Raw genomic sequence first — 57,671 nt, forward strand, 5'->3', positions numbered from 1 at the left:
AAATATTTTGCAGTGTAGGAATTTGGATTTACAGCTATTTCCTCTGGGGTACCCTTCGCAACCACTGTCCCGCCTCTATCTCCTCCTTCTGGGCCAATATCAATGATATAATCTGCAGTTTTAATCACATCCAGATTATGTTCTATAACAACTACCGTGTTGCCACCTTGTACCAGTCTCTGTAAAATATCCGTCAATTTATGAACATCAGCAAAATGTAGTCCGGTTGTAGGTTCATCCAGAATGTAGATGGTTTTTCCTGTACTTCTTCTACTTAATTCCGCCGCAAGTTTAACACGCTGAGCTTCTCCTCCTGACAAAGTTGTAGCAGGCTGCCCCAACTTAATATAAGATAGACCTACATCATAGAGGGTCTCAATCTTTCGGCGAATGGCAGGCAAATTTTCAAAGAAATTCAGAGCTTCCTCCACCGTCATATTCAGTAGGTCATAGATACTCTTGCCCTTAAAAAACACCTCCAAAGTCTCACGATTATATCGCTTTCCCTTACAAACTTCACATGGTACGTACACATCCGGAAGGAATTGCATCTCAATTTTTATGATACCGTCTCCTTTACATGCTTCACAACGGCCACCTTTTACATTAAAACTGAAACGTCCCTTGTTGTATCCTCTTACCTTTGCATCAACCCCAGAAGCAAATAAATCACGAATTTTATCAAATACACCAATATAAGTTGCAGGATTTGAACGGGGAGTTCTTCCGATGGGACTCTGATCTATGTTAATAATTTTATCCAGCTGCTTTATACCTTCAATTTTTTCATGTTTACCTGGAATAGTTCTGGCACGATTCAGTTTTTTCGCCAGTACCTTATATAAAATCTCATTTACCAAGGAGCTTTTTCCGGAACCTGAAACACCTGTTACACAGGTAAACACACCTAAGGGAACAGTAACATCAATATTTTTCAGATTATTCTCCCGTGCCCCATACACCGTCAGATATCCGGTTGGAGATCTTCTGATTTCAGGAACAGGAATGGATAATTTTCCGCTTAAATAAGCACCGGTAACGGATTTAGGGTTTTTCATTATATCTTCTGCAGTTCCACATCCAATCACTTCACCACCATGCTCGCCTGCCCCTGGTCCAATATCAATTATATAATCAGCAGCACGCATGGTGTCCTCATCGTGTTCCACTACCAAAACACTATTCCCTAGGTCTCTTAGGTGGCACAAAGTATTTAGCAGTTTATCATTATCCCTCTGATGAAGTCCAATACTGGGTTCATCAAGAATATAGTCTACACCTATAAGTCCAGATCCAATCTGTGTTGCCAGACGAATACGCTGAAGCTCACCACCAGATAAGGTGAAGGTTGCCCTTGACAAGTTCAGATAATCTAATCCAACATCAATAAGAAAACTGATTCTTGACTGTATTTCCTTCAAAATCTGTTCTCCAATTGTCATCTGGAAATGGCTTAGCTTCATCTCTTTAAGAAAATTATACAAATTTTCAATGGAGAGATCCGTTATTTCAAAAATATTTTTACCCGCCACAGTAACCGCTAGTGACTCTTTTTTAAGACGCTGCCCCGCGCAGGCTTTACATGGGATAATGCGCATAAATGTTTCATACTCAGCTTTCGTAATGTCGGAAGTGGTTTCCCTGAAACGCTTCTCCACACTTTTAATGAGTCCTTTAAAAGCTAAATTATAGACTCCCTGTGCATGATAACCCTTATAATAGACCTTAACACTGCGGTCAGTACCCAAAAGCAGAATATCCTGAATTTCCTTCCCATAGGATTCAAAAGGAACATTCAAACTAAAGTGAAATTCCTTTGCAAGAGCCTCAAGAATTGCTCTAGTATAGCTTCCCTCATCCTTGCAAGATTGCCATCCAAGCACCACAATAGATCCTTCATTAATACTCCGACTCTTATCGGGAATCATCAGTTCTTCATCAAATTCCATCTTATAACCCAATCCATGACACTCTGGGCAGGCTCCACTAGGATTATTAAAGGAAAAACTCCTTGGCTCAATGTCCTCAATGCTAATTCCACAATCCGGGCAGATAAAATTTTGGCTGAATGTTAAATCCTCCCCACCTATAACCTGCACCATCATAAGCCCATCTGTAAGTTCAAATATATTTTCTATTGAGTCCGTGAGACGCGGTTCTATTCCGCCTTTTACCACCACTCGGTCTACAATAATCTCTATATTATGCTTAATGTTTTTATCCAGAACAATCTCTTCTGATAAATCATACTGGTTCCCATCTATGCGGACACGTACATACCCATTCTTCTTCGCCTGTTCCAGCACTTTTTCATGAGTACCTTTCCTTGCTCTCACCACCGGTGAAAGAAGCAGGATTTTACTACCTTCAGGACGTGCCATTATATGATCTACCATTTGATCCACTGACTGCCTTTTAATCTCTCTGCCACATTTCAGACAATGAGGAATCCCTATTCTTGCATACAAAAGACGAAGGTGGTCGTAAATTTCCGTAACCGTTCCAACCGTTGAACGTGGATTTCTATTTGTGGATTTCTGAGAAATAGAAATGGCAGGAGAAAGTCCTTCAATGCTATATACATCAGGCCTCTTCATCTGTCCCATAAATTGCCTTGCATAGGAAGACAACGACTCCATATATCGTCTCTGCCCATCTGCATATATGGTATTAAAAGCCAGAGAAGACTTACCTGATCCACTAACTCCAGTGAAAACAACCAGCCTGTTCTTTGGTACGTCTATATCAATATTTTTTAAGTTATTCTCGCAGGCTCCCCTGATGCGAATGTATTTTTTCTCAGCCATAGGTATCTCTCCTCCCTGTATTTTTAGAATGAAATCTCTTCTTTTGTAAAACTCATAAAACAACCCTAATTAATCTCAGGATTTCTTCTTCGTTAACTTTGCTGCTAATTTCTTCTGTGCAGATCCTAATTTTACCTTTTCTTCTTTTTCTTCAGCGACTACACGTTCTTTTTCTTTACGCTCCTCTTCTATCTGCTCTTGTTTTCTATGGCATTCCTCTAATGCATTGCTCTCCACCGCAGAATTCACTGCTTTTAGAAATTTTTCAAATGCTTCAGGATATAGAAATACTTTTCTTCCAATGTTATCCTGAAACTGCACCCATATCTTATTATTCTCTATTTCCGTAATAACTCCAAATCCAAATATAATGTGCTCCACTCTCTCATTTACTATGTTCATTTGTCTACCTCCTCTAAATTCATTCAGACTTAATATTCATACCAATTATTATCAACTATGCAGACATGGTTTCCGTCATAAACAGCACAATTATCTATAGTAAACGTTTACATATCGACCTTCACACAAATTTAAATACAGCATTCCATAAGTACCGTTAATCAGATATTTTGTCTTGCGAATATCCTAGGTGATTATATACTCTATATGTTGAAGCAGATTCTTCTTCGTTCCATGGCATGAACCCGCCATAATACTTTTCTGCGATATGCCTTTGTGTTGAGCTGCTAAGGCTGGATAAGCGCTGATAGGCATACTGAATTGAATCAAAATCTTCTTTGCAGGTTCGTTTAAAAGTACACTCTTCACCCTGACATTCAGAAATTGTTAACCAAATGCACCTGCCTCTTTCCGATAACCCACTGCAATCCGGAAATATCTTCAAAAGTGGTAGTCTATATCTGGCCATATTCCTCCCCCCTCGTATAATGTAGTTGTACTCATTGATAATAAATCAGTCATAACAAATACGAATATCATAACTAATATCTTATCTAATGTTCGCAATTCATAAACTTGTAATTAATCTCGTCTTAATTTTGATTATTGTCAAAAACCAATATTGGATACTGAAAACCAGTTATTACACCATGATATAATATCTCCTGAATAGAGAAGATAGATGTACTCCCCCTGAGAGGTAAATGATTACCTATACTCACTGTTTCCATACATTAGAAACAGTTCTTATCATTATTAAAGTTTATTCAGCCTTTGTACAAAAAGAAAATTTAACTTCTTGCACTTTTGTCTTTTCAAAATGGCCTTTCACTTCTACAAGTTGATTTTCCAAGCTTTCAAACATGGCGTTAATTTGCTCATCCGTATACTCATATGTGTTTCCATTATGTAACTTATCAAGACTACTTACTGCACTCATAACCTTATTTACTCTATATACAGCAAGACGAATGAATTTTTCATTCTTAGTCTCCTTTGGTGTGCCATTTGAACCTATTTCTGCACATTCATCCATATTTATTCCTGTTAATTCGTTTGTCTCTTCCACTTTATCTCCTCATTTCTTAAAATTTTTCTTAACAAATAATAATCTTTAATGTTTAAATATTATTAAACTATTTAGTAATATAGTTGTCACTAATGACAGGATATCTATAATCGCATTTATTCTTATTCATACGATTTGGCTTACTTACAGTATCATCAAAGAACATTGCTTTCCTTCCGAAGTATTTAGTATTAAGCGTCTTCTTAAATAAATTACTTTTCCTTCCCATAACAATTTACCTCCTAATGTTGTAAAAGATTCATTTCACGACATTTGTTTTGTACCCCTTTAGATCCTATAGACTCGTAGTTACTTTAATATATGAATAAACCACTATTCCACTGCATGTATTCAAAGTTTAACTAGCGAATCTTATTATTTATTAGAGTATTATAATAGGTACTTCTTGGTTTTTTAAACTTTTCATCAAAATTGACAATAGATACTCCCAATCTTTTTACAATGAAATGTTGGTATAAATAATAAATAAGAGGATATTCAGGATTTAAAACAGCAACATTTCGCTTCTTATCATGAATTATAGACAAATCGGTATTTTCATCTAATAATTCTGTAACATCACATAGTATCGCATCAAAGTTATCGTCATTAAGAATACTTCCATACCTATGACAAGCAATGCCCATTGCACCCTCCTCTGGTTGAGGAAAATAATATGTAGTTCCAAATATCCTGCACTTAAACGGTCTAAAATTGTATATTTGGCACAACTGAGTAGTTACATCAAGAAAAATACAAGGTAAACTTGTTTTTTCAATTGAAGAGTTTACTTTTTCAATATCATTATCAGTAACATTTAAAAAAAGTCGGGTAGCTTCTGGATATTCATTTTCAAGCATTATCCAATACTTATCTACTCTTTTTATTAGATTGTTTAATTTTTCTTCATCCCATTTTGATAAATCATTTAGAATTAAATCAAATTCAATACTTTGAATGGTGAAATAATCAAAACAGCAATCGCTACAACCTGGAACACATAAGGATACCCCGTTAGCTGTTTGACGGTGTGTTTTTAAATCATACTCTAGTTGGCTATAAATTTTAAGTTTAGCAGAGGCTTGGCTTTCTTCATGAATATCAGGATGGGAAAAATTTTTTTTCTTACCACTCATGCAAAAACACAAATCATTTCTTTATTAAATATTATAGACATAAAAAGATCCCTTCTTTTTCATTTGTAGGCATACACTTTTCCATAAGTTACTCCTTTGTTTTATTTAAATCAAAAAAAGCGCTGTATCGACGATATTGATATGACCGTCAAGTACAGCACTTTGAATAGTATAGCATAAAATTTTTATTTATGTAATATCCTAAATTAAAAAAATAAAATTTAGGGTATTACATAAATAGTTTTGTAATATATATATTAACGTATAAAATCCCCGTTTCGCGGTTACTACCCCATAAAAAAATAAGGTATGTTATTTACCCTTTTCATACTGATTAATTAATTTATAGAATGTAGTTTTCTTTAAATCTAATATTTTCATAAGATCAACACCACTTATATCATTATCTTGCATCATTTTATAATATCTTTCCCATAGCTTAGGATACTCTATAGGCTTTCGTCCTTTGTACTTGCCTTCCGTTACTGCAATTGCTATGCCTTCCATCTGCCTATCCTTTAGGTAGTCACGTTCAAGTTGTGCAACTGCTCCGAATATAGTTAACATAAACATGCCTGTAATAAAATTGCCACCATAAAATAATTTACGGTGGCAAATAGACAATTTAAATTAAATATTCACTTGTTAAACCCTGTTATACCTTCACTATATCTACAATGGTCTCAATATGAGGCGTATGTGGAAACATATCCATAAGTACTACCTTTTGAACCTTATATCCGTTATCCATCATTTCCTTCAAATCAACTACTAGACTTTTAGGGTTACAAGATACATAGACTATGTGTGGCGCACCAAATTTTATAACATAATCTAAGGCTACAGGATGAACTCCAGCTCTTGGTGGATCTAGAATAATGCAATCTGGTTTATCTTTCACTTCTTTAATAACCTTTGCTATATCCCCAGCTATAAACTCACAATTGTTAAGTCCATTAATTTTTGCATTTTCATTTGCTGCATCCACGGCTTCTTCTATTAATTCAATTCCTAAAACTTTTTTAGCTTTAGCTGCAACAATTTGTCCTATAGTTCCCGTTCCGCAATATAAATCAAACACTACTTTTGACTGCGATGAGCCTAAGAAATCCCTAACTAAGCTATACAGCTTTTCAGCACCTTTTGTATTAGTTTGAAAAAAGGAAAAAGCATTTATCTTGAACTTAAGATCTAATATTTCTTCCATAATATAATCTTTTCCGTATAATATGTCAACTTTATCAGGGTGAACTGTATCTGCCAGACCATCATTAAGCGTATGTATTATCCCTGTAATATTTCCATCACATTTTAATTCTTTTAGCATATTAGTTATTTCACTAAAATCAAAATCTATCTGAGTTGTAGTTACAATATTAACTAATATTTCACCAGTATTTTTAGCCTTTCGAATAACTAAATTTCTTAGATATCCAACACGCTCCATTATTTTATATTGTGGTATTTTTAATTCTCTAAAATAGTTTAAAACTATCTTTAAAATCTCTCTAAAATCAACATCTACAATTCTACAATCATCCACAGTAACTATACTGAAGCTTCGTCCTTTTAGATGCATCCCTAGAGTTAATTCACCATTTTTTTGAAAGTCACCAAAGGTAAATTCCATCTTATTTCTATATTCGAATTGCTCCGGACTCTTTTCTATTCCTAAAAACTCAAAATCTTTAATTTCTGCTGCCTCAAATAACCTTAATACCTGTTGCTTTTTAAATTCTAATTGTTTTTCATAAGAAAGAAATTGATGGCTACATCCTCCACACAAATCCGTAATAGTACACTTAGGTTGAATTTTATAGTCTACATCCTCAAGAACTCTTACAAGTTTTGCTTCGAATCCATCCGGTTTCTTCTTTAATACTCTACCAATTACCTTCTGGCCTGGTAGTGTATTTTTAATAGAAACTTTTTCACCTTCGTAAAATGCTATGCCTTGCGCTGGAAATTCCATATCTTCTATATCAAATTCGTATTCTTTTCTTTTTTGCATAGTTTTTTCCATGTCTCCTATCCTTTTGTAATAATTAATCCAGATATTTTCTTACCAATGGTAGTAGATTTTTCACCACTTTCCATAATGCTCATGTAAAATAACATAACTACCATAAAAATTATAAATGCCATTTGGAATTTTTGGCTTATAGCATACCCTGCTAATTTTAACAATGCATCTGCGCCAAATACTGCTACTGCTGATATTCCTCCTACAATTACCAAATCTATAAGATTAGCTTTAAAAGTATCTATAAAATTAGGTTTTATAGATTTGAACTCTTTTGTATTTAGATTATTAACACCCATTAGTTCTTCATTTTTTTCTACAAATTTATTATTTATATCATCTGATTCCTCAATAACACTTTTGTTTACGTCCTTTTGTTCTAACATTGTAAATCCTCCTTCTCATTATACTATTATTTTTCAAAACCTTATTTTATTAATCCACAAAGGGAGAAATACATATATTTTTTTACTCCCATCTATATATAATACGTATTTATGAAATATAAATCAAGAGGCTATTATGTATCCTTTGAAAATTTAAAGGTTGTTTTTGTGTGATACCCTAACTTTAAGTGAATTGATATAGTTCTTTAATTTATATTAATAATCATTTATAATGATATGGAAACCATATATTTGGTTTAGATTTTAATAAAAATTAGGTAGGTGCTCTATGATTACTATTATTCTTCTATGCATGGCTGGTTTTTTAGCAGCCTTTGTAGATTCAATTGCTGGAGGTGGCGGATTAATAAGTGTACCAGCCTTTATGCTTGCAGGACTCCCTCCTCATATGGTACTGGGTACGAACAAATTCAGCGCCACCGCTGGTTCTTTTACTAGCTCTCTTGGATTTATAAAATCAGGTAAGGCTAATTTCAAACTTTTAAAATACCTTATCCCCTTTACTTTCATAGGTTCAATGCTAGGTGTTAAAGCAGTACTTAATATAGACCAAAAGTTCCTAAATACCCTAGTATTAATTCTTATCATGTTTATTGGAATTTATACTCTTTTTTCTAAATCTTTGGGACTCCAAGATAATTATAAGGGCCTTACTAAAAAAAATGTACTAGGTGGCGTTGCCCTCGCTTTTTCTCTAGGTTTTTATGATGGTTTCTTCGGTCCTGGCACTGGTTCTTTTTTAGTTTTCGGATTTATAAATATCTTCGGTTTCAACTTTGTATCATCTTCTGCCAACGCTCGAATCTTAAACTTTGTCAGCAATGTTACAGCCCTAATTTTATTTGCCATTAGTGGTAAAATAAATTATATGATTGGTATACCAGTGGCAATATTTATGATTTTAGGAGCTAAACTGGGTACACACGTTGCCTTAAGTAAGGGTTCAAAACTTATAAAACCTATATTTGTAACCATGTCCCTGGCAGTTGCCTTAAAAATGCTTATAAACATAATTCAATAATTACATATTAAGTTTAAAAATAAAAAGTAGCTGGCTAAAATAAACCAACTACTTTTTTATCATCATCAGATACGATAATTATACTATTTTTTTAAGTTGCTCGGCCTTATATTCTTTTACAAGTTTATTTTTAGCTAAATCAATTACTATAACTTTAACAGTTTCATCACTAATTTTAAATACCTTACCTTTTTCTTTTGTCCCCATAATATTAACTGAGGTTCCTTGCATAAGTCTATTAACTTCACTGTGGCCACAATAATCACATTGTGTTTCATTTGCAATCACTCTTTTACACTTTTTACAATAAAACAAGTCTGCCATTGAATATTCCCCCATCTCTTATTAGAATTAAAAACATATATTTCTAATATATTCAACATTTAACTTATTTTTCCTTTTACTATAAATATTTAATTTTTTATGCTAACTTCACTAGGAAATATGGGTTTTTTTATGTTAGAAGTCACCATTTCAAAAAATTTATCTATGTAGTTGAATGCTATAAACTCACCCTGCCCTATCATTTGTTTAATTTGCTTCTCGCTAGCCCACCTTGCGTCTGAAACTTCCTCGTATTCAAGTTTTATATCTTTCATATTAACATTTTGCCTAACAAGCCAAATATCTTCAAAGCCACTAGAAAACTTAATGGTAAACAAAATCTCTCCTTTGCTCATATCCAAATCAACACCTAGTTCTTCCTTTGTTTCTCTAATAGCTGCAACTTTACTACTATCACCAACTACTGCAGACCCTGCAGCAGAACCATCCCACATATTGGGCCAGCCCTCTTTCCAGGGTTGCCTCTTTTGAATTAAAAATTCCCCTTTATCATTAACAATCCAAACATGAACCACCAAATGATAATCGCCTTCCTTCACAGGAATACCTCTTTCATGGGTGCGTCCAGTTTTTTCTCTATGTTCATCATAAATATCCCATAATTCCATGAAAATTTCCTCCCTAACAAAAAAGCAGATGATTTAATTCATCTACTTTTTTTATTATTCTATTTTCCTTGTTTATAATATTCAGACACAACTTTAAACCCTTGTTTTTCTAACTCGAGCAATACAAATTTTTGAATAATATCAGAATGAATACTTTCCTTTTGATAATTTTTTAAATCCTTTTGAATGTTCCTTGCTAAATTCTCAAGATCTGATTCATTAAGTGGTTGCCTAGCATCGTCTGAAGCTCTATCTATGCTAGTTTTTATTTTACTTAAATCAAATTCTTGAAGTCTTCCATCGCGTTTGATAACTTTCATAATTATCATCTCCTATGCATAAATGTCATGGATTATAATTCTTATTTATTACTACTATAATATAAGACATTGTCGCAATATTCAACCTTTTTTTCGACATTTCTAGGGACGATTCTCAAGATCATTTCGAGAACCGCCCCTGAGCACACTTTATAGAACATTAAAAGAATATGAAATTTCTCTTGCGTGCCTTGCAAAAGAAATTTCATATTCCTAATTCAGTTTTCCTACGTTCTATAATACATCCCCCATAAACTGAGTTATCCCAAAATAAATTATATCTCATATTCCGCTGAATAAATTTCAAAAATAACTATTTACTACGTACAGCCATGGAAAAATCAATTTTATGGTAGGACTGTGTGAACAAACTAATGTTACTAGAAATATTTAACAAAAACCCACTGAAAAATTCCGGTAGGAATACTGATATTCCCTATAAAGTGATAGCAGTTCACAACTGCCTTTATGAACTATGAAATAAAAGCAACTAATATAAACTTTGACACAACCTCAAAATTAATGTGGGGGAATTATGAAACACCTGAAGGCAAGGAAGGGGTAATATCCATAACCTTCGGTCACAGTAAGCAAAAAATAGAAGACAAAAATCAAATCAAAATGGGTTTAGGCGTAGCCAATGGAGTAATTCTTGATGCTAAGGTTTTATCTGGAAACAAAGATGATAAAACCTATAACGGTGAAACGCTTGAGGAAGTAGAACATGTTCTTGAAAGACTAAATATTCCCGTAGGGGATTTTCACTATATAGCCGATAGTACACTTTTGACTTCAGATAGTTTAAATAAAGCAGAAAGTATACATCTAAAACTTATAACAAGAATGCCTGAAACCACAAATCTTGCAAAAGATTGTATAAAAGAAGCACTTATTAACAAGAACCTTATGAAAAAATAGAGATTAAAATAACTCAAGATAAAGTAGTTGAATATTTTATAAGTGAGAAATATTGTACTTTTGAAAATACTAGATTAAATGTGCTATATGTTACCCCAGAGCGCATAGAGGCACTAACGTACCTATCAATGATGATATTATCGGATTGATATGCCATCTTAATTTTGCTGCATTTATACTTTGGCAGGCTGCCGCCTAAAAGAATTATTGAAGCGTTTTATCAAAAATATAAAGTGACTACAAAAACTTACAGTCACTTTTGAAAATTTTATAGAACCCATATTAAAAAAGATGTCAAAAACAAATACAAGGATTTTTAAATCTATTGTGCGGAGTATGAGTTATAGAAACACAAAACTAGAAATTAGATTAAGAGTTTTTTCTTAGATTATACTATAACGAAAAGCATATATTGCTAGAATGCTTTTGTTAGCATAATCTAAGAAAAAATACCTAATTTAAAAATTGCTATTATTTTTTTCAATAATAAATCTTAAGTTTATTACAGCACTAATTTCTGTAAGCATCCCAGGTCGCATAACAATTAATAATGTTACGAATTTTATAGGGGTATGAAATTTCTCTGGAGTGACTTGCAAAAGAAACGATAAAACTATTGAAATTTGATTTAGAAATTCTTCTTTTGCGAATATAAAATTTTCGTTAGCCCACTTGTACCCTCTAAAATAGGAACATTTTTCAATTGTAAATTATAATCATGAAGGTGAAAGCATGTAGGAGTGTGATAGATAGTATATAGTGAGTTTTACAGACTCTTAGTTTATGTAGTGAAAAATTTTCGTAAGCAGCCCAGGACGGGCTGCTAGCACTTCTGAGACAGGACGTCGAATAAGTGCGGTAGAAAAATTTTCACGGAATAAACTTAGAGTCTGTTAACAAACGTTCTACTATCAGAACATCCTACATGCCGAACCTTCATTTTATACTTAAATTATTTTCCTATATCTGTTCTGTAGTAAATTCCTTGGAACTGAATTTTTCTCATGTCAGCATAAGCCGTTTCTCTTGAAATATCTGCGGTTTCACCAAGCGCTGTTACTCCTAGAACTCTTCCACCAGCAGTCTTAAGAACCCCATCTTCTTCATTAGCCCCAGCTAAAAATAGCTTTCCTTGTAATTTCTCCTGCTCACTTATTTCGAATCCTGTTTTGTAGCTACCTGGATAACCTTTTGATGCAGCAATTACGCAGCAAGAATATCCACTATTCCATTGCAAATCAAAGTTCTGGAGGTCACCCTCTAAAGCACTAGTCACAAGATCCACAAAATCACTTTTCATAAGTGGAAGAACAGCTTGAGTCTCAGGGTCTCCGAGTCTCACATTATATTCAAGAGAATATACACCTTTACTGGTTATCATTATACCAAAAAATATTATGCCCTTATAATCCATTGCTTCTTCTTTAATTCCCACAAGGGTAGGCTGTAATATATGTTTTTCGAACTCCTCTAATACTTCTTTGATGCAATAGGGATTGGGCGCTATAACTCCCATTCCTCCGGTGTTAGGTCCCTTGTCCCCATCGAATATTTGCTTGTGATCTTTTGAAGATATAAACGGAAGTATTGTTTTACCATCTGTTATAGAGAGAATAGATGCTTCTACACCTTCTAAAAACTCTTCAATTACAATTTTCTTACCGCTGCCTTTAAATATATCGAGTATCATAAAATCATTTATACTACTTTTAGCCTGAATAAAATCATTACAGATAACTACACCCTTTCCTGCTGCTAAGCCATCTGCTTTTATTACTATTGGATATTCGCATTTTTTCAAATACTCTAGTGCACTATTTTCATTTTCAAAGACTTCATAGGCTGCTGTTTTTATACCATATTTCTTCATAAATTCTTTTGAATATGCTTTACTTCCTTCAAGCCTCGCTGCCTTTTGGCTAGGTCCTAATATCTTAAGTCCAATTTCTTTAAACTTATCTACGATGCCTTGTACCAGCAATTCCTCTGATCCAACTATGGTAATATCTATTCTGTTTTCCAAAGCAAAAGATAAAAGCTCATCTATTTTTGTAATATTAATGTTCTCACATTTATTTTCTCTCTGCGTACCACCATTGCCAGGAGCACAATACACCACTTCAACAGAGGGATTTTCTGCAACTTTTGATACTAGTGCATGTTCTCTTCCCCCAGAACCAATTATTAACACCTTCATAAAAACGCCTCCTAATGTTTTTATTAAGCTCATGGTAGAATAACTATACTCCACCATGAGCTTAATACCCTACCAAAGTAGGTAACGGATTATTAGTGTTTAAAATGGCGAGTACCTGTAAACACCATTGAAATTCCATTTTTATCGCACATATCTATGGATTCTACATCTTTAATAGAACCACCGGGTTGAATAATAGAGGTTACGTTATATTTCGCAGCCAGCTCTACCACGTCTCCAAAAGGGAAAAATGCATCTGATGCCATTACATTTCCATGCCCTGCTCTTTCTAAGGCTTGCTCTGCTGCCCATATTCTATTTACCTGGCCTGCCCCGATTCCTTTAGTCACGCCATCTTTGACTACTACAATAGCATTGGATTTAACATATTTAACAACTTTCATTGCAAATATCAAATCTTTCATTTCACCTTCTGATGGCTTGTTTTCTGTAACTACTTTAATATCTTCGATTAATTTATCATCTGAACTTTGTACAAGCATTCCACCATCAACTTTAACCATCTGCATCTTGTCTTCAGCTTTGTTAGAACATACTATAACTCTTAAATTCTTCTTGCCTTTTAATATTTTTAAGGCTTCCTCATCAAATTCTGGTGCAATAACCACCTCTAAAAATATTTTTACAAGTTCCTCTGCAGTTTCACTGTCTACTTTTTTATTAAAAGCAACAATGCCACCAAATATAGACATAGGATCACAGGCGTAGGCCTTTTTATATGTTTCAAGTACGCTACTTCCTATGGCAACTCCACAGGGTGTGTTGTGCTTTAGGCCGCAACAAGCAGTTTCCTCAAAATCACATACTACCTTCCATGCAATATCCATGTCTTTAATATTGTTATAAGATAATTCCTTGCCATTTAACTGTAGAGTATCCTTCATAGCTCCACTCTCTGTTGTGCTAACATAATAAGCTGCGCTTTGATGTGGATTTTCACCATATCTTAAATCCATTTGTTTTTTATAGGAAACAGAAAGATATTCGGAATATGTATCTTCGCCAAGTAAAAAATTACTTATAGCTGCATCGTAAGCTGATATTAAGTTAAATACTTTACCTGCTAGATATTTCCTAGTTTCAAAATCTACTTCTTCTTTGGCCTGGATTTTTTTTATAATATTTTCATAATCTAATACGTCGCTGAGTACAATAACATCCTTAAAGTTTTTAGCAGCGGCTCTTAGCATTGTTGGTCCACCGATATCAATAAATTCTACTTTCTCCTCAAAACTTATATTTTCTGTTACTTTATCAAAGAAAGGATAAAGATTAACTACTACCATGTCAATAGGTTTTATTCCTTTGGCCTTAATAGTTTCCATATGCTCTTTATTATCTCTTATTGCTAAAATTCCACTATGTATTGTTGGGTGCAAGGTCTTAACTCTTCCATCTAAAATCTCTTCAAAGCCTGTGATATCAGAAATTTCTACTACTTTAATGTTATTTTCTTTTAAATACTTAAAAGTTCCACCTGTGGATATAATCTCCACTCCATTATTTTGTAGTGATGTTGCAAGGTCTAAAACATTTTCTTTATCAAAAACACTTATAAGTGCTGTTTTAATCATAATCATTCCACCTCTCGAGTAAGGCACATTTATTTTCATGTGTCTAAGTCACATTCAAATACCTATTACTTTTCTTCCCACAATTTTTATTTTTCCTTCACTTATATATTTAATAGCTTCAGGAAGTGCAATATGCTCTTGTTCTAAAACCCTTTTTTGTAGTTCAATAGCAGTATCTTCACCATAAACCTTTACAACTCTTTGAATTATAATTGGCCCTGAGTCTGTACCTGCATCTACGAAATGAACACTACACCCTGAAACTTTAACTCCGCACTCCAGGGCTTTTTCATGAACCTTAATCCCATACATTCCCGGTCCGCAAAAACTTGGTATAAGGGCTGGATGAATATTAATTATTTTATTTTTAAATACCTCAAGAACATCTCCTTGAAGTATAGATAAAAATCCAGCCAGCACTATTAAATCTACACTACCAGTTAAAATTTTTAGTATTTCATCTGAAAGCTTTACGCCATATTTTTTTTTATCCACTACATAGGTTTTTATATTTTTCGCTTTTGCTCTCTCTATGCCATATACATCACTCTTATCAGAAATCACCGCTTCTATGCAGCAGTTTAAATATCCACTTTCTATATTGTTAATTATAGCTTGAAGATTGCTTCCACTGCCTGATATTAATACGGCTATTTTAAGCAAACTCCGCCACCTCCAGCTTCAACGTGACCAATTTTATATGCTCTATCTCCTAAATCCTCAATAGTTTTTATAACCTTAAGTGTATCCTTATTTTCCACACATAATACATATCCTATTCCCATATTATATGTATTAAACATATGTTCCTCAGTTACCCCAAGGGCCATAAGATGTTTAAATATATCTGGAGTGTTAAAACTATTTTTATCAACTACAGATGTAAATTTGTCGCTAAACATTCTTGGTATATTTTCATAAAAACCACCACCGGTTATATGTGCCATACCCTTTATATCAAATTTTTCTATAAGGTTTAGTACAGTTTTTACGTAAATTTTTGTTGGAGTCAAAAGAGTGTTTCCAATTTTATCTCCATTAAATTGAGCATCTAAATCTGGGATTAATTTTCTAACTAAGGAATATCCATTACTATGAAGACCTGTTGATTCAATTCCTATAAGCGAATAACCATCCTTGATAGCAGATCCATCAATAATCTTATGCTTATCCACTATACCCACAGTAAACCCTGCCATATCATATTCACCGTCTCTATAGAATCCTGGCATTTCTGCAGTTTCCCCACCTATAAGAGCACATCCAGCTTGAATACACCCCTCTGATACACCTTTGACTAGTTGTGCTGCGGTTTCAGCCTCGAGTTTTCCACAAGCTATATAATCTAAAAAGAAAAGTGGCTTTGCACCATGGCAAAGGACATCATTTACACACATAGCAACGCAATCAATTCCTACAGTTCCATATTGTTTCATTCTAAATGCAATATCAAGTTTAGTACCGACTCCATCAGTACCTGAGACTAAAATAGGATTTTTATAACCCTCCCCTATTTCAAACATTCCAGCAAAACTTCCTAAATGATTTAAAACACCTTTTGTAAATGTACTTGCTGCAAATTCTTTTATTAATTTTACTGACTTATATCCTTCTTCAATATTAACACCTGCATCTTTATAAGTTATCATGGATATCCCCTACCTTTCTAGTCTATCTTTGTCATTTTCAAAGGGAGCAGGTACCGGGTATCTACCCTTAAAGCACCCTAAGCAAAATTCTGTATGACCCAAGGATTCGAGTAACCCCTCTATGCTTAAATATCCCAAACTGTCTGCACCTATATCTTGTCTTATTTCTTCAACGGAGACATTAGCGCCAATTAAATCTTTTCTATAGGGTGTATCTATTCCAAAATAGCAAGGGTATTTTACAACTGGTGAACAAACCCTAAAATGAACTTCCTTTGCTCCAGCTTTTTTTAAGATCTCAACTAATCTTTTACTTGTAGTTCCACGAACTATTGAATCATCTATTAGAATAACCCTTTTACCTTCTACATTTATCTTTAATGCATTTAACTTTACGGAAACTGCTCTTTCACGGAGTTCTTGAGTGGGACTTATAAATGTTCTACCCACATATCTGTTTTTAATAAGACCCATTCCAAAAGGTATTCCGGAAATTTTAGAATAGCCTATTGCTGCCGCCATACCTGAATCTGGAACTCCAACAACCATATCGGCGTCTACAGGAGATTCTTTAAATAACTGTTCTCCTGCCATCACTCTTGAAGTGTACACATTAATTCCATCAATTGTACTGTCTGGTCTTGCAAAATATATATATTCAAAGGAGCAGGTTGCATTTTTAGTTTTTTCTGCAAAATTAATGGATGTAAGTCCATTTTCATCTATTATTACTATCTCACCAGGCTTTACATCTCTTAAAAAGTCTGCACCTACTGCATCTAGTGCGCAACTTTCAGATGCGATTACATAACTATTTCCTATTGTCCCTATACAAAGTGGTCGTATTCCGTTTTGATCTCTAACGCCTATTAGTTTTTCCTTTGTAAGCATTACTATTGCATAGGAACCCTTAATAGCCTGTATAGCATCTACTACAGCCTTTTCAACACCTTTTTTTGCACCTCTAGCAATTAAGTTTAATATAACTTCTGAATCTATTGAGGTTTGAAACATATATCCACAATCCTCTAAAAGCTCTCTTATGACATCTGCATTTACTAAATTCCCATTATGGGCAATAGCTATGTCTCCTAGTTTAAATTTACTCAGTAGTGGCTGTGCATTTTTTACTTCGCTGCCACCCGTAGTGGAATACCTAACGTGCCCAATGGCCGCGTGCCCCTTCATTTCACTAATTTGTTTTTCATTAAAAACATCACATACAAGGCCCATAGCCTTTTCACAAATAAGGGTAGTTCCATCAGAATATACTATTCCAGCACTTTCTTCTCCCCTATGCTGCAGGGCATAAAGTCCATAATAGGTTAAAGATGCTACATCTAAATCTTTATCCGGTGAAAAAATCCCAAACACACCGCATTCTTCTTTAAACTTATCTTCTTTAAATTCATTTTCTTTAATCTCATTTTCGTCATAAGAAATGGATACTTCATCTAATTCTATAATTCCATTCAAAGAAATTCCTCCTTATTATTCTTCCTCTAGCCTTTAGATATGCTTTGGGTTATTTGCATTTCTTAAAAAAAATCTTATTTACCACTAATTCTACTTAATATTTCCACGTAGGCCTCGGTAACATTACCTAAATCTCTTCTAAATCTATCTTTATCTAATTTTTCTCCTGTTTTAACATCCCAGAATCTACATGTATCTGGTGATATCTCATCTGCCAAAAGTATTTCTCCATTATATCTTCCAAACTCTAATTTAAAATCTATTAAATTGATATCTTTTTTTAGAAAAACTTCTTTTAGAATATCATTTATTTCTGAAGCTAAATGGTATATTTCTAATAATTCTTCAAAAGTTGCAAGCCCCATAGCTACTGAATGATAATCATTAATAAGTGGATCCCCTAATTCGTCATTTTTATAGCTTAATTCAAAAACTGTTGTTTTTAGCTTTGTACCTTCTTCTAGCCCATATCTTTTTGCCATGCTACCAGCCGCTACATTTCTTACAATTACTTCAAGAGGTATTATTTCAACCCTTTTGCAAAGTTGCTCTCTATCACTTAGCTTTTTAATAAAATGAGTTTTTATACCTTTTTTCTCTAGTAATTCGAATAGTGCAGTAGTTATGCTATTGTTTAAAATTCCCTTATTCTCAATTTGAGCCTTTTTAATACCATTAAAAGCAGTTGCATCATCCTTATAATATACTCTAACCTCTTCTTTATTATCTGTGCTGTATATTATTTTAGCTTTTCCCTCATATAGCAATACTGAATCTCCCATTAATAACCACTCCTTAATATTTTTATTTTAGAATTCTATATTTTCTTCATTCTCCGCTATAAATTTTTCTTTCATATCTTTTCTATATTTTATTAATTTATTTTTAAGTTCTGAATCTTTAAGTGATAAAATTTGAACTGCAAGCATTCCGGCGTTATAGCTGTTATTAATGCCCACTGTAGCAACTGGAATAGATTTTGGCATTTGTACAATTGAAAGTAGTGAGTCTATACCCTCCATACCGGCCTTAATTGGCACTCCAATCACCGGCATTATTGTTTGAGATGCAATTACTCCTGGAAGATGTGCAGCAAGCCCTGCTCCTGCTATAATGCATTCTACCCCTCTATTTTCCATTTCTTTTATCACTTCCATTAATCTCTCTGGTACTCTGTGAGCTGATAAAATATGTACTTCGTACTCCACCTCAAATTCTTGAAGCACTATTGCTGCATTTTTCATTACCTCTTTGTCTGATTTGCTTCCAAAAATAATTCCTACACTCATCTTTTACCTCCCATTGAAATAAAGTAATCCACTCTTATAATTTCCAATAAAAAAAGGACTATACCATAAAAAGTTATTTTAATGGTGTAATCCTGAATTAAAAGCTCAATTCAAGATCCACCAATAGTGAGAAGTTACCGGCCTCTCGTAGAAACTTCTAAGCCATATTCTTAGAAATATATTGATGAACTAATTTATTAATTTATATTTTTATATTAACATCTATTTTCCTATAAGTCAATGTATTAATGTCTATATTAATATTATCGTTCGTGTTTACATCTAATTATATACCGTTAAGCAGTTGTACATCATTTATTGTTCGTGTTTTCAAAATTTTACTTTGTATTTAGATGCTAAACTCAAAAAACTAAGTAGCAGTAAGTATAAAAGTACTCTACTTACTGCTACTTAGTATAAATTTCAGATTCTATTTAAAATAATTTACTCCTGCCTCAAATATTTTCTGGTCCTTTTCACCAATAATATTCACTCCAATATTTGAGCCCATTCTTTCAGAGTGACCCATTTTACCAAAAATTCTTCCATCCAAACTAGTAATTCCTTCAATAGCGTACATTGACCCATTTGGATTAAAGTTTATATCATAACTTGGAGCACCTTCAAAATCTACGTATTGAGTAGCCACTTGACCATTCTCAAATAATTTTTTAATAACTTCCGAGCTTCCTACAAATCTGCCTTCTCCGTGGGATACTGGAATGGTATGGGTATCTCCAATTTTCAAATGACTAAGCCAAGGAGAAAGGTTTGAAACTACTTTAGTTTCTACCATACGGGATATATGTCTGCCAATTTCATTGTAAGTTAAGGTTGGGCTATTTTCAGTTATATCAGTTATTTTTCCATAAGGGAGTAATCCTAGTTTTATTAAGGATTGAAAGCCGTTGCATATTCCCAGAATTAAACCGTCCCTATTTTCTAATAACTCACTAACGCTTTCACTTATTATAGGATTTCTAAAAAATGTAGCCATAAATTTACCAGCCCCATCCGGTTCATCACCAGCACTAAATCCTCCTGGTAGCATAATTATTTGAGACCTTCCTATCTTTTCTGCTATTACTTTTATAGATTCTTCTATATGCCTTGAGGATAGATTATTTAATACCACTATTTCCACCTCAGCCCCAGCTTTTTCGAAGGCTCTCATAGAATCATATTCACAATTAGTACCAGGGAACACAGGAATTATAACCCTAGGCTTTGCAATTTTAATTATGGCTTTAGATTTAGAATGCTCTGCACTTGCAAGGTTTTTATTATTTATATCATTTACTTTTAAATTTTTTACTTTTTTGCTATCTACTTTTGTAGTAAATACGGGTTCTAGAGTTCCTTCCCAATTGGATAGTGCCTCATCTAAGCTAATAGATTCACGGAGTACCGAAATATTTGGTTCTACCTGTGTATTTCCAAGTAATACAATATTCGCCTTATCTTTAATTAGCTCCTGGAGTACGCAGTTATCAATTTCCATTACTATACTGCCATAAGCCTCTTTGAATATGCTTTCCACTTTAATATCCTCATTAAATCTAAATCCTATATTATTACCAAAGCACATTTTTGATATTGCCTCTGCTAGTCCTCCAGTACCTACTGCGTAAGTGGATAAAACTTTACCATTATCTATTAATTTCTTTACTAATTTATAGTTTTCACGAAGCTGCTGAAAATCAAGTAATCCATCCTCCTCAATATTTGCATAAATTAAGACCACTTGACTATCATGTTTTTTAAACTCTGGAGATATGACTTTATCTGTATTTACGGTATCTACTGCGAAAGATACCAGTGTTGGTGGTACATTCATATCATTAAAGCTACCTGACATGCTATCTTTCCCACCGATGGCCGCTATACTAAATTGTTTTTGCACATGATACGCTCCGAGTAGTGCTGAAAATGGTTTTCCCCACTTGTGTGGATCTTTTGATAATTTTTCAAAGTACTCTTGGAAGGTGAGCTTAATATTTTCATAATCGGCACCATTTGCCACTACCTTTGTTACAGAATCTATTACCGCATATGCAGCTCCATGGAAAGGACTCCATTTAGATAATTTAGGATTATATCCATAGGACATTATTGTACCAGTATTTGTGTTCCCACTAAGTATAGGCAACTTTGCTACCATAGCCTGAATTGGTGTCTTCTGAAACTTACCACCAAAAGGCATTAAAATTGTTCCTGCCCCTATAGTACTATCAAATCTCTCAATTAAACCCTTTTGGCTACAAACGTTCAAGTTTGATAATGTCTCATTCCATAGTGTTTTTATTGATTTTTCTGAATTTGTTTTTATATCTTTTGAAAAATAGTATTCACTTTCACTCGGTGCAGCTACTTTTACATTAGTAGACTGTTTAACCCCATTGGTATCTAGAAAACTTCTACTTACATCAACTATAGTTCTTCCTTGCCATATCATTTTAAGCCTGTTATCATCAGTTATTTGCGCTACCTCCACAGCCTCCAAATTCTCCTCTTCTGAAAGTTTTATAAATGCATTAACATCGTCGCGTCTAACAACCACCGCCATACGTTCTTGAGATTCTGAGATTGCTAGCTCTGTGCCATCTAGGCCATGGTACTTTTTAGGCACCGCATCTAAATTAATTATAAGTGCATCTGCCAGTTCACCTATAGCTACAGATACCCCGCCTGCACCAAAATCATTACATCTTTTTATTAATTTTGTAACTACAGGATTTCTAAATAATCTTTGAATCTTTCTCTCTGTAGGTGCATTCCCCTTTTGAACCTCTGCTCCTGAAGCTCGTAATGAATTCTCACTATGCTGCTTCGAGGACCCAGTAGCTCCACCACATCCATCACGACCTGTTTTTCCACCAAGAAGTATAACCACGTCCCCTGCCATAGGCGTCTCTCGAACTACATTTTCATAAGGTACCGCTCCAATAACTGCGCCTACTTCCATTCTTTTAGCCACAAAGTCTTCATCATAAATCTCAGAAACTAGTCCTGTGGCAAGTCCTATTTGATTTCCATAAGAACTATAACCGTGAGCAGCTTCAAGGGTTATTTTCCTTTGAGGTAGTTTTCCTTTTATAGTATCTGAAATTTTCACTCTTGGATCTCCGCAGCCTGTAACTCGCATTGCCTGATACACATAACTCCTACCTGATAACGGATCTCTTATGGCTCCACCAAGACAAGTAGCTGCACCACCAAAAGGTTCTATTTCAGTAGGGTGATTATGGGTTTCATTTTTAAACATTACAAGCCATTTTTCCTTCTCTCCATCAATGTCTGCTTCCACAATTATACTACAGGCATTGATTTCATCTGAAACATCAAGGTCAACTAGCTTTCCTTTTTTCCTTAACTCTTTCATGCCAATAACTGCCATATCCATCAATGTAACGTCTCTACCTTTTGTACCATAAACAAACTTTCTAGTATCTAAATATTCCGCGTAAGCCATTTTAATCCCATTAGAATATTTGCCATCTTCTATGTATACCTCCTCAATTACAGTATTAAAGGTTGTATGCCTACAATGATCTGACCAATAAGTATCTATAACTTTTATCTCCGTTATAGATGGATCTCTCTTTTCAGTGTCTTTAAAATAATCCCTGCAGTATTTTAAGTCTTCAAAGCTCATAGCTAGAGCATTATCACTTAAGAATTGTTTTAAATTTAAATCATTCATATTAATAAAGGATTCTAATATACTCACCTGCTCAGGTTTTGCAAAATTTTGCTGCAGATCCTTTGGTTTTTCCAAATCTGTTTCTCTAGAGTCTACGACATTTATACAATAATCTTTTATCATAGCTACTTCGTTTTTAGAAATATTACCCTTTAATAATATAATTTTTGCAGTTTTAACTAAGGGTTTGTCCTTTTGGGTTAAAATTTGAATACATTGAGCAGCTGAATCCGCTCTTTGATCATATTGCCCGGGCAAATATTCAATAGCAAATACAGTTTCTCCTTTTTCAATATTTAGCTCTTCATCATAAACCTCATCAACTGTAGGCTCTGAAAATATTGTATTTCTTGACTTTTGATACTGATCTTCTGATATTCCCATAATATCATATCTATTAATTAATCTAAGCCCTTCCAAGTTCCCTATACCTAGATTTATCACTATATCTTTTAAGAATTTTCCACCTTCAACATTATAGTTCGCTTTTTTCTCAACATATAACCTATATATCTTATTTTCCATGATTAATACCTCCAAAATATAAATTTATACGAATATTAAACATTAAATATCTTTTATGATTCGTTATATTTATAGTATAGTATATTTTATCTAATTATAAAAGCTTATTTTACTATAATTCCATACTTTCCTGATTTTAATACTTTTTATAAGCTAAATATAGTACACGTAAAAAAGCAGGATGGCATACATATGCCACCCTGTTTTTTATAAAAATATATTACTTGTTTAGTTTTTCTTTTCAAAATCATCTTCATAATCATCTAAAGACTTTTTAACTAAAGCTCTAAGTCCTAATAATGCCAGTAAATTTGGCATAACCATTAATGCATTAAATGTATCTGCCAGTTCCCAGACTAATTCAACCTTTAAAGCTGAACCTAATACTATAAATATAAGAACTAAAATTCTATATATATTTAAAGCTTTTTTACCAAATAAGTATTTAACATTGGCTTCTCCAAAGAAATACCAAGCTACTATTGTAGAAAAAGCAAAGAAGAATAATGCTATAGCTACAAAGGGCCCTCCAAAACTTCCCATACCCTCACTGAAAGCCTTTTGTGTTAGAGCTATACCAGTAGTTTTTCCATCTAATGCTCCTGTAGTTAATATAACCATTGCAGTTAGTGTTAAAATAATAAATGTATCAATAAATACACATACTATTGCAACAAGTCCTTGCTCTGCTGGGTGTTTAACTTTTGCAACTGCATGTGCATGTGGTGTTGAACCCATTCCAGCTTCATTTGAGAATAATCCTCTTGCAATACCATATCTCATAGCTTCTTTTACTCCCACTCCCATTATACCACCAGTAACAGCTTGAGGATTAAAGGCTCCTACAAATATCATTTTAAATGCTGGTCCTATATTAGCGTAATTTATAAATATAATTGCTAAACTACCTACTATATAAAATAGTGCCATAAATGGGACTATTTTTTCAGTAAATGCAGCAATTCGGCCTACTCCCCCAATAAAAATCATTCCAGCTAATGCTGCAACAACCACACCAACCATTATACGAACATTAGTATGTTCACTTATTGCGGCACCTATGGAATTAGCTTGTACCATGTTACCTATAAATCCCAAGGCAATTATTATAGTTACTGAAAAAAATGCTGCTAGCTTTTTACTTCCAAGACCTTTACTAATATAGTAAGCAGGTCCTCCCGTAACTTCACCATTAACTGTCTGTTTGAATTTTTGCCCAAGCACCGCTTCCGCAAAAATGGTTGCCATACCAAAGAACGCACTTACCCACATCCAGAATATAGCCCCTGGTCCACCTGATACCATAGCCGTTGCAGCTCCTGCTAAATTTCCTGTTCCTACTTGAGCAGCTATTGAAGTTGTCATAGCTTGAAAGGATGACATACCATCTTTTCCTGCTTTATGTCCAAATTTAATTCCTCCAAAAGTTTTTTTAAATGCAGCTTTAAATTTTCTAACTTGAACAAATCTTAAAGTTACTGTAAAGTAAATTCCAGTACCACATAATAGGAATATTAATACATACCCCCACAAAATCTCATTAATGCTTTTAATAATTGATAAAAAGTCCATTAATACACGTCCCTTCTAGTTGTTTAATTTTGCATAAAAAATTTATACCAATTAATATACTGTGAGACTATTATACTTTTAAAGCACACTAAAATAGAGATCAAAATGAAATGATCTTTTGAAAATAACCCTGTCCTTTTACCTGAGAGCTTCACTATTCCAGCATTCAATCACCTACAAACAATATGTAATTAAATGATGTTTAGCTTTCTCCTTCGGTGCTATAAAAGTCTCTCCAGAGGTTCGTCCAATATCAGTACTTGTCCAAATGGATACCTGAAAGCTTAACTTCTTCGGTGGATGTATAACCAATCAAGTTTTAATTGTTTAATTGCTTTTAAACTTAATTTCTTATACATCTCTCTCCTAATATCTTCATACGAAATTATTAATTTGTAATCATTTACACCACTATACCATATTTCTCAAGTTTATTTCATTTTTTTTACAAAATAATTTAAATTTCTCTATTTTTTTAATATATACCATGTATATATAACTGTATATACATGGTTTTACATATTTAAATTTAATATGTTTAAAATTTATACTTTTTTATACAATAAAAAAACACCCACCGTAAAGTGAATGTTTTTATTGGTACAAGTAAGTCTATAAGCCGAGTCCTGTATTAGACAATCATCTATCTAGGCCTATTGTTACCAATAAGCTCAAGCGATACACCCGAGAACGAGACGGGCAGTCCCATAATGTTCTCCTATTCGATCTTGCTCCAGGTGGGGTTTACATAGCCGCAAAGTCGCCATTGCGCTGGTGAGCTCTTACCTCACCTTTCCATCCTTACTAGTATACTCGAAGATTAGCAAGCTAATCTATGGAATACCTTTAGCGGTATATCTCTGTTGCACTTTCCTTAAAGTCGCCTCCACTGGGAGTTACCCAGCACCCTTGCCCTATGGAGCTCGGACTTTCCTCTCCACAATATTGCATGCAATACTGTGCAGCGATTGTCTGGCTTACTTGCTAAATAATCATACCATATTACCTACGTAAATGCAAATGGTATTTTATACTACATAGTTTTATATGGATCCTGTGATATTCGAGAAATTATAACCTCATTATCATATCCATTTTCTATCAATTGTTTTTTAAGTTTTTCTCCAAATATTTTGAGCGGTGTCCACTCTGTTGCAAAATGTCCAGCATCAATTAACGCTATATGCTCTTCTTTTAAATCATTAACGCGGTGATATTTAGTATCCCCTGTAATAATACAATCTGCACCTAATTCCACACTTTCATAAAAAAAATCTTCTCCACTGCCATTTATAATAGCAATAGTTTTTATTAAATCATTATTATCCCCTACATATCTTATTGATTCTGTGTTAAATGTTTTTTTTACATTTTCACATAATTCCCCCAGCATAATAGGCTCATCCAAGCACACTAATCTTCCAATACCAGAATCACCTTCCAGGGAATTAGAGTTTTTTGATGGTTCAATGATCTTATAATTATTAAATCCTAATATCTCAGTAGCTATATCATTTAAACCGCCGAATGCAGAATCTAAATTTGTATGACTAGCATAGACATTTATACCATTCAAAATCAGCTCAATAATTTTTCTACCTACTAAGGTATCACGGGTTATAGTTTTAGGTTTGATGAAAAGAAGTGGATGATGAGTTAATATAAAATTGCATCCGTTATCTACAGCTTCTGAAATTACATCCATTGTGCAATCTAATGCGATTAAAATTTTTGTAACTTTTGCATCACTGTCCCCAACCATTAGTCCAACATTATCATAATCCTCTTTTAGTATAGCGGGTGCATACACTTCCATAATAGCTTCAATAGTTCTTACTTTTAAAAACATTTTAAAAACCCCTTAAGTTCTTGTGTAACATGATATAGTTGTGCCTTCCTATTTTTAGATAAAATTGTATCATCATTTAAACTATCATATACTTTTAAATATTTCAGTAATTTAAACTCTATAAAGCACTGCATAACTTCACTTTTTTTATCTAATAATAATTTACTTATCTCATAATATATACTGTCAAGTATTATAGGTTTATTATTATACTTCACCTTAATAATTTCATAATACTTGCCATCATCATTGCAAATTTCTTCATCAAGGATATTATATCCTGTGATATACAAATACTCTCTCAAAACCTCAGCATTTTGAACTGGCTGAAGTATCATATATTTAAATTGTTTAACTACATCTAAATCTGCTTCTAAGATATCTCTTATTAAATTACCACCCATTCCTGCAATAATAGCTATTTGGGCCTCTCCCTTACTGACTGTAGATAAACCACTTCCAAGTCTACAACTAATTTGTGCGGATGCATTATTGTGAATAATATTATTTCTGGCCTTCTCAACTGGTCCCTTATTTATGTCAGAAGCAATGGCACTTTTTATTACACCATTTTTCACTAAATAGATAGGAACATAGCCATGATCTGTTCCTACATCAATTACACTGTCACATTCTTCTATCATACTTACAATTGCTTTTAATCTTATACTAAGCTCCATATTTTTCATCCTTATCTAAAGTTAATTAATATCTTAAACTGAATAATTAAAAATATCATGGCCACAATTAGTGACAAATATATAAATTTATATGCTGATTTCCTATCATATTTCGCACTAAAATAGCCTGCATAGTACATACAAAATAGCAATGCCATATTTAACACCCCGTAAATCATCTGGGTAAATGCAAATTGCTTTCCCGTTCCCATTTTTATTGGGTTGAAATTCGCATCAAAGTTTAAAGGCATGCTGTTGGGTATCATATTTTTTAAATATAATATAAATGGATTCAAGGTTAAAATTAGCGTTATTATACTAACTATCATTAAAGGTAAAATAAAATGCTTGTCTTTATGAAGGTTATAGCTATTATTCACTTTATATTTCCACTCTACTTTATTCACATTGTGATATGCCAGTGCTTCTTCGAATTTTTCATAATCTACAGGAGATACTGCATAATTCATATGTTGGGTTTTTAGATAAAATATTTTTTCGTTATTTGTGACAAACAATCTAGATATCCCAATTTTATCAATGACAAATCTCCCCATAGCAAAGTTACTTGCTGCTATGCCATTAAGCTTAATCCCTTTAATTGTACCACTTGACATAGTATATCCTTCAATCTGATCTAAAGGTAGAATCACTTTTTTAAATGATCCAATAGCATAAATACCAAGATTTTCGTCATCAATAGTGCATTTAAGTGATGAGTAAAGCAACATGTAGTATATTTGATATATATTACAAGACACTAATATAATCTTTAACAGGCTAGCTACAATGTATGAATTGGTAAATCTTAGTAATATCAAAATTAATATATTATACAGCGCAGTCATGAGCAACATAGACCCGAGGCCACGTCCCCCTTTAGATATATAACTATCCATTAAATCACCTTCTCAAGGTTATTATATCATATTTAAATCCACCTTGTAAATATTTTTCCATAATTTTACACCAAGAAAAAAAACACCTTAAATAAGGTGTTTAATCTAAATAATCCTTTAATTTTTTACTTCTACTTGGATGTCTTAATTTACGCAGTGCTTTGGCTTCGATCTGCCTTATTCTCTCACGAGTTACATTAAATTCCTTGCCAACTTCCTCAAGGGTTCTTGCGCGGCCATCATCTAGTCCAAATCTTAATCTTAAAACTTTTTCTTCTCTAGGAGTCAAGGTATCTAAAACGTTGATTAATTGCTCTTTTAACATTGTAAAGGCTGCAGCTTCTGCTGGTGCTAGTGCATCATCATCTGGAATAAAATCGCCTAAATGACTATCTTCTTCTTCACCTATAGGAGTCTCAAGAGATACTGGTTCTTGTGCAATTTTCATTATTTCTCTAACCTTTGCTACAGGCATTTCCATTTTTTCAGCAACTTCATCTGGCTGAGGCTCACGTCCAAGTTCTTGTAGGAGTTGCCTCGAAACTCTAATAAGCTTATTTATAGTTTCAACCATATGCACGGGTATCCTTATTGTTCTTGCTTGATCCGCTATCGCGCGAGTTATTGCTTGCCTAATCCACCAAGTAGCATAAGTACTAAATTTAAACCCTTTTCTATAGTCATATTTTTCTACAGCCTTTATTAGCCCTAAATTACCTTCTTGAATAAGATCTAGGAATAACATTCCACGACCAACATATCTCTTAGCTATACTAACCACTAGTCTCAAATTAGCCTCTGCGAGTCTTTTCTTAGCAACCAGATCGCCTTCTTCATTTCTTTTAGCAAGTTCTATTTCCTCAGCTGATGATAATAATGAAACTTTTCCAATTTCTTTTAAGTACATTCTAACAGGGTCATCTATAGATATACCCTCTGGTATACTAACATCAAGTTCTTCAGTTTCTGGTTCAGTTTCAGCTAGAGCACTAGTGCTAGGTGCCACTTCGTTCATATCCCCAACAACATCAATTTCCATTGATTCTAAAACTTCATAAACCTTTTCTATTTGTTCTGGACTTAGATCTATTTCATAAAGTTCATCCATTACTTCTTTATAAGTTAAGGATCCTTTTTTCTTACCTTTTTCAATAAGTTTGTTGACTAAAATCATTTTTGAGCCTTTATCCTTCATCATATTACCTCCTTCCTAAATTCTATAATTGTTTTATATCTTTTTGCACTTCTATAAGTTTTTGAGCGAGTTTTATAGATTCTTCTAGCAAGCCTTTTGATTCATATTTTTTGATTTTATTCATAATTTCTTTTTTCGACTCCTCTAACTTGAATTTTTTAAGTTGTTTTATGCAGTCAACAATAAGTTTTTTATGATGCTCTTCATCGTACCCAAACTCAATTTCCATAGTATTTATCCATTCTTTTGTACATTCTATATCAGTACATTTAAACTCTATATTTTTAATTTTTTCATCTTTTGCTAAATTTTTATATTCAACAATTAATTTATATATAATTTTATGACTTTCAAGTATTAACTGATCTATGGACATTATTTCTGTAATATAATCACAATTTTCTTCGCTTATAAACATAAACTTCAATAAATTTCTTTCAGCCTTAATATAAGCTGGCTCTAAATATAATTTTTGTCCAAAATCCTGTTGTATATTCATTTTTTGAGTTTTTTTTGAATTTTTGTTAATTTCTTCTCTTAATAAGTCATATATTGCTTGTTCTTTGATGCCTGTTTGTTCAGAAATCTTTTTTATATGAACATCTTTTTCAACAGGATCTAAATCTACAATGATTTCAGTAACCTTTTTTACATACTGTATTAGCATTTCACTATTTGAAAAATTTATTCCGTCACTTGCTCTTTTAATCCTATAATCTATTATAGGGAGAGCATCATCCACCAATTTCTGAAAAGCTTGCTGTCCATTGTTTTTTATATATTCATCAGGATCTTTCTCCTTTGGCACTATTAACACTCTCAAATCAAAGCCTTCATTTCTTAATGTCTCAAGTCCTCTTAATGTTGCTGCTTGACCTGCAAAATCAGCATCATATGAAATAATGACTTTGTCGACATATTTTTTCAATAATTTTGCTTGGTTAATAGTAAGTGCTGTACCAAGGGAAGCAACAACATTTGAAAAACCATATTGATGAAGTGAAATACAATCCATATATCCCTCTACAATTATTATTGTTCGAGATTTATTATTTTTGATTACAAAATTCAATCCATAAAGATGATATCCTTTATAAAATAAAGGAGTCTCAGGCGAATTTAAATACTTGGGTTTTGAATCATCTAAAACCCTTCCTCCAAATCCGATTACCTTACCCTTATAATCAAACACAGGAAACATTATTCTATTTCTAAACCTATCATAATATGAACCTTTAGGACTTTTAATAATTAATCCTATATTAAGTAAGTCGAGTTCTGAGTACCCTTTCTTTTTTAGGTATAATAACAAGCCATCCCATTTATCAAAGGAAAACCCTAAACCAAATTTCTTCATAGTAGTTTGAGAGATTCCTCGGTTTACGAAATATGCTTCAGCTTTCTTATCCTTTCTTAAATTGTCATAAAAATACCTAGCGGCTTCTACATTAATATTGTACATTTTATTATACATGTCCTTTTGTACATTGTTTTCGTCATTCCCTATTTCTATACTAATGTTTGCTCTTTCAGCAAGGAGCCTTGCAGCATCAGGAAAAGTTACATTCCTATCCTTCATAATATAACTAATTACATTCCCAGCTTCACCACACCCAAAACATTTATAAATTTGTTTGTCTTGTGACACAGTAAAAGAAGGACTCTTCTCATTATGAAAAGGACAAAGCCCAATGTAATTTCTTCCAGTTCTTTTAAGTTTAACACTTTCAGATATTACATCCACAATATCATTTTGTTCCTTTATTTTTCGGATGACATCTTCAGCAATCAATAATTTACTACCACCTTACTTATATAAATTCACAACATATTCTAATTCGACAAAAAAGTATATTATCCTTCTTTAAATCCACTTTTTTCAATAATAATTTTGCTTGCATATTATATATTCTTTATAGATTACAAATTTCCTTCAATATTTTTATTTTTTTATTTTTTTCTTTATAAATTCAGAATAGTTTATTCTTTTTGGGAATATTTACTGATTAATTCTAATATTTTAATAAATAACAACTTTAGGAAGGTATAAATTATTAAAAAGCATTAAACAATAATCATCACTCATACCTGAAATATAATCTGCTACTCCTATATCTAATCCTTCCTCCTGGACTATGCACTTGTAAAAGTCTGGCATTGCCTGTGGGTTGTTATAATAATATGTAAATACCTGCGTTACAACGAATTGAGCCTTTTGCCTTTCTTCTTTTAATATTTCACCTTTGTATATATTTTCAAACATAAAATTTCTTAAACCACTCAATGCACCTCCTACGGTTTCACTAAGTGATACTTCTATCTTATCCCTATCTAAGTTATTTAATGTATTATAAATACAATCTTTAACTAAAGTATCTATTCGCTTCCCATGGTTTATGCCTAATACTTCTATGGCATCTACTGGTAACATAGATTCTTCTAATAGTCCAGCTCTTATGGAATCATCTATATCGTGATTTACATATGCGATTTTGTCACTATATCTAACAACCTGACCTTCTAGTGTTTGAGCCTTTCCTATTTTTCTAGAAAAACCACTATGATTTACAATCCCATCTAGTACTTCCTCGCTTAAATTAAGCCCGAAACCTGATTTTTCAATTTTTGTTAAGACTCTAATGCTATTTTCGTTATGTCTAAATCCGCCTTGCAATATATCATTAAGTACCTCTTCCCCATTATGAGCAAAGGGTACATGCCCTATATCATGCCCTAGCGCTATAGCTTCTATTAGATCTTCATTTAAACCTATACCCTTTCCTATTGTTTTAGCTATTTGTGCAACTTCTAGGGTATGTGTAAGTCTTGTTCTATAGTGATCACTACTAGCCTTTATATATACTTGAGTTTTGTGCTGCAATCTTCTAAAGGATTTACTATGAATTATCCTATCTCTATCTACCATATAGCAGGTTCTTACATCATCTAGCTCTTCTGATATTTTTCTTCCCTTTGAGTTTATGGACAAGGCTCCATAGGAAATAATGCTATTACCTTCATTAGTTTCTATTCTTTGACGAATGTTCATAAATTCCCTCCTGATGTTCGCTGTGGCACAAAACAATTATTAATTGTTTTGCCTCCTGAATTTAAAACTATTTCTACAATTATATATGTTATTTTTTTTATATGTCTTATCTTAGTATTCTACAAATTAAATTAATTTCCCTTTTTTAATATTAAACGTATAATATTTATATTTTATTAATATTCTAATAATGTAATAATTTTTTAGGAGTGATACTATGCCCTCCACGGCTAAAAAAATAAATAACATAGACTTATTATCCGAAGAAAATGTAAAAAAATGCATTCTACCTCAATATAATTTAACTAATGCTGATATATCGCAAATTAAATTTAAAGATACTGATAAACAAAGAGCTGTATATAAAGTACAATACTTCGATGAATGCTATTGTTTAAAGAAAGTTTATTACTCTGTAAAGGATTTATTATTTGTGTATTCAGCCATAGAATGGTTATATAGAAATAATATCCATGTACCCCGAATCCTTAAAACAAATACCAATAGCAGATTTATAAACTATAATAATATGTTATTCATACTTACCCCCTGGGTTGATGGCATTAAATGTGACTACGATAATATAGATCATATACTAGCATGTAGTACCAATCTTGCGAATATGCATAAAGTGAGTATTAACTTTACACCTATTTCTGGTAGCAACATAAAGGAAGGCTATAGCACTTTGGGCACTTCAATATATAAGCACTATGAAAGCCTTCTTAAGTTTTCTAATTTAGCTTATAAATATGATGATACTTTTTCGAGGCTTTATCTTGAACATTTCGATTCCAGTATTAAGCTGGCTCAGTGCTCTACACAGATTGCTTATGGTATGAACCAGGCTAATCTTACAAAGTCATTGTGTCATCTTGACTATGTTAATAAAAATATTATATTTGATAATAATAATGAAATCTGGGTAATTGATTTTGATAAATGTAGAAATGATTATTGTGCCCATGACATCTCCTATTGTTTAAGGCGACTTCTAAAAAGAGACAGCACAAAATGGGATTTAGAGCTAGCAATTAGCTTTTTAGAATTATATGATAAAATTTTTTCTTTAACTTTGGATGATTATAAATATATTCTTGTTTATTTAGCCTTTCCTCAAAGGTATTGGAAAATATCAAGAGATTATTATGGCAATATCAGTAAATGCAATAAAAAAGCCTTCTTAAATCTACTAAATAGTTCAACTAACAAAAATGAATATCAATTAGATTTTGCTTTCAAATTTAAATCTTATATTGAAAATAAATTTAAAACAATTTTATAATTTATCCACAATTAAAAAGCCACTGCAAAGCAGCGGCTTTTTTTTGATTAATCTATTGTCTACACTTTTGTAAAATACTATTTTTTCCTTGGATTATTTACTTCAGCTTGTGCAGCTGCTATCCTAAAAGACCAACCACTATATTTTACTATTATGGAACACTTTTTATAAGCATTAAATATTAGTCATCAATTATGCTAAAAATCTATCTTCTTAGACGGTTGACCTGAAAAATCCGAAATCATTGCAACACCATGTTCAATATAAAACACCTTAAACAGAGGATTATCTGCCGACTTATACCCTTTCTTTATAGGCTCATATACATTCATTACTTTTTCCTTCACAGCAACATCCTCACAAAATTTTATCTCTCCTCTAACTCTTACTGTGACCATTTCCTTTGATGTAGCTGAATATTCTATATAAGGTAATTCAAGCAATTGCCTGTAGACATCTTTCTTACTGCTTGTACAGAAATAAATCTTCCCGACTTCCTCCAATATGAACCCAAAAGGTCTTACTCTGGGCTTTCCATTATCTACAGTTGCAAGGAACCCATTTACATTTTCTTTTAAAAGTTTTAATACTTCTTCCATTTTATTCACCTCGTTGTTTTTTTTGTTTTTTACAAGTATAATAATAAAACAACATGCTGCGTATAACAAGTACGCACATTTATATGACATAGTCATATAAATGTGCCTAATATGAAAGGATGATATTTATTTGGATAATAATTCTAATCTTTGCCCAGTAACAGCAACACAAAATATACTTATGGGAAAATGGAAATTATCAATTTTATGGACTCTTCATAAAAAGACAAGACGCTTTAATGAACTTCAAAAACTTATGCCATCAATTTCACACGGTGTAATGACCCGGCAGTTACGCGAACTCGAAAAGGATAACCTTATTAGTAGGGAGGTCTACAGCCAAGTCCCTCCAAAAGTTGAATATTCTTTAACAAATATCGGTATAAGTTTTATTCAAGTAATGACCCAAATTATGGAGTGGGGTGTAGGTTATATTAAAGAGACATCTAGTTGTAATTTAGATATATGCATTGCTAATGAATTTCCATGTAGTAAATGCCATGAAATGCTTAAACCAGATACTTTTTCTAAAGCAGAAATATCTTCTAAACGTGTATAATTAATCATTTCATTCAATCAATTGCTTCCTGGATTTCTATCATGAAATATTTTATCTACATTTGAACTGTTTTTCAAAATACATATTTTCAATAAAAATAGGGCATTGCACTTAAAATCAATAATGATTTCAAGTGCAATACCCATGTTCTTTTTATAGTTGTGATAGCCTCAAACACCTATTATATAAGGCTTTTCAAGCTATATCTATACTATTTCTTTCTTGGATTGTTTACTTCAGCTTGTGCTGACGCTACCATAAAAGAGCAACCACTATTTATTACTATTATGGAACACTTAGTTTTTGTAATACGTACTATTATTATCTTTAACTTCTTTATCAATTAATATTTCTTTAATACCTTTTCAGTAGAAATTATATATTAACCATTGTCATTTGCGCAAATACATTAAATAGTGAACTTAACACCTGTAAGATCTTCACTAAGCTTCCATAATTTTTTAGCTAGTTCTGCATCTATAGCCCATGGACGAACGCCGCTCCCTTTAAGGCTATCGGCAGGAACTGCTTCTGAGATATCCACATCTTCACAATAAACTCCTCCCATTCCATCTAATTGAGCACTAGTAGCACACCAAACACTAGTTGCTGCTCCTTGTTCTATATTCTTGAATTGATCAGCGTTTTCATCTACTGAAGTCCTTTTGCCATTAATCTCAATTTGTTTTGGTGCAACTTTTTCATCATTATTAAACCTTCCAATGCTTGTAGTCGGAATTAAACCTGGATGAACTGAAAATGCTCGAACACCATGGATTCTTGCCAATCTGTCCAATTCCACAGTAAACAGAACATTAGCAGACTTTGATTGGGCATAGGCCTTCCACTTATCATATGACCTTGTTTCAAAGTTAGGGTCTTCGAAATTAACGCCTCCAAGGCGCTGGGCACGTGAGGAAACAGAAACCACCCTAGCACTGTCAGCCTTTTTTAAAGCAGTCCAAAGTCTTGCTGTTAATTGAAAGTGTCCAAGATGATTTGTTGCAAATTGAGATTCATATCCTCTCTTATCTCTCATTAGTGGTGAAGCCATGATTCCAGCACTATTTACTAAGATGTCTAGCTGCCTTTCAGAAGCTATAAACCGTTCTGCAAAGCTATCAATAGAATCCGGGTCCATAAGGTCCAAATCTTCTAATTCAATATTGAGAATTCCTACTATTGCACTTTTTGCCTTAAGAGCATTTCTTGCTGGTACTATAACTGTAGCGCCTGCTTCAGCTAATACTCTAGCTGTCTCCAATCCAATCCCTGAATAACCACCAGTAACAATTGCAAACTTCCCTTGTAAATTTATTCCTTCTATAGCTTCTTTTGCAGTTGTAGAAACTCCGTATCCTGAATGTATCGATTCTTGAATAGTATTTATCATATTGTTCTCCTTTTCTATGCATAACTTAATCTATAAAAGAAACTAAAATCTCTTATGATATACTTAGTATATCTTTTAGAGTACACTCTAAGTCAATAGTAATTTTTAAAATATTGATTTATGATTATAGTAACCTTTATAATGTTTACAATACTTTAATATAAAACTACAAATTTTTTAAAGGAGAAAGAATATGAGTTATTCAATAAAAGAAGTCTCTCAAAAATTTAATATGTCACCATACACATTAAGATACTACGAAAAGGAAGGTCTATTGCCTTACGTGCAACGTAATGACAATGGTAAGCGATTATATACAGATATTGATTTAGGATGGATTCAAATTGTGTGCTGCATGAAAGCCACTGGAATGTCTATTGCATATATAAAAAATTATATCAACCTTTGTACTAATGAAAATGATACCTTTTCTGAAAGGCGCGAGATTATACTTTACCAAAAAAAAGTAATCAAAGAGCAGTTAAAAAAATATAATGATCTTTATGAGTTCTTAGATGCAAAGTTAGATTATTATGATAAAAAAATTTCCAAGGATGAACTAAAAAAGATCATTACTGAAAAAAATAAATAATTGGTTTTATCATATACTATAAAAATTCTACAACATTACATCTTCTATACCATCCGTTGGGAAACTTTAATAGTTACATCTGACTTACAGGTATATATCTATCTATTAAGCAATTACCTACAACTGTAAATTAAATAATATATGAATTATATCAATTTCATCATCTTTCATAAATAGAGCCAGAACCTAAATAAAAATAGGGCATTGTACTTAAAATCAATTATGAAATTAAGTAACAATACCCTATTCTTTTTACAGTTCTGATAGCCTCAAACGCTCACTATACAAGGTTTTTCAAGCTATATTCATTTTATTTTTTTCTTGGATTGTTTACTTCAGCTTGTGCAGCTGCAAGTCTTGCAACTGGAACTCTGAATGGTGAACATGATACATAATCAAGTCCAACATTATGACAGAATTCAACAGAAGATGGGTCGCCACCGTGTTCTCCGCATATTCCAAGTTTTATATTTGGTCTAGCCTGACGTCCAAGTTCAACCGCCATTTTAATAAGTTTGCCTACGCCTACTTGATCTAATTTTTGGAATGGATCAAATTCGTAAACTTTCTTTTCATAATAATGTTTTAAGAAGGTTGCTGCGTCATCTCTAGAGAATCCAAAAGTCATTTGTGTTAAATCATTTGTTCCAAATGAGAAGAATTCAGCTTCTTTTGCTATTAAATCAGCAGTAAGAGCTGCTCTTGGTATTTCAATCATTGTACCAACCATATACTTTAAATCACTGCCCGTTTCAGCTATGATTTGATCTGCTATTCTTACTACTATATCTTTAACATATTTTAATTCTCTAACTTCTCCAATTAGAGGAATCATTATTTCTGGAACAATATTGTATCCTTTTCTATTCTTAACATCTATAGCAGCTTCAATAACTGCTCTAGTTTGCATTTCGGCTATTTCTGGATAAGATACTGCAAGTCTGCATCCTCTATGGCCCATCATTGGATTAAATTCATGTAATGATTCAACCGTAGTTTTAAGCTCATCAAAAGTTATTCCCATATCAATAGCGAGTTCCTTTATATCTTCATCATCATGTGGTAAGAATTCATGTAGTGGTGGATCTAGGAATCTTATTGTAGCTGGTCTTCCAGCAAGTTCTTCATATATTCCTATAAAGTCTTCTCTTTGCATTGGCAATAATTTTTCAAGCGCTACTCTTCTTGCTCCTTCTTCTTTTGCAACAATCATTTCTCTTATGCCCATTATTCTATCAGCATCAAAGAACATATGCTCTGTTCTACATAGCCCTATGCCTTCTGCTCCATATTTAACTGCTTGCGCTGTATCCTTTGGAGTATCTGCATTAGTTCTAACTTTAAGACTTCTTATCTCATCAGCCCAACCCATAAATGTTTCAAAGTAACCGCTTATTTCAGGCTCAACTGTTTTAATTACTCCAGCATATACATTTCCTGTACTTCCGTCCATTGAAATAAAGTCACCTTCATTATATGTTATTTCTCCTATTTTGAAAGTTTTCTCTTTTTCATTAACTTTTATATCTCCACAACCAGCAACACAACAAGTTCCCATTCCTCTTGCAACAACTGCAGCATGAGACGTCATTCCACCTCTAACTGTTAATATACCTTCAGATGCAATCATGCCTTCAATATCTTCTGGTGAAGTTTCAAGCCTTACAAGGACAACTCTATCTCCAGCTTCGTGCTGTGCTTTTGCATCTTCTGCTGTAAAGCAAACCTTTCCACAAGCAGCTCCAGGAGATGCTGGCAAACCTTTGGCAATTACTGTAGAGTTCTTTAAATCCTCTACATCAAAGTTAGGATGAAGCAATGTATCTAGTTGTTTTGGGTCAACCTTCATCATAGCTTGCTCTTTTGTTAACATTCCATCTTCCACCAGTTCCACAGCAATTTTTAATGCAGCTTGCGCTGTTCTCTTGCCGTTTCTTGTTTGAAGAAAATATAATTTCCCATCTTCAATTGTAAACTCCATGTCTTGCATATCTTTGTAGTGAGCTTCAAGAGTGTTAACAATTACCATAAACTCGCCATATACTTTTGGCATATCTTTTTCAAGTTGTGATATATCTTGTGGTGTTCTTATTCCTGCAACAACGTCTTCACCTTGTGCGTTCATTAAATACTCAGCATAAATTCCTTTTTCTCCAGTAGATGGGTTCCTTGAGAATGCAACACCAGTTCCTGATGTATCTCCCTTGTTACCAAATACCATTTCTTGAACACTTACTGCTGTTCCCCAACTACCTGGAATATCATTTAATCTTCTATACACATTAGCACGAGGATTATCCCATGATCTAAATACTGCAGTAATAGATTCTATTAATTGACTTGTTGGGTCACTTGGAAATTCCTCGCCTTTATCTTCTTTATAAAATTCTTTAAATTGCCCAACTAATTTTTTCAAATCATTAGCATCGAGCTCAGTATCGAATTTCACCCCTTTTTCTTCTTTCATATTATCCATAATATTTTCAAAGTTTCTTTTTTCAACGCCCATAACAACATCAGCAAACATTTGGATAAATCTTCTGTAAGAATCATAAGCAAATCTTGGGTTATTTGTTAGCTTTGCCATAACTTCTACTGTTTCATCATTTAATCCAAGATTTAAAATTGTATCCATCATTCCAGGCATTGATGCTCTTGCTCCGGATCTAACTGATACAAGTAATGGATTTTCTAAACTTCCAAACTTCTTACCTGTAATTTTTTCAAGATCAGCCATTTTAGAATGTATTTCATTAACAATTTCAGATGCAATTAATTGACCATCTTCATAGTATTTATTACAAGCTTCAGTTGTTACTGTGAATCCCTGTGGTACTGGAATTCCAAGGGTGGTCATCTCTGCAAGGTTTGCACCTTTTCCACCTAGAAGATTTTTCATTGAGGCATTACCTTCGCTAAAAAGGTAAACATATTTTTTGTTTTCCATTCCATACAACCCCTTCGATTATAAATTATATATGATAATAGGTATAAATTGTCCAATGCAGAACAAAAGTACCCACTTTCACTCACTTCAGTTATTTAGCCATTTTCACCCATTTTTACAAATAATCTTGTGATATTAGTTTTGGATATTTTACCCACAACTTGAAATGTTTCTTTCCCATTTTCAAATTTTCTTTCTACCACAGGTAAACTGTCTACTTCGTGCTCTATAATTTTCTGTGCGGCTAAATAAATACTATCTTCTTTTTCAACAAGCACTATATTGGGCATTCTAGTCATTATAATTCCTACAGGTACCTTGTGCATATCTGTTCCACCCATAGCCATTTTTAGAAAGTCTTTCCTTGATACTGCCCCTACTAAACTGCCCTTATTATGTATAAATAAAGTACCTACATCATTCAAAAACAAGTGCACTATAGCATCATAAACCATTGTTTCTTCTGTCGCCATTACAGGTTCTGACATTACATCCTTAACCTTAATATTTCTTATATAATCATAAACTAAACTATAAGAGGGTTTCTTTGAATACATATATCCTACCTTAGGCCTTGCGTCTAAAATACCTGTCATTGTTAGTATTGCCAAATCTGGTCTTAGTGCAGCCCGCGTTACCCCTAGCTTATTTGCTAAACGTTCACTGGTAATAGGTGGATTTTCTTTAACTAATCTTATAATCTCTTCTTGCCTTGGTGTTAGTTTTATTTTTCCCACCCTCTTTCTATTTTAACTTACTTATCATGATATATAATTTATATATTTGCAATATTAGAAATACAAACGATTGCATAAACTACTATTATACTATAATTTTACATACCATTTGTAACATTGTACCACATTTTTAATATATAATGTAGGGTTTTTTAAGGATTTTTTGTTTAAAAGGATAAAATATTCCTATACCATTAATTGGCTATTAACAATATTTAGATAAACTCATGCAAATAGTTAAATTTTCCCTTATATAAAGCCAGCAAGTGTCAATTGCTGGCTTTATATAAGGGAAAATCATATTAGTGGAGTTCTAAAAGGTGAAAATAATAAACAAAATCATTGCATTTATTATTTTTCTTCTTTATCTTCTACGTTATCTTCTTCTTTTTCCTTATCAAATTTCACAGTATATTGGTATACATTTTCATTACTACCATCTTTACTATTTTTGCTAAAGGTATCTTTTGTGTCATTGTATTTTTCTTTTACCTCTTCACTCATATCGTTCATCTTATTTTTCATGTCTTCAACTGTATTTTTTATAATTGTGTTAACTACTTCTACTGAACCATCTGCTTTAGTTATTTCAATAGTAACCTTTGTAAGTACTGCTGTTAACAATCCAAGACCAATTAGAATAGGATTATATAATCCTACTAAGCCTGCAGCAATACCGGCATTGACAGGTATGTCTATAACTACATTATCATCTTTTTTTACTTTTATCCTTGTAACATTTCCTTTTCGCACAATATCTTTTATTGTTGTTACAAGTTCATCCTTAGTAGAATACATTTCTTCCATGTTAAATTTATTAAATCTTTTTTGTTTGGCTTCAATATAAATGAGTGCGTTAACTACGTCACTATCGCATTCTTCTAACGCTTCCTTAGCCTCAGTATATGATACTCCTGTTCTCTCTTTGATGATGTCAATCTTTTCTAGTGTAATTTCTGACATTAAAATCATCCTCCTTATAATTTTTCTTCGTTAAAACTCTTTACTAATTGTTATATTCTCTTAAATAATCAAACATTTCTAGGCTCTTTGGCTTTCGTGTATAATTTTGGGAAATGATAATAGATAAAATTTTATATAACTCAAGCTTAGATGCTTTAGACACAACTATTCTATTAATTTTATCCATACCGAAATTATTTAAGAATTTCAATGTATTATATGTAGGGTTTGAAATATATATACTATTTACCTTCTCACAATCTTTACAAATAGGACCATAAGATTGTAAATCGATATTATTAGATATTGTTATTTTTTTTCTACATCTAACGCATTGTTCAAAATTCAATCCATAACCTGTTGCCTTTAATAGTTTTGTTTCAAATGCTCTTGCTAATATTTCTATATCCATAACGTCATTTTTTATAAAATAGAAAGCACTAACAAGATTTTTAAAAAGTTCACTATTAACATCTTCATTTTCCATGGCTATATCAATTAACTCATTAAAATAGGAGGCATACGTAATTGTGGTAAGATCCCTTAGCAATTGCTGAAAAGAATCTATAATTGTAACTTCATTTATTGTATACAAATTTCTACCTTTAAAAAGTATAAATTCTGCATAGCAGCAAGGTAATGTAGATGAAACATATTTACTTTTATTTTTCCTTGCACCCTTTGCTATGGCTGTTATTTTACCAAAATCCTCAGTAAAAAGCCAAACTAGCTTGTCAGTTTCTTTAAACTCTTGCGTTTTTATGACAATCGCTCTAGTTTTTAAAATTGCCATAAAATCATCCCCTACTTATACCCTAATTCTTTCAAAATACTTGAAGTATCTCTCCACTCTTTTTTCACCTTTACCCATAATCTTAGATTTACTTTTTCTCCTAAAAATTTCATCACATCTTGTCTTGCATAAGTAGAAATTTGCTTAAGTGTTTTTCCACCTTTTCCAATTATTATACCCTTGTGCGAATCTTTTTCACAAAGCAAATTAGCTTCAATATGATACATATTTCTATCATCTCGCTTCATGGAGATGATTTCTATTGCTATTCCATGAGGTACTTCTTGGGATAATAGCTTCAAAGCCTTTTCTCTTATTATTTCAGTAATTATAAATCTTTCTTGTTGGTCTGTAATCATATCCTCTGGGTAATACAATGGTCCCTCTGGAATGTTCTCCACTACAAGTTTAGTAACTATATCAACATTTTTACCTTTTATAGCTGCAATAGGTATTATTTCTTTAAAGTTAAAATACTCAGAATAACTCTGAATAGTTTTAGCTACTCTCTCTTGAGTATTTTCATCAATTTTATTGACTAATAAAAACACTGGAATTTTACTGTCTTTTAGTTGTTCAAGAATATGCATATCACCTTTGTCAATTTCATCACCTGGTGTAGTTATAAATAAAATCACATCTACTTCACTTGTAGATTGCTGTGCTACTTTAACCATATATTCTCCTAGTTTATGCCTAGGTTTATGCATTCCTGGAGTATCTACAAATATTATTTGAGAATCCTTAGTTGTTAAAATGGTTTGTATATTATTTCTTGTAGTTTGGGGTCTATTAGACACAATTGATAATTTTTCCCCCATAATGTAATTTATTAATGTAGATTTCCCTACATTAGGTCTTCCGATAATAGTTACGAATCCCGATTTAAACATATATCCTCCTTCTGGTTATCTTAAGTAAATAGTATTTAACAATATTTTTCTATCTTACTTTAATAAGTCTTCTTTAGTAAACGCGCCTGGTAATATTTCTTCCATAGTCTTTATTATATAATCATTTTCACTTTTTACTAATATAATATTAATATCTTTTGTGGCAAATTCTACTATAACTTGTCTGCAAATACCACATGGATAGGTATGAGTGGACATATCACCAACTATTGCTATAGCTTTAATTTTTTTATGTCCCTCAGATACAGCTTTAAAAATTGCAGTTCTTTCAGCACAATTAGTAGCACCATAAGAGGCATTTTCTATGTTGCATCCAGTATATATTGAGTCATCTTCTGTAATAACTGCTGCGCCTACTTTGAATTTTGAATAAGGCACATAAGCATTTTCTCTAGCATCTATTGCAAGTTTAGCTAACTTTTTATAATCCATTAATACACCCCTACACAATTAATTTAATGCACATAATAATAAATAACAATTAGAAATCACGTATACCAATTATATCATTAAATAATAGTATTTCAATAATATTATACATTATATTTTATTGGACTGAAATGAACAAGATTTTATCCTAAAACTTTAAATAATAATAAAGTTAATAAAGTCCCAAAAATACCTCCAAAAATAACTTCTAAAATAGAATGAATTTGCGAATCAACTCTACTTTGTGCAACGATTACAGCTAGCAAATAAGATAATACCATAATTAGTGGTTCAGTAGTTAATAGGGTTATAGCTGTTGCTACTGAAAAAGCTATAGTACTGTGACCACTTGGCATTCCTCCCCTAAATGGAGTTCCCTCATCATAAATTGACTTAACTACTACCGCCGCAATACAAACTATGACTAGTATAAAGAATACCGTGTCAGGATTAGATTTTTTAAGCTTTGCCATCATAGTTCTATTAAAAGGGGTTAATCTATCCCAAAATATCACATAGCCTACAAGGACTGAATTTATAGCTGTTACTAGCACTGCACCTGCAGCAACATTCTTAGCAATTTTGGCTAGTGGGTGATAAAAATTTGTTGTAGCATCTATGGCACATTCTACAGCAGTATTTATCATCTCAGCCACTATAACCAAAGTTATAGTCATGGTGATAATCAAAAGCTCTATTCTTGATAAATCATAAAAAAAAGTGGCAGACAGCACTATTATTGTAGCTATCATATGTATCTTCATATTTCTTTGTGTTCTAATGGAATAAATAATTCCTTCAATAGCGTAATTAAAACTATCAACCAATTTTTTAACTTTCATACTCAACCACCTTTAAAAATATTGTAAGTAATCCAATACTATATAAATAATTATTAATATGCTCTATCTACATATTTTGAAATTACTCAATATTTCTTCTTCTCTTTTTCTCATGATTTTTTTTTCTGCATCCTCCATGTGGTCATAGCCTAACAGATGTAAAATTGAATGTACTGTAAGATATGCACATTCTCGAGTAAATGAATGACCAAATTCCTCACTTTGCTGGGATGCTTTTTCTAGTGATAATGCGACATCCCCCATCACTAGTCTTTTATCATTTAAATCACTTTGGTTAAATTTATAATTTAAATACTCATCTTTAAACACCTTCTTTTCTTGGTAATCCAGCATTGGAAAAGACAGCACGTCAGTTATTTCATCTATACCTCGATATTCTAAATTTATTTTTTTAATTTCTTCATTGTCAATTAATATAACGCTTACTTCATTTTCAATAAGAAGTTTCTCCTCTTTAAGGGTATATTCAATGACATCTTTTATAGCAGTTTCTAGTTCCTCAGTAACTGCTATCTTATTTTGCCTATTATCTATAAAAATCATACTTGTTTTACTCCTTTATTATCTTTTTCCCATTTATCCATTGGGTACTCTATTCTCTCATGATATATTCCTGAAAGTACTTTTAAAAACGCCTTTCGTATTTTTTCTAAATCTTTCAGCGTTAAATCACAATTATCTAATTGTCCATCATTAAGCCTGCCTTTTATTATGTTATTAACCATTTCCTCTATTTTATTTTTTGTAGGATTTGCTATTGATCTCACAGCTGCCTCCACTGCGTCAGACAGCATTATAATTGCGGCTTCACGGCTCTCCGGATTTGGTCCCTGATACCTAAAATCCTCTTCCTTAATATCATCTGGAGTATCACTAGAATTTTTCATAGTTACATAGAAATACTTAACTAAAGTCGTACCATGATGCTGCCCAATAATATCTTGAATGGCCATAGGTATTTTATGTTCTTTTGCAAGATCTATTCCATCCTTTACATGTGAAATTATTATAAGTGTACTTAGATTAGGAGTTATCTTATCATGAGGGTTATCATTTCCCAATTGATTTTCTTTGAAAAAATAAGGTCTCTTTATCTTGCCAATATCATGATAATAGGATGAAACTCTCGCAAGTACAGGATTAGCGCCAACTACTTCTGCTGCCACCTCTGATAAGTTAGCTACAAGTACAGAATGATGGTAAGTTCCTGGAGCTTCTAAAAGTAACCTTTTTAAAAGTGGGTGATTAGGGTTTGAAAGTTCCAAAAGCTTCACTGTAGTCACTATATCAAAAAGACTTTCAAAAAACGGCAAAAACCCAATAGTAAGTACTCCAGATATAATACTTGCAAGAGACACCATGCCCGCCTTTTTTAAAACATCAACTATACTATTACTTAGTAAAAATCCCATAGAAAGATAAATCGCCAAGTTTATCATTGCAATATATATAGCTGAATATAATATATCGTTTCTTTGTTGCATCTTTTTTAATAACATGACCCCAGTAATGGAATTTAGCACAGCTAATACCGTGATTTCAAAATTAAAATTAACAGCAACGCTAATTAAAATACAATTAAGAATATTCAAACCTATAGATACTTCATCATCAATTAAAATGGCCATGAGCATAGGTATACATGCTAGGGGAATTACAAACAGTGAAATTATGCCTAGTATTCTAGCCAGTAATATAGATATTATACTAAGAATATTAAGCATAATTAATTTTTTTATATCCTTGAATATTTCTGGTTGATACTTATATAAATAAAACCATTGAAGTAGAATGACTAGGCATACAAGCCCTGCCAAACTTAAATATAAGGACCATTCAAATTTATTTGTATTATCTAGGAGTCCTAATGATTGTAGCAGTGCCTTTTGTTCAAAGGTTATTGGAGAACCTTCGGTTACAATGATTTGATCTTTCTTAATCATGATAGGTTTAACACTTTTTCTTGCTTCTTCTATTAACAAATTTGTTTTTTCTTTATCATAAATTGAATTAGGACGAACTTCAACATTTGCAATAGACATTCCAATTTCTCTTATATCCTTTGGAAAATTCGAGTTATTAAATGCTGTGGCAATCATACCCTTCGCCATTCTAATTTCGTCAGGTTTATTTTCATTTATTGTGGTTACCTCATAAAGGGTATTCATAGTCTCTTTAAGAAATTTTTCTAATTCAACAGCTTTAGTAAGCTCTAGCCTTACTAAAATCTGATAATTCTCATAGGTAAAATCAGCAATTGGATTGCTTGCCTTGAGTGAAGCTATTTTTTCTTTTTCTGACAATACTTTTTCAGTGGCTGTTTCATTGTTTTTGGTGGTTGAATTGTTAGCATTTAACTTCACCACTGCAGCAAATAATTTACTTATATTTTCTATAGCTTTCTCATTTTCTGGAATTTTAATTGTTTTTTTTCCTACAAGATCTATAGCTTTAGTTATATTGCTTTCTGTAGCTACTTCATTTTCAACTTCTCTAGGAGCTTTTATATCTATTTTTGCAATATCCCCCACATTTACCGTATATTTTTTTGGAACTAAAGCTGTAACTAAAATTGAATACATAATAACTGCCGTAACTATAAAAATCAAGTACGGCTTTACTTTTTTAAGCGTCATAAGTTCTCTAATTTTTTTCATGTTCCATCCCCCGCCTTTTCTTCGCAAGTATTCTAATTTATTTTTCTTCAGAAACAACATTTTCTTCTGCGACAACCACTACTCTTATGGAGTACTTATCTTTCTCTTTTTTTACATCTTCAATTTTATCTATAATCTTTACACTTTTATCTAAATTTCTCAAAATATTAGAGTATATTTCCTTTGTTACCTTAATTGGATCCACAAGTATATTTTTTTCCTGAACTTCATAATAGATTTCTTTATATATAACCTTATTGTTACTTTCTATTTTATCATAATTACCATAGGGAATTAAGCTATTTTTGAGATAAATTTTTTTATTTGCAAGTTTAATGTATAAATTACTTATACTGTTTCCTGTTTTAATCCTTGATGCATTATATAGTGGAACATCTTTAATCTCCTCGTAAAAAGTTTTTGCTATAACTTCTCCCTCTGCACGTACAGCGTATACGCTTCCTTCTTTACCTTGCTCTCCCCTAACTAATAACTCCCCCTTTTGTATGGGGTCTCCATTCTTAACCACCGCTGTACCTTCCGTTGTAAATACTCTAACTACTATACCATCTTTATTAGCTATTAAATTACGCGGTGTTTCGTCTACAATTATAATAGGGGGTGATTGCCTCTCTATTACATCAACTTTAAGCTTAACGCCTTCAATTCTAGCTTTTACCCACATTATTTCATCATTGCTTCTTAGAATTTTATTTTCAATGTCGTAGACATCTATATTTTTCTTTTTAATACCTTGTGTAACTCCAAACCCCTTAATTTGATTGCGTAATTCATATGGGCTTATATATCGTTCCGTAGTAATTTGTATATTCCAAACAAATGTAGACAAATAATATATTATGCATGCAAATAAAATTACTCCGAGTAATAGGGCATACCTACTTCTTATTTTCATTAAAAAAAATGATAATCCATTTCTTCCAATAATCACAATTTTAGTATTTGTTTTTTTTGCCACTTTGCTAATCTCAACATAATCGGATAATTTGACCTGAAGCACTAAAGTTGTTATATTAATCTTTCTTATATTTTTAGCAACAATACCATTTTCCCATAACAAATTTATAAATTTTTCCGGCATAAATGACTCAATTTCCATTGTAATAATCCCTTTTTTGTATTTTCTTAAATTATTCATGTCCTTCATACACAACAGATTTAAAGTTACCACTTAAAGTTATTGTGTTTCCCCCTATAAATAATATTTTAAAATTTTTCCCGTAAATAGAAATCTGACCCACGTTGGAATTTATTTTTATTTCTTCTTCTTCAAAAATTACTACCCCTTTATGGTTTTCAATATTTATTTCATTATTAGCCAAAATAGTTATTTTTGGTAAATCTAATAGTATATCTCTTGGCAAATCTAACTTAGCCGCTATAGTTTCCTTTGTTCTAGAAAATTTATTTTCCATATACCCACCTCATAAAGTACTTCATATTAAATTTATGAAATAAAAACATAAGAAATTACAGTTTTTAAACTTTATAATCTTCAAAGCAAAAAAAGACCCAGCATAAGCTGAGTCTTTTATTTATTTAAATATTGTTTTACTATTTCAAAAGCAAGCTTACCATCTGCTTTGCCCTTAACTTAAGGCAACTTGGCAAACATAATTTTTCCACGTGTTCCATGCTATTAGTTCCCAATTCTACTACTGTTTCTCTGAATGTCTCTAAAATTTCTAATTTATTAACTGCTGAGGAAGGTATTCTAACAAAATTTTATTTAATCTTGTTTGTTTCCATATTCAAAAATTCTATTTGAATTTTCTCTTTCTTGCAGCTTCTGATTTTAATTTCTTTTTAACACTTGGCTTTTCATAGTGCTCTCTTTTTCTTACTTCTCCGAGCACTCCACTTCTTGCGCATTTTTTCTTAAACCTTCTTAAAGCGTTCTCAATGGACTCGTCTGCTCCAACCTTAATTTCTGACATCATTATCCCTCCCTCCGCTAGCTCAATTCAATTTAAAAACAGCTAATGCGGGGCCTAAATAGCACATTTTTTATTATACAACACAATTTTACATTATGTCAACATTTTCATTGCTATTTTTGTTATATATTGTGCATTTAAGCATAAAATATTAACATAAATTTAACATTTGAAAATTAATTATATGGGACGACTCGCATACTTATTTGTTATTTATTTAAATGTCCCTATTAACCAGGTGGCCACTGAAGCATTCTGCCCCCCAATAAATGAAAATGCACATGTTGAACAGTTTGGCCCCCTTGCTGACCACAATTACTAACAATCCTATATCCACTTTCAGCAATACCTAAGGTTACCGCAATTTCCTTGGCAGCCATAAATATATGGCCTACTAGTTCCGACGACTCTTGTTTTAAGCAGTTTAAGTCATCAATATGTTCTTTTGGAATAATTATAACATGTATAGGTGCCTGAGGACTTATGTCATTAAACACTATCACTTTATCATCTTCATAAAGCACTTCACAAGGTATCTGCTTTTTTATGATTTTACAAAATATACAGTCTTCTTTCTCCACATAATCACCTCCTACAATCCTACTTCTATAAACGTATAATACTACTATCTTATTAATATACTATTCAACATAAAGTTTTATTCTCCTGCTACATATATTTATTTTTGCGTAATTATTCAGTGTCTTGCACTTCTCCAAGTATATAATCGCCCATACCTTCTGTGAACTTAGTCATATGAAATTCACCGGATATATCTTTAGATGACTTTCCTACAACCTTTACATAGTTGTCAGTGTAGCCTTCATATTCATTTTCATTATTTTTAAATTTTTGCTCGTATAGTACATTCATGAATTTGCCGCTAAATGTATTTATATGTTTTTCTTCTAGCATATTGTTAAGTGTAATAAGCTTGTGGCTTCTCTCTTCTTTTACATTTCCATCAATCTGCTCTTTTATCTGCGCAGCCTTGGTACCTTTTCTTGGGCTGTATTTAAAAATATGCATTTTTGATAATTCTAATTCCTTTAAAAAATCATAGGTTTCATTAAATTCTTCCTGGGTTTCTCCAGGGAAACCTACAATTATATCTGTAGTTATAGATGCTCCCACTATATTTAATCTTAAGTTTTCTACCACGGCTTTATATTCCTGCGCGGTATACTGCCTATTCATTCTTTTAAGGGTCTTATCACATCCACTTTGAAGTGAAAGATGGAAATGAGGACATAGTTTCTTAAATGACATTATCTTATCGATAACACCCTCTGTAAAGAAGGTAGGATCTATTGAACCTATTCTTATTCTTTCTATTCCTGGAACCTTATCTACTTCTTCTAAAATCCTCACTAAATTCCATCCGCCTTCTAAATCTAATCCAAAGGATGCTATATGTATACCCGATAAAAGAATTTCTTTAAAGCCATTTCGGGCTAATTCATAAACCTCTGATATAATTTTCTCAGGTAACTTACTACATACTGCTCCTCTTGCATAAGGTATTAAGCAATAAGAACAAAATCTATTGCAGCCGTCTTGAATTTTTACAAAAGCTCTAGTTCTATCTTGATATTCACTAATATTTAAATCCTCAAAAACCTTGTTTTTTAGAACATCGCTTACTTGTACTACCTGCTCCGACTCTTCGCGAGCTCTATTCACCCAATAAACAATATCACCTTTATTTCGGCTACCTAAAACTACATCAACGCCCTCAATGCTGGCTACTTCCTCTGGGGCTATCTGTGCATAACACCCCACCACTGCAATAACAGCACTTTCATTAGCTCTTCTAGCGCGTCCTATCATCTGTCTTGATTTTTTATCACCCATATTTGTAACTGTACAAGTATTAATAACATATACGTCAGAAAAATCATTAAACTCAGCCACTTCATATCCTTCGCGAATAAATTTTTCTACCATGGCTTCTGACTCGTACTTATTTACCCTGCACCCTAATGTAGCGAAAGCAACTTTCATTCTATAATTCCCCCTAAGTCTCCTAGTTCATACATTATCAAACTTAAACAGGTAAAACCTGCTGTCTCAGTTCTAAGTATTCTAGGTCCCAAAGTTACAATACTAGCTCCTATTTCTTTTAGTTTAAGTATTTCACACTCTTCAAATCCACCCTCTGGTCCTATGACAATAGCTACTTTACTAATAGATTGTTTTTCTATGTTTTTCATCAATTTCTTTATGCCGTAGCCTTCTTCATTTTCATATGGAACCACCACTAAATCCATATGCATTAACTCTTCTAACAAGTTATCAAATTCTATAGGCACATTAATTTGAGGTACCAAACTTCTTTTGCACTGCTTACAAGCCTCCAGTGCTATCCTATTCCATCTATCTACCTTTTTGAATTCCGCAAGCTCAGTTTTAACTATTACTCGCTGCGAAATCATAGGTGTTATTGCTTTGACCCCTAGTTCTGTATTTTTTTGAACTATTAAATCCATTTTTGTTGATTTAGGCATGCCTTGAAATAAGTATACTTCAATAGGACTTTCATTATTTATAGAGCTTTCTTCTAATAGATTTATAGTTACCGACTTCTTATCTATTAAAGCAATTTCCCCAACATACTCAATGCCTTCCCAGTTGTTTACATTTACCTTGTCTCCAATTTTAAGCCTTAATACTTTATATATATGTTTTACATCTTCGCCCTCAATAATAGCATTATTTTCTACTATATTAGCCTTTGACACAAAAAATTTATGCATTTTTTATTCTCTCCTCAACCAGGCATCTTTAACTTGTTATATTTAAAGATACCTTATATAGTTATTTGACTACAACTTTGCAACTATACAAACCCATTCTCCCTCTATGTTTATCTCTTCAATTTTAAAACCACACTGAGTTAACTTATTTATTACCTCATCTTTTTTACTTGTGATTATTCCCGAGGAAATAAAATACCCACCTTCTATTATAAAGGATTTAACTTGCTCAGTTAAGAAAATAATTATATCAGCCATTATATTAGCTATAACTATATTGGCCTTTCCTTTAACGACTTCCATTAAGTCTCCATATACTATCTCAATGTTATTTAAATCATTGTAGCTAACATTCAGCGAAGCGGAATCTACTGCTACTGGGTCCAAATCAACCCCTATGGTTTTTTTCGCCCCAAGCTTAGCTGCAGCGATAGACAATATGCCCGACCCTGTTCCTATATCAAAAACAACTGATTGTTCGTTTACGTGCCTCTCAAGCGCTTTTATGCACATTCTAGTAGTTTCATGAGTACCAGTTCCAAATGCCATACCCGGGTCAAGCTCTACAATTATTTCACCAGGCTTTTTATCGTATTTTTCCCATATAGGTTTTATAACAATCTTTTCTCCTACCTTTATTGGTTTATAATACTGTTTCCAATTATTTTCCCAATCCTGTTCCTTTACCTTCACTTTCGTAACCGTTCCTAAACCCTTATCTAATCCAAACTCAGGCAATTTATTTACCCCTGTTTTAATTTCTTCAAAGTAGCTTTCAAATTTCTCATCTTCTTTATAGTATCCCTTAACTACAACCCCACTATTTGTGTCTATAATAGTTTCATCAAAATAGTCCCAATCCGTAGTATGATCTCGCCTAAAAATCATATCTAGTGGATCCAAAATAGAAACACCTTTTACACCAGTATTATATAGCATGGCTGAAACTGCCTCAACTGCCTCACTGCTTGTTATTATAGTTACTTCAATCCAATCTTTATTCATAATTATTCTCCTTGCTTCTCCCTAAGGGTAGATATCATTTTTATCTATATAAGTGTATCATTTTTGATATTTTAACACAATATTATAATAAAAAACTCCGTTTTATATAACGAAGTTTTTTATTATTAATTATTTACCTAATATTTTATCCACAAAAGACTTTTTACCATCTTCACTAAACTCTATACTCTCACCACTAGCTTCCATATAGAGTTTTAAGGCTGCCTTTTGTTTATCATTCAAGGATTTTGGTACATCAACAATGACTTTTACGTATTCATCGCCTCTTCCATGTCCGTTAACTCTAGGTATACCCTTTCCCTTAAGTCTAAATACAGTTCCAGATTGTGTGCCTGCTGGAACTTTATACTTAACGTCTCCATCCACAGTTGGAACTTTAATTTCAGTTCCAATAGATGCATATCCAAAACTTATATGTGATTCTATATGAATATCAATTCCATTTCTCTTAAAGGTTTTATGAGGAGTTACTCTGATATTTATATATAAGTCTCCTGATGGGCCACCTTTTTCTCCTGGTTCTCCTTGCCCTCTTAGAGGCATAACATTTCCAGTGTCAACTCCACCTGGAACATTAATCTTAATTTTTCTGTTTTTTCTCTCTTTTCCAGAGCCATGACAAGTCTTACATGGTTCAGAAATTATTTGACCACGCCCTCCGCACTTATCACAAGTGCTCATGCTAGCAAAGCTTCCAAAAGCAGTGTTTCTTTGAACTTTTATCTGCCCATTTCCACCACATTTGTCACAGGTTTTAGCAGAAGTACCAGCTTTAGCACCACTACCACCGCAATCATTACATTTTTCATTTTTGGTAACAGATATCTCTTTTTCAACACCAAAAACAGACTCCTCAAAGCTTAAATTTAAATTGTATTCTAAATCCGCACCTTTTTTGGGTCCATTTTGATTTCTTGAAGAGAAACCTCCTCCAAATATGTCTCCAAATATATCTCCAAAACCACCAAAGCCTGAAAAATCAGAGCCAGCATCAAAGCCTGCTCCAGCATCCGCTGAACCATATTGATCATATCTTGCTTTTTTATCTGAATCAGATAAAACTTGATATGCCTCATTTGCTTCCTTAAATTTGTCTTCTGCTGCTTTATTGTCTGGGTTCCTATCTGGATGATATTTTAATGCAGCCTTTTTAAAGGCTTTCTTAATTTCTTCTTCACTAGCACCTCTTTCAATGCCTAGGGTCTCATAATAATCTTTTTTTGCCATGCTGTTTTTACACCACCTAAAATATATATGCTTTATTATATAAAATATTGATTAAAATAAATAATTCAATGGCATCTATTTCTATGCCAACAATGCTATTATATAGTTTTTCTACTATTATTGATATAATTTACTTTAAATAAATTAAGGGAAGGGTAATTACCCCACCCTTAATTTAATGGTTTCACTAAATATTTAGCTTATTTTTTTTCATCTTCTTCTACTTTGAAATCAGCATCTACTACGTTGTCATCATGCGCTGCATTTCCGCCCATGTCGCCAGCTCCTTGATCTTGTGCTCCTTGTTCTTGCTGTGCTGCCTCTGCTTGGTATATTTTTGTAGTTACAGCATAGAAAGCTTCAGTTAACTCTTCCGTAGATTTCTTTATAGCTTCTATATCTTCGCCATCTTTAACTTTTTTAAGAGCTTCAAGTTTTGCTTCAATATCTTTTTTATCTTCCTGCGAAACTTTTTCTCCAAGGTCAGTTAAGCTTTTTTCAGTTTGGTATACTAACTGCTCTGCGTTGTTTTTAGTCTCAATTGCTTCTTTTCTAGCTTTATCTTCTTCAGCAAATTTCTCTGCCTCTTTTACTGCTGCGTCAATTTCAGAATCACTTAAATTAGTTGATGCTGTAATTGTTATTTTAGCTTCTTTTCCTGTTCCTTTATCTTTAGCTGATACATTAACTATACCATTAGCATCTATATCAAAAGTAACCTCTATTTGTGGAATTCCTCTTGGTGCTGCTGCTATTCCAGAAAGAGTAACTCTTCCTAGTGACTTATTTCCTGCAGCCATTTGTCTTTCACCTTGGACAATGTTAATTTCAACTGATGTTTGGCCATCTGCAGCTGTTGAGAATACTTGACTCTTTTTAGCAGGAATCGTAGTATTTCTTTCAATTAAAGGAGTAGCTATTCCACCTAGTGTTTCAATTCCTAGTGTTAATGGAGTTACGTCAAGAAGTAACACATCTTTAACTTCTCCACTTAATACTCCCGCCTGAACTGCTGCACCAAGAGCAACACATTCATCAGGATTTACTCCCTTTGAAGGTTCTTTTCCTGTAAAGTTTTTAACTGCATCTACAACTGCTGGTGTTCTTGTTGAACCACCTACAAGCACAACTTTATCTATTTCACTCAATGATAACCCTGCATCTGCAAGAGCTTTTTTCATTGGCTCTATTGTAGCATCAACTAAATCGTGAGTTAATTCATTAAATTTAGCTCTTGTTAAATTCATCTCTATATGCTTTGGACCTGTAGCATCTGCAGTAATAAATGGCAGATTAATTGTTGTTTGCATTGATGATGATAATTCAATTTTAGCTTTTTCAGCAGCTTCTTTTAATCTTTGAAGTGCCATTTTGTCATTTCTTAAATCTATTCCATTATCTGCTTTAAAAGTTTCAGCTATATAATTTACTACCTTTTGGTCAAAGTCATCTCCACCAAGTTTAGTATTACCATTAGTTGATTTAACTTCGAATAGTCCATCACCAAGTTCTAATATAGATACGTCAAATGTACCGCCACCTAAATCATATACTAATATTTTCTGATTAACATCCATCTTATCTAAACCATAAGCAAGGGCTGCTGCAGTTGGCTCATTTATTATTCTCTTAACCTCAAGTCCAGCTATTTTTCCTGCGTCTTTTGTTGCTTGTCTTTGACTATCATTGAAATATGCTGGTACAGTTATTACGGCTTCAGTAACTGCTTCTCCTAAATAAGCTTCTGCATCAGCTTTGATTTTTTGAAGAATATAAGCTGAAATTTCTTGTGGTGTATGTGATTTTCCATCAACATTTATTTTATGATCTGTACCCATTTCTCTTTTAATTGACATTATTGTTCTATCTGGATTTGTAATTGCTTGCCTTTTAGCTACTTGGCCTACTAGTCTTTCTCCGTTAGCTTGAAATGAAACTACAGATGGTGTAGTTCTTGCACCTTCTGAGTTAGAGATCACCACTGGTTCTCCACCCTCCATAACTGCTACACATGAATTTGTTGTACCTAAATCTATTCCTATAATTTTTCCCATTATTATTTCCTCCTTGTATTCCTTTTAGTTTATAGCATTTTCACTGCTAGGTTTTTATAATAAAACTTTTAATTTGCAACTTTAACCATACTATGTCTTAATACTTTGTTTGCTCTTTTATATCCCTTTTGGAACACTTCAACTATTTCGTTAGCTCCATACTGTTCATCTTCAACATGCATAACTGCATTGTGAAAATTTGGATCAAACGCAGCATCTGGAGATAGTTCTTCAACTCCTAGTTTAGTAAAAGCATCATTAAATTGTCTTACTGTCATTTCTACACCAGTTCTTAGATCCTCGCCACACCCTTCAACAGAAAGTGCTCTTTCTAAGTTATCCAGCACCGGTAAAACTTCTTTTAAAACATCAGCGCAAGCATCAGTATATATGCCTTCTTTCTCTTTCGCTGTTCTTTTTCTAAAATTTTCATACTCAGCCATAGTTCTTAAAAATTTATCTTTAAAAGTAATAATCTCATTTTCGAGTTTCATATTCTCTTCTTGTAGTTTTTTTATTTTTTTACTCATATTTTTTTCTTCTTCACCTTCTAAAAGTTCTATAAACTCTTCCTCTTCTACTGTTTCAGTATCTTCTGGAGTTCCTTCTATAATACCCTCAGTTTCTTCTGTATTACTTTGGTTCTCTTCAAGTTCAATTTCATCAACCGAGCTTGAATCCTCAAAGGGCATTGGTATTTTTTCTTCTTTTAAAATCTTTTCGTTTTTACTGTTATTTGTATGCACTCAACTATTCCTCCATTTCCGGCTCAAAGTAAATCTTTTAATTCAAATTTTTATCTATGATCGTCATAAATTTGAGCTATATTATCATTTAATTCTTTAACTATTTCAGTTAACACGGATATAACTTTTCCATAGGGTATTCTTGTTGGTCCTATCACACCAATAGAACCCAGGGGTGTTCCTGAGGCGCTATAAACCGCCGTTATGATACTGCATTCCCTAGCACACTCAACAAAATTTTCACCACCGATTTTTATTGTAATATTACCAGTAATGTCTTTCGCATTTAGTAAACTATTTATACTCTCTTTATTGTCAACTAAAATTAAAAACTCTCGTGCTTTATTAATATTGTTATATTCTGAGTAATTAAATATATTTGCAGCACCCTGAATATATATTTCTGAAGTTTCCACCCCAGACAAACTATCATATAAAG

General features: G+C 32.6%; 55 protein-coding genes, 1 other RNA gene and 2 riboswitches (2 of these 58 running past the window's edge). Of the genes, 5 read left to right on the top strand and 51 right to left on the bottom strand.

From position 1 onward, the window contains the following. The 9 genes from uvrA to KPL50_RS02430 form a co-directional block, all read right to left on the bottom strand. A protein-coding gene (gene uvrA, locus KPL50_RS02390) for an excinuclease ABC subunit UvrA (RefSeq protein ID WP_216296819.1) crosses the window boundary here: on the bottom strand, positions 1-2,807 show its 5' portion. It extends 28 nt beyond the left edge of the window; the window shows 2,807 of its 2,835 coding nt (coding positions 1-2,807); the start codon lies at positions 2,805-2,807; the stop codon falls past the left edge of the window. Positions 2,808-2,882: 75 nt separating this feature from the next. Next, positions 2,883-3,209: a hypothetical protein gene (locus KPL50_RS02395; protein WP_216296820.1), complete on the bottom strand. Its 327-nt coding sequence runs from the start codon at positions 3,207-3,209 to the stop codon at positions 2,883-2,885. A 157-nt stretch (positions 3,210-3,366) separates the two neighbouring features. After that, on the bottom strand, positions 3,367-3,678 hold the full coding sequence (locus tag KPL50_RS02400; protein WP_216296821.1) for a hypothetical protein: 312 nt from the start codon (positions 3,676-3,678) through the stop codon (positions 3,367-3,369). Positions 3,679-3,972: 294 nt separating this feature from the next. After that, the gene (locus KPL50_RS02405) at positions 3,973-4,278 is read right to left on the bottom strand and encodes a hypothetical protein (protein ID WP_309245135.1); all 306 of its coding nucleotides are present in this window, start codon (positions 4,276-4,278) and stop codon (positions 3,973-3,975) included. Between the two features lie 67 nt (positions 4,279-4,345). Next, on the bottom strand, positions 4,346-4,507 hold the full coding sequence (locus KPL50_RS02410) for a hypothetical protein (protein ID WP_216296822.1): 162 nt from the start codon (positions 4,505-4,507) through the stop codon (positions 4,346-4,348). 133 nt (positions 4,508-4,640) lie between these two features. Beyond that, positions 4,641-5,414, bottom strand: a complete 774-nt coding sequence (locus KPL50_RS02415; protein ID WP_216296823.1) for a YkgJ family cysteine cluster protein — start codon at positions 5,412-5,414, stop codon at positions 4,641-4,643. A gap of 312 nt (positions 5,415-5,726) precedes the next feature. Beyond that, on the bottom strand, positions 5,727-5,987 hold the full coding sequence (locus KPL50_RS02420; RefSeq protein WP_216296824.1) for a hypothetical protein: 261 nt from the start codon (positions 5,985-5,987) through the stop codon (positions 5,727-5,729). Positions 5,988-6,069: 82 nt separating this feature from the next. Next, a complete protein-coding gene (rlmD, locus tag KPL50_RS02425) occupies positions 6,070-7,425 on the bottom strand; it encodes a 23S rRNA (uracil(1939)-C(5))-methyltransferase RlmD (protein WP_216296903.1) in 1,356 nt (451 codons plus the stop codon). A 17-nt stretch (positions 7,426-7,442) separates the two neighbouring features. Then, the gene (locus tag KPL50_RS02430) at positions 7,443-7,823 is read right to left on the bottom strand and encodes an RDD family protein (protein WP_216296825.1); all 381 of its coding nucleotides are present in this window, start codon (positions 7,821-7,823) and stop codon (positions 7,443-7,445) included. Between the two features lie 289 nt (positions 7,824-8,112). Here KPL50_RS02430 and KPL50_RS02435 point away from each other — a divergent pair, with 289 nt between their 5' ends. Further along, positions 8,113-8,865: a TSUP family transporter gene (locus tag KPL50_RS02435; protein ID WP_216296826.1), complete on the top strand. Its 753-nt coding sequence runs from the start codon at positions 8,113-8,115 to the stop codon at positions 8,863-8,865. Between the two features lie 78 nt (positions 8,866-8,943). On the opposite strand, the gene KPL50_RS02440 is transcribed toward KPL50_RS02435, so the two are convergent. The 3 genes from KPL50_RS02440 to KPL50_RS02450 all read right to left on the bottom strand — a co-directional run bounded on the left by KPL50_RS02440 (position 8,944) and on the right by KPL50_RS02450 (position 10,138). After that, positions 8,944-9,189 (bottom strand): hypothetical protein, encoded by a 246-nt coding sequence (locus KPL50_RS02440; RefSeq protein WP_216296827.1) that lies wholly within the window; start codon positions 9,187-9,189, stop codon positions 8,944-8,946. Positions 9,190-9,278: 89 nt separating this feature from the next. Beyond that, on the bottom strand, positions 9,279-9,818 hold the full coding sequence (locus KPL50_RS02445; protein WP_216296828.1) for an NUDIX domain-containing protein: 540 nt from the start codon (positions 9,816-9,818) through the stop codon (positions 9,279-9,281). Between the two features lie 59 nt (positions 9,819-9,877). After that, on the bottom strand, positions 9,878-10,138 hold the full coding sequence (locus KPL50_RS02450; RefSeq protein WP_216296829.1) for an ATP cone domain-containing protein: 261 nt from the start codon (positions 10,136-10,138) through the stop codon (positions 9,878-9,880). A gap of 468 nt (positions 10,139-10,606) precedes the next feature. Between KPL50_RS02450 and KPL50_RS02455 the strand changes: the two genes are divergently transcribed. Then, on the top strand, positions 10,607-11,056 hold the full coding sequence (locus KPL50_RS02455; protein WP_216296830.1) for a hypothetical protein: 450 nt from the start codon (positions 10,607-10,609) through the stop codon (positions 11,054-11,056). 952 nt (positions 11,057-12,008) lie between these two features. On the opposite strand, the gene purD is transcribed toward KPL50_RS02455, so the two are convergent. The 16 genes from purD to KPL50_RS02535 form a co-directional block, all read right to left on the bottom strand. Beyond that, on the bottom strand, positions 12,009-13,253 hold the full coding sequence (gene purD / locus KPL50_RS02460; protein WP_216296831.1) for a phosphoribosylamine--glycine ligase: 1,245 nt from the start codon (positions 13,251-13,253) through the stop codon (positions 12,009-12,011). 92 nt (positions 13,254-13,345) lie between these two features. Further along, the gene (gene purH / locus KPL50_RS02465) at positions 13,346-14,848 is read right to left on the bottom strand and encodes a bifunctional phosphoribosylaminoimidazolecarboxamide formyltransferase/IMP cyclohydrolase (RefSeq protein WP_216296832.1); all 1,503 of its coding nucleotides are present in this window, start codon (positions 14,846-14,848) and stop codon (positions 13,346-13,348) included. Positions 14,849-14,902: 54 nt separating this feature from the next. Then, on the bottom strand, positions 14,903-15,511 hold the full coding sequence (gene purN / locus KPL50_RS02470; protein WP_216296833.1) for a phosphoribosylglycinamide formyltransferase: 609 nt from the start codon (positions 15,509-15,511) through the stop codon (positions 14,903-14,905). Continuing rightward, positions 15,499-16,497 carry a phosphoribosylformylglycinamidine cyclo-ligase gene (gene purM, locus KPL50_RS02475; RefSeq protein ID WP_216296834.1) on the bottom strand — a complete coding sequence of 333 codons (999 nt, stop codon included), beginning with the start codon at positions 16,495-16,497 and terminating at the stop codon, positions 15,499-15,501. Before purM ends, purN begins: the two co-directional genes overlap by 13 nt. Positions 16,498-16,506: 9 nt before the next feature. Then, positions 16,507-17,940: an amidophosphoribosyltransferase gene (purF, locus tag KPL50_RS02480; RefSeq protein ID WP_216296904.1), complete on the bottom strand. Its 1,434-nt coding sequence runs from the start codon at positions 17,938-17,940 to the stop codon at positions 16,507-16,509. A 107-nt stretch (positions 17,941-18,047) separates the two neighbouring features. After that, entirely contained in the window at positions 18,048-18,755 is a 708-nt protein-coding gene (gene purC / locus KPL50_RS02485) for a phosphoribosylaminoimidazolesuccinocarboxamide synthase (protein WP_216296835.1), read from the bottom strand. A gap of 27 nt (positions 18,756-18,782) precedes the next feature. Beyond that, positions 18,783-19,262: a 5-(carboxyamino)imidazole ribonucleotide mutase gene (gene purE, locus KPL50_RS02490; protein ID WP_216296836.1), complete on the bottom strand. Its 480-nt coding sequence runs from the start codon at positions 19,260-19,262 to the stop codon at positions 18,783-18,785. Positions 19,263-19,366: 104 nt separating this feature from the next. Beyond that, positions 19,367-19,466, bottom strand: a riboswitch (purine riboswitch). A 226-nt stretch (positions 19,467-19,692) separates the two neighbouring features. After that, positions 19,693-23,490 carry a phosphoribosylformylglycinamidine synthase gene (locus KPL50_RS02495; RefSeq protein WP_216296837.1) on the bottom strand — a complete coding sequence of 1,266 codons (3,798 nt, stop codon included), beginning with the start codon at positions 23,488-23,490 and terminating at the stop codon, positions 19,693-19,695. A gap of 228 nt (positions 23,491-23,718) precedes the next feature. After that, positions 23,719-25,062, bottom strand: a complete 1,344-nt coding sequence (locus tag KPL50_RS02500; protein ID WP_216296838.1) for a sodium:alanine symporter family protein — start codon at positions 25,060-25,062, stop codon at positions 23,719-23,721. Between the two features lie 120 nt (positions 25,063-25,182). Further along, positions 25,183-25,311: riboswitch (glycine riboswitch) on the bottom strand. A 350-nt stretch (positions 25,312-25,661) separates the two neighbouring features. Then, positions 25,662-26,046, bottom strand: an RNA gene (rnpB, locus tag KPL50_RS02505) — RNase P RNA component class A. A gap of 49 nt (positions 26,047-26,095) precedes the next feature. Continuing rightward, on the bottom strand, positions 26,096-26,911 hold the full coding sequence (locus tag KPL50_RS02510) for a Nif3-like dinuclear metal center hexameric protein (RefSeq protein ID WP_216296839.1): 816 nt from the start codon (positions 26,909-26,911) through the stop codon (positions 26,096-26,098). After that, positions 26,902-27,591: a class I SAM-dependent methyltransferase gene (locus KPL50_RS02515; protein WP_216296840.1), complete on the bottom strand. Its 690-nt coding sequence runs from the start codon at positions 27,589-27,591 to the stop codon at positions 26,902-26,904. The genes KPL50_RS02510 and KPL50_RS02515 overlap by 10 nt, the downstream gene beginning before the upstream one ends. Positions 27,592-27,602: 11 nt before the next feature. Next, positions 27,603-28,490 (bottom strand): PH domain-containing protein, encoded by an 888-nt coding sequence (locus KPL50_RS02520; protein WP_216296841.1) that lies wholly within the window; start codon positions 28,488-28,490, stop codon positions 27,603-27,605. Positions 28,491-28,590: 100 nt separating this feature from the next. Further along, a complete protein-coding gene (gene rpoD, locus KPL50_RS02525; protein ID WP_216296905.1) occupies positions 28,591-29,685 on the bottom strand; it encodes an RNA polymerase sigma factor RpoD in 1,095 nt (364 codons plus the stop codon). Between the two features lie 22 nt (positions 29,686-29,707). Next, the gene (dnaG, locus tag KPL50_RS02530; protein ID WP_216296842.1) at positions 29,708-31,477 is read right to left on the bottom strand and encodes a DNA primase; all 1,770 of its coding nucleotides are present in this window, start codon (positions 31,475-31,477) and stop codon (positions 29,708-29,710) included. A 228-nt stretch (positions 31,478-31,705) separates the two neighbouring features. Then, on the bottom strand, positions 31,706-32,734 hold the full coding sequence (locus KPL50_RS02535) for a deoxyguanosinetriphosphate triphosphohydrolase (protein WP_216296843.1): 1,029 nt from the start codon (positions 32,732-32,734) through the stop codon (positions 31,706-31,708). A gap of 217 nt (positions 32,735-32,951) precedes the next feature. Here KPL50_RS02535 and KPL50_RS02540 point away from each other — a divergent pair, with 217 nt between their 5' ends. Then, positions 32,952-34,019 carry a CotS family spore coat protein gene (locus tag KPL50_RS02540; RefSeq protein WP_216296844.1) on the top strand — a complete coding sequence of 356 codons (1,068 nt, stop codon included), beginning with the start codon at positions 32,952-32,954 and terminating at the stop codon, positions 34,017-34,019. A gap of 197 nt (positions 34,020-34,216) precedes the next feature. Here the strand turns inward: KPL50_RS02540 and KPL50_RS02545 are convergent, their stop codons facing one another. Beyond that, positions 34,217-34,618, bottom strand: a complete 402-nt coding sequence (locus KPL50_RS02545) for a pyridoxamine 5'-phosphate oxidase family protein (protein ID WP_216296845.1) — start codon at positions 34,616-34,618, stop codon at positions 34,217-34,219. 130 nt (positions 34,619-34,748) lie between these two features. Here KPL50_RS02545 and KPL50_RS02550 point away from each other — a divergent pair, with 130 nt between their 5' ends. Then, positions 34,749-35,177, top strand: a complete 429-nt coding sequence (locus KPL50_RS02550; RefSeq protein WP_253200406.1) for a helix-turn-helix domain-containing protein — start codon at positions 34,749-34,751, stop codon at positions 35,175-35,177. A gap of 211 nt (positions 35,178-35,388) precedes the next feature. Here the strand turns inward: KPL50_RS02550 and KPL50_RS27360 are convergent, their stop codons facing one another. Both KPL50_RS27360 and KPL50_RS02555 read right to left on the bottom strand, forming a co-directional pair. After that, positions 35,389-35,520 carry a hypothetical protein gene (locus KPL50_RS27360; protein WP_290443186.1) on the bottom strand — a complete coding sequence of 44 codons (132 nt, stop codon included), beginning with the start codon at positions 35,518-35,520 and terminating at the stop codon, positions 35,389-35,391. A gap of 66 nt (positions 35,521-35,586) precedes the next feature. Continuing rightward, complete coding sequence (locus tag KPL50_RS02555) at positions 35,587-36,570, bottom strand: SDR family NAD(P)-dependent oxidoreductase (RefSeq protein ID WP_216296846.1); 984 nt, start codon at positions 36,568-36,570, stop codon at positions 35,587-35,589. A 193-nt stretch (positions 36,571-36,763) separates the two neighbouring features. Between KPL50_RS02555 and KPL50_RS02560 the strand changes: the two genes are divergently transcribed. Then, positions 36,764-37,162 carry a MerR family transcriptional regulator gene (locus KPL50_RS02560; protein ID WP_216296847.1) on the top strand — a complete coding sequence of 133 codons (399 nt, stop codon included), beginning with the start codon at positions 36,764-36,766 and terminating at the stop codon, positions 37,160-37,162. 310 nt (positions 37,163-37,472) lie between these two features. On the opposite strand, the gene ppdK is transcribed toward KPL50_RS02560, so the two are convergent. The 20 genes from ppdK to hrcA all read right to left on the bottom strand — a co-directional run. After that, entirely contained in the window at positions 37,473-40,109 is a 2,637-nt protein-coding gene (gene ppdK / locus KPL50_RS02565; RefSeq protein ID WP_216296848.1) for a pyruvate, phosphate dikinase, read from the bottom strand. A 95-nt stretch (positions 40,110-40,204) separates the two neighbouring features. Further along, positions 40,205-40,837 carry a helix-turn-helix transcriptional regulator gene (locus tag KPL50_RS02570; RefSeq protein WP_375372900.1) on the bottom strand — a complete coding sequence of 211 codons (633 nt, stop codon included), beginning with the start codon at positions 40,835-40,837 and terminating at the stop codon, positions 40,205-40,207. A 360-nt stretch (positions 40,838-41,197) separates the two neighbouring features. Beyond that, positions 41,198-41,809: a DUF4342 domain-containing protein gene (locus KPL50_RS02575; protein ID WP_216296850.1), complete on the bottom strand. Its 612-nt coding sequence runs from the start codon at positions 41,807-41,809 to the stop codon at positions 41,198-41,200. Positions 41,810-41,852: 43 nt separating this feature from the next. Beyond that, positions 41,853-42,602, bottom strand: coding sequence for a DNA repair protein RecO (recO, locus tag KPL50_RS02580; RefSeq protein ID WP_216296851.1), 750 nt, complete (start codon positions 42,600-42,602; stop codon positions 41,853-41,855). Between the two features lie 11 nt (positions 42,603-42,613). Next, positions 42,614-43,495, bottom strand: a complete 882-nt coding sequence (gene era, locus KPL50_RS02585) for a GTPase Era (RefSeq protein ID WP_216296852.1) — start codon at positions 43,493-43,495, stop codon at positions 42,614-42,616. 54 nt (positions 43,496-43,549) lie between these two features. Beyond that, positions 43,550-43,948, bottom strand: coding sequence for a cytidine deaminase (locus KPL50_RS02590; RefSeq protein WP_216296853.1), 399 nt, complete (start codon positions 43,946-43,948; stop codon positions 43,550-43,552). Between the two features lie 140 nt (positions 43,949-44,088). Next, positions 44,089-44,787, bottom strand: a complete 699-nt coding sequence (locus KPL50_RS02595) for a diacylglycerol kinase (protein ID WP_216296854.1) — start codon at positions 44,785-44,787, stop codon at positions 44,089-44,091. A 63-nt stretch (positions 44,788-44,850) separates the two neighbouring features. Then, positions 44,851-45,351 carry an rRNA maturation RNase YbeY gene (gene ybeY, locus KPL50_RS02600; protein ID WP_216296855.1) on the bottom strand — a complete coding sequence of 167 codons (501 nt, stop codon included), beginning with the start codon at positions 45,349-45,351 and terminating at the stop codon, positions 44,851-44,853. Then, the gene (locus KPL50_RS02605) at positions 45,348-47,465 is read right to left on the bottom strand and encodes an HD family phosphohydrolase (RefSeq protein WP_216296856.1); all 2,118 of its coding nucleotides are present in this window, start codon (positions 47,463-47,465) and stop codon (positions 45,348-45,350) included. The genes ybeY and KPL50_RS02605 overlap by 4 nt, the downstream gene beginning before the upstream one ends. Positions 47,466-47,502: 37 nt before the next feature. Then, the gene (gene yqfD, locus KPL50_RS02610; RefSeq protein ID WP_216296857.1) at positions 47,503-48,633 is read right to left on the bottom strand and encodes a sporulation protein YqfD; all 1,131 of its coding nucleotides are present in this window, start codon (positions 48,631-48,633) and stop codon (positions 47,503-47,505) included. Next, positions 48,617-48,901, bottom strand: a complete 285-nt coding sequence (gene yqfC / locus KPL50_RS02615; protein WP_216296858.1) for a sporulation protein YqfC — start codon at positions 48,899-48,901, stop codon at positions 48,617-48,619. Before yqfC ends, yqfD begins: the two co-directional genes overlap by 17 nt. A gap of 345 nt (positions 48,902-49,246) precedes the next feature. Continuing rightward, the gene (gene rpsU / locus KPL50_RS02620; protein WP_124998347.1) at positions 49,247-49,423 is read right to left on the bottom strand and encodes a 30S ribosomal protein S21; all 177 of its coding nucleotides are present in this window, start codon (positions 49,421-49,423) and stop codon (positions 49,247-49,249) included. Positions 49,424-49,653: 230 nt separating this feature from the next. Beyond that, on the bottom strand, positions 49,654-50,004 hold the full coding sequence (locus tag KPL50_RS02625; RefSeq protein ID WP_216296859.1) for a histidine triad nucleotide-binding protein: 351 nt from the start codon (positions 50,002-50,004) through the stop codon (positions 49,654-49,656). Between the two features lie 112 nt (positions 50,005-50,116). Continuing rightward, positions 50,117-51,427 (bottom strand): tRNA (N(6)-L-threonylcarbamoyladenosine(37)-C(2))-methylthiotransferase MtaB, encoded by a 1,311-nt coding sequence (mtaB, locus tag KPL50_RS02630; protein ID WP_216296860.1) that lies wholly within the window; start codon positions 51,425-51,427, stop codon positions 50,117-50,119. Continuing rightward, positions 51,424-52,179: a 16S rRNA (uracil(1498)-N(3))-methyltransferase gene (locus KPL50_RS02635; protein ID WP_216296861.1), complete on the bottom strand. Its 756-nt coding sequence runs from the start codon at positions 52,177-52,179 to the stop codon at positions 51,424-51,426. Before KPL50_RS02635 ends, mtaB begins: the two co-directional genes overlap by 4 nt. A gap of 69 nt (positions 52,180-52,248) precedes the next feature. Beyond that, positions 52,249-53,184, bottom strand: coding sequence for a 50S ribosomal protein L11 methyltransferase (prmA, locus tag KPL50_RS02640; protein ID WP_216296862.1), 936 nt, complete (start codon positions 53,182-53,184; stop codon positions 52,249-52,251). 129 nt (positions 53,185-53,313) lie between these two features. After that, positions 53,314-54,432 (bottom strand): molecular chaperone DnaJ, encoded by a 1,119-nt coding sequence (gene dnaJ, locus KPL50_RS02645; RefSeq protein ID WP_216296863.1) that lies wholly within the window; start codon positions 54,430-54,432, stop codon positions 53,314-53,316. Between the two features lie 200 nt (positions 54,433-54,632). Continuing rightward, positions 54,633-56,486, bottom strand: a complete 1,854-nt coding sequence (gene dnaK, locus KPL50_RS02650) for a molecular chaperone DnaK (protein WP_216296864.1) — start codon at positions 56,484-56,486, stop codon at positions 54,633-54,635. 68 nt (positions 56,487-56,554) lie between these two features. Next, on the bottom strand, positions 56,555-57,178 hold the full coding sequence (gene grpE, locus KPL50_RS02655) for a nucleotide exchange factor GrpE (protein ID WP_216296907.1): 624 nt from the start codon (positions 57,176-57,178) through the stop codon (positions 56,555-56,557). A gap of 104 nt (positions 57,179-57,282) precedes the next feature. Beyond that, positions 57,283-57,671 carry the final stretch of a heat-inducible transcriptional repressor HrcA gene (gene hrcA, locus KPL50_RS02660; protein WP_216296865.1) on the bottom strand. The gene runs 658 nt beyond the window's last position, so the window shows 389 of its 1,047 coding nt (coding positions 659-1,047); its start codon lies off the right edge, out of view; it ends in the stop codon at positions 57,283-57,285.

This window comes from Clostridium sp. CF012, assembly GCF_018861755.1.
In the GTDB taxonomy this organism is placed as follows: domain Bacteria; phylum Bacillota; class Clostridia; order Clostridiales; family Clostridiaceae; genus Clostridium_AD.

What these genes read in the sequence shown, in the direction of transcription:
- purH (WP_216296832.1), bottom strand. Translation starts at nt 14,848, where the DNA reads ATGATTAAAACAGCACTTATAAGTGTTTTTGATAAAGAAAATGTTTTA.
- KPL50_RS02590 (WP_216296853.1), bottom strand. Translation starts at nt 43,948, where the DNA reads ATGGATTATAAAAAGTTAGCTAAACTTGCAATAGATGCTAGAGAAAAT.
- KPL50_RS02410 (WP_216296822.1), bottom strand. Translation starts at nt 4,507, where the DNA reads ATGGGAAGGAAAAGTAATTTATTTAAGAAGACGCTTAATACTAAATAC.
- KPL50_RS02395 (WP_216296820.1), bottom strand. Translation starts at nt 3,209, where the DNA reads ATGAACATAGTAAATGAGAGAGTGGAGCACATTATATTTGGATTTGGA.
- prmA (WP_216296862.1), bottom strand. Translation starts at nt 53,184, where the DNA reads ATGAATAAAGATTGGATTGAAGTAACTATAATAACAAGCAGTGAGGCA.
- recO (WP_216296851.1), bottom strand. Translation starts at nt 42,602, where the DNA reads ATGGCAATTTTAAAAACTAGAGCGATTGTCATAAAAACGCAAGAGTTT.
- purM (WP_216296834.1), bottom strand. Translation starts at nt 16,497, where the DNA reads ATGATAACTTATAAAGATGCAGGTGTTAATATTGAAGAAGGATATAAG.
- KPL50_RS02540 (WP_216296844.1), top strand. Translation starts at nt 32,952, where the DNA reads ATGCCCTCCACGGCTAAAAAAATAAATAACATAGACTTATTATCCGAA.
- era (WP_216296852.1), bottom strand. Translation starts at nt 43,495, where the DNA reads ATGTTTAAATCGGGATTCGTAACTATTATCGGAAGACCTAATGTAGGG.
- KPL50_RS02455 (WP_216296830.1), top strand. Translation starts at nt 10,607, where the DNA reads ATGAACTATGAAATAAAAGCAACTAATATAAACTTTGACACAACCTCA.
- KPL50_RS02435 (WP_216296826.1), top strand. Translation starts at nt 8,113, where the DNA reads ATGATTACTATTATTCTTCTATGCATGGCTGGTTTTTTAGCAGCCTTT.
- KPL50_RS02445 (WP_216296828.1), bottom strand. Translation starts at nt 9,818, where the DNA reads ATGGAATTATGGGATATTTATGATGAACATAGAGAAAAAACTGGACGC.
- KPL50_RS02575 (WP_216296850.1), bottom strand. Translation starts at nt 41,809, where the DNA reads ATGTCAGAAATTACACTAGAAAAGATTGACATCATCAAAGAGAGAACA.
- KPL50_RS02555 (WP_216296846.1), bottom strand. Translation starts at nt 36,570, where the DNA reads ATGATAAATACTATTCAAGAATCGATACATTCAGGATACGGAGTTTCT.
- KPL50_RS02400 (WP_216296821.1), bottom strand. Translation starts at nt 3,678, where the DNA reads ATGGCCAGATATAGACTACCACTTTTGAAGATATTTCCGGATTGCAGT.
- KPL50_RS02415 (WP_216296823.1), bottom strand. Translation starts at nt 5,414, where the DNA reads ATGAGTGGTAAGAAAAAAAATTTTTCCCATCCTGATATTCATGAAGAA.
- KPL50_RS02635 (WP_216296861.1), bottom strand. Translation starts at nt 52,179, where the DNA reads ATGCATAAATTTTTTGTGTCAAAGGCTAATATAGTAGAAAATAATGCT.
- dnaK (WP_216296864.1), bottom strand. Translation starts at nt 56,486, where the DNA reads ATGGGAAAAATTATAGGAATAGATTTAGGTACAACAAATTCATGTGTA.
- grpE (WP_216296907.1), bottom strand. Translation starts at nt 57,178, where the DNA reads ATGCCCTTTGAGGATTCAAGCTCGGTTGATGAAATTGAACTTGAAGAG.
- ybeY (WP_216296855.1), bottom strand. Translation starts at nt 45,351, where the DNA reads ATGATTTTTATAGATAATAGGCAAAATAAGATAGCAGTTACTGAGGAA.
- dnaJ (WP_216296863.1), bottom strand. Translation starts at nt 54,432, where the DNA reads ATGGCAAAAAAAGATTATTATGAGACCCTAGGCATTGAAAGAGGTGCT.
- KPL50_RS02495 (WP_216296837.1), bottom strand. Translation starts at nt 23,490, where the DNA reads ATGGAAAATAAGATATATAGGTTATATGTTGAGAAAAAAGCGAACTAT.
- KPL50_RS02510 (WP_216296839.1), bottom strand. Translation starts at nt 26,911, where the DNA reads ATGTTTTTAAAAGTAAGAACTATTGAAGCTATTATGGAAGTGTATGCA.
- KPL50_RS02440 (WP_216296827.1), bottom strand. Translation starts at nt 9,189, where the DNA reads ATGGCAGACTTGTTTTATTGTAAAAAGTGTAAAAGAGTGATTGCAAAT.
- KPL50_RS02420 (WP_216296824.1), bottom strand. Translation starts at nt 5,987, where the DNA reads ATGTTTATGTTAACTATATTCGGAGCAGTTGCACAACTTGAACGTGAC.
- yqfC (WP_216296858.1), bottom strand. Translation starts at nt 48,901, where the DNA reads ATGGAAAATAAATTTTCTAGAACAAAGGAAACTATAGCGGCTAAGTTA.
- KPL50_RS02520 (WP_216296841.1), bottom strand. Translation starts at nt 28,490, where the DNA reads ATGGATAGTTATATATCTAAAGGGGGACGTGGCCTCGGGTCTATGTTG.
- KPL50_RS02430 (WP_216296825.1), bottom strand. Translation starts at nt 7,823, where the DNA reads ATGTTAGAACAAAAGGACGTAAACAAAAGTGTTATTGAGGAATCAGAT.
- KPL50_RS02545 (WP_216296845.1), bottom strand. Translation starts at nt 34,618, where the DNA reads ATGGAAGAAGTATTAAAACTTTTAAAAGAAAATGTAAATGGGTTCCTT.
- KPL50_RS02560 (WP_216296847.1), top strand. Translation starts at nt 36,764, where the DNA reads ATGAGTTATTCAATAAAAGAAGTCTCTCAAAAATTTAATATGTCACCA.
- yqfD (WP_216296857.1), bottom strand. Translation starts at nt 48,633, where the DNA reads ATGAAGGACATGAATAATTTAAGAAAATACAAAAAAGGGATTATTACA.
- KPL50_RS02595 (WP_216296854.1), bottom strand. Translation starts at nt 44,787, where the DNA reads ATGAAAGTTAAAAAATTGGTTGATAGTTTTAATTACGCTATTGAAGGA.
- KPL50_RS02500 (WP_216296838.1), bottom strand. Translation starts at nt 25,062, where the DNA reads ATGGACTTTTTATCAATTATTAAAAGCATTAATGAGATTTTGTGGGGG.
- KPL50_RS02450 (WP_216296829.1), bottom strand. Translation starts at nt 10,138, where the DNA reads ATGAAAGTTATCAAACGCGATGGAAGACTTCAAGAATTTGATTTAAGT.
- purD (WP_216296831.1), bottom strand. Translation starts at nt 13,253, where the DNA reads ATGAAGGTGTTAATAATTGGTTCTGGGGGAAGAGAACATGCACTAGTA.
- purE (WP_216296836.1), bottom strand. Translation starts at nt 19,262, where the DNA reads ATGAGTGTAGGAATTATTTTTGGAAGCAAATCAGACAAAGAGGTAATG.
- mtaB (WP_216296860.1), bottom strand. Translation starts at nt 51,427, where the DNA reads ATGAAAGTTGCTTTCGCTACATTAGGGTGCAGGGTAAATAAGTACGAG.
- KPL50_RS02515 (WP_216296840.1), bottom strand. Translation starts at nt 27,591, where the DNA reads ATGGAGCTTAGTATAAGATTAAAAGCAATTGTAAGTATGATAGAAGAA.
- rpsU (WP_124998347.1), bottom strand. Translation starts at nt 49,423, where the DNA reads ATGTCAGAAATTAAGGTTGGAGCAGACGAGTCCATTGAGAACGCTTTA.
- KPL50_RS02535 (WP_216296843.1), bottom strand. Translation starts at nt 32,734, where the DNA reads ATGAACATTCGTCAAAGAATAGAAACTAATGAAGGTAATAGCATTATT.
- purC (WP_216296835.1), bottom strand. Translation starts at nt 18,755, where the DNA reads ATGGGAGATTCAGTATTGCTATATGAGGGAAAAGCTAAAATAATATAC.
- rlmD (WP_216296903.1), bottom strand. Translation starts at nt 7,425, where the DNA reads ATGCAAAAAAGAAAAGAATACGAATTTGATATAGAAGATATGGAATTT.
- KPL50_RS02605 (WP_216296856.1), bottom strand. Translation starts at nt 47,465, where the DNA reads ATGAAAAAAATTAGAGAACTTATGACGCTTAAAAAAGTAAAGCCGTAC.
- rpoD (WP_216296905.1), bottom strand. Translation starts at nt 29,685, where the DNA reads ATGAAGGATAAAGGCTCAAAAATGATTTTAGTCAACAAACTTATTGAA.
- ppdK (WP_216296848.1), bottom strand. Translation starts at nt 40,109, where the DNA reads ATGGAAAACAAAAAATATGTTTACCTTTTTAGCGAAGGTAATGCCTCA.